This window comes from Caulobacter zeae (assembly GCF_002858925.1).
GTDB classification, from domain to species: Bacteria; Pseudomonadota; Alphaproteobacteria; order Caulobacterales; family Caulobacteraceae; genus Caulobacter; species Caulobacter zeae.
On record NZ_PJRS01000045.1, the window covers coordinates 1 to 57,671 of the forward strand.

General features: G+C 69.6%; 41 protein-coding genes and 2 pseudogenes (1 of these 43 running past the window's edge). 26 read left to right on the forward strand and 17 right to left on the reverse strand.

Annotated features, from left to right (window positions below):
* Positions 1-210: 210 nt before the first annotated feature.
* Entirely contained in the window at positions 211-741 is a 531-nt protein-coding gene (locus tag SGCZBJ_RS21495) for a dihydrofolate reductase family protein (RefSeq protein WP_101719975.1), read from the reverse strand.
* Between the two features lie 239 nt (positions 742-980).
* On the opposite strand from SGCZBJ_RS21495, the gene SGCZBJ_RS21500 reads away from it, so the two are divergent.
* Both SGCZBJ_RS21500 and SGCZBJ_RS21505 read left to right on the forward strand, forming a co-directional pair.
* Complete coding sequence (locus SGCZBJ_RS21500) at positions 981-3,032, forward strand: TonB-dependent receptor domain-containing protein (RefSeq protein WP_101719976.1); 2,052 nt, start codon at positions 981-983, stop codon at positions 3,030-3,032.
* 2 nt (positions 3,033-3,034) lie between these two features.
* On the forward strand, positions 3,035-3,796 hold the full coding sequence (locus SGCZBJ_RS21505; RefSeq protein ID WP_101719977.1) for an energy transducer TonB: 762 nt from the start codon (positions 3,035-3,037) through the stop codon (positions 3,794-3,796).
* Positions 3,797-3,931: 135 nt separating this feature from the next.
* Here the strand turns inward: SGCZBJ_RS21505 and SGCZBJ_RS21510 are convergent, their stop codons facing one another.
* Together SGCZBJ_RS21510 and SGCZBJ_RS21515 are read right to left on the reverse strand one after the other, a co-directional pair.
* Positions 3,932-6,796 carry a glycosyl hydrolase 115 family protein gene (locus SGCZBJ_RS21510; protein ID WP_240621603.1) on the reverse strand — a complete coding sequence of 955 codons (2,865 nt, stop codon included), beginning with the start codon at positions 6,794-6,796 and terminating at the stop codon, positions 3,932-3,934.
* Positions 6,793-8,712 (reverse strand): sialate O-acetylesterase, encoded by a 1,920-nt coding sequence (locus SGCZBJ_RS21515; RefSeq protein ID WP_101719978.1) that lies wholly within the window; start codon positions 8,710-8,712, stop codon positions 6,793-6,795. The genes SGCZBJ_RS21510 and SGCZBJ_RS21515 overlap by 4 nt, the downstream gene beginning before the upstream one ends.
* Before the next feature lie 75 nt (positions 8,713-8,787).
* Here SGCZBJ_RS21515 and SGCZBJ_RS26260 point away from each other — a divergent pair.
* A pseudogene (locus tag SGCZBJ_RS26260) lies at positions 8,788-8,874 on the forward strand (hypothetical protein); the annotation flags it as partial.
* 30 nt (positions 8,875-8,904) lie between these two features.
* On the opposite strand, the gene SGCZBJ_RS21520 reads toward SGCZBJ_RS26260, so the two are convergent.
* The 4 genes from SGCZBJ_RS21520 to cytX form a co-directional block, all read right to left on the reverse strand.
* On the reverse strand, positions 8,905-11,316 hold the full coding sequence (locus SGCZBJ_RS21520; protein WP_101719979.1) for a glycoside hydrolase family 3 N-terminal domain-containing protein: 2,412 nt from the start codon (positions 11,314-11,316) through the stop codon (positions 8,905-8,907).
* A 254-nt stretch (positions 11,317-11,570) separates the two neighbouring features.
* Positions 11,571-13,304: a DUF885 domain-containing protein gene (locus tag SGCZBJ_RS21525; protein WP_420808188.1), complete on the reverse strand. Its 1,734-nt coding sequence runs from the start codon at positions 13,302-13,304 to the stop codon at positions 11,571-11,573.
* Positions 13,305-13,471: 167 nt separating this feature from the next.
* Entirely contained in the window at positions 13,472-15,394 is a 1,923-nt protein-coding gene (locus SGCZBJ_RS21530; protein ID WP_101719981.1) for a M61 family metallopeptidase, read from the reverse strand.
* A 121-nt stretch (positions 15,395-15,515) separates the two neighbouring features.
* Complete coding sequence (gene cytX / locus SGCZBJ_RS21535; RefSeq protein ID WP_101719982.1) at positions 15,516-16,799, reverse strand: putative hydroxymethylpyrimidine transporter CytX; 1,284 nt, start codon at positions 16,797-16,799, stop codon at positions 15,516-15,518.
* Positions 16,800-17,094: 295 nt separating this feature from the next.
* Between cytX and SGCZBJ_RS21540 the strand changes: the two genes are divergently transcribed.
* The 5 genes from SGCZBJ_RS21540 to SGCZBJ_RS21560 all read left to right on the forward strand — a co-directional run bounded on the left by SGCZBJ_RS21540 (position 17,095) and on the right by SGCZBJ_RS21560 (position 21,882).
* Positions 17,095-17,724: a PepSY-associated TM helix domain-containing protein gene (locus SGCZBJ_RS21540; RefSeq protein ID WP_101719983.1), complete on the forward strand. Its 630-nt coding sequence runs from the start codon at positions 17,095-17,097 to the stop codon at positions 17,722-17,724.
* Positions 17,725-17,740: 16 nt separating this feature from the next.
* Positions 17,741-18,253: a DUF2271 domain-containing protein gene (locus SGCZBJ_RS21545; RefSeq protein WP_101719984.1), complete on the forward strand. Its 513-nt coding sequence runs from the start codon at positions 17,741-17,743 to the stop codon at positions 18,251-18,253.
* Positions 18,254-18,269: 16 nt separating this feature from the next.
* Positions 18,270-19,175, forward strand: coding sequence for a DUF4198 domain-containing protein (locus SGCZBJ_RS21550; RefSeq protein WP_101719985.1), 906 nt, complete (start codon positions 18,270-18,272; stop codon positions 19,173-19,175).
* A gap of 155 nt (positions 19,176-19,330) precedes the next feature.
* Positions 19,331-20,335, forward strand: coding sequence for an FAD:protein FMN transferase (locus SGCZBJ_RS21555; RefSeq protein ID WP_101719986.1), 1,005 nt, complete (start codon positions 19,331-19,333; stop codon positions 20,333-20,335).
* Positions 20,332-21,882: a flavodoxin domain-containing protein gene (locus tag SGCZBJ_RS21560; RefSeq protein WP_101719987.1), complete on the forward strand. Its 1,551-nt coding sequence runs from the start codon at positions 20,332-20,334 to the stop codon at positions 21,880-21,882. Before SGCZBJ_RS21555 ends, SGCZBJ_RS21560 begins: the two co-directional genes overlap by 4 nt.
* A 4-nt stretch (positions 21,883-21,886) precedes the next feature.
* On the opposite strand, the gene mobA is transcribed toward SGCZBJ_RS21560, so the two are convergent.
* Complete coding sequence (gene mobA / locus SGCZBJ_RS21565) at positions 21,887-22,423, reverse strand: molybdenum cofactor guanylyltransferase (protein WP_101719988.1); 537 nt, start codon at positions 22,421-22,423, stop codon at positions 21,887-21,889.
* 102 nt (positions 22,424-22,525) lie between these two features.
* On the opposite strand from mobA, the gene SGCZBJ_RS21570 reads away from it, so the two are divergent.
* From SGCZBJ_RS21570 to SGCZBJ_RS21605, 7 genes are all read left to right on the forward strand, one after another.
* Positions 22,526-23,581, forward strand: coding sequence for a LacI family DNA-binding transcriptional regulator (locus SGCZBJ_RS21570; protein ID WP_101719989.1), 1,056 nt, complete (start codon positions 22,526-22,528; stop codon positions 23,579-23,581).
* 325 nt (positions 23,582-23,906) lie between these two features.
* Positions 23,907-25,061, forward strand: coding sequence for a fumarylacetoacetate hydrolase family protein (locus SGCZBJ_RS21575; protein WP_101719990.1), 1,155 nt, complete (start codon positions 23,907-23,909; stop codon positions 25,059-25,061).
* 30 nt (positions 25,062-25,091) lie between these two features.
* Positions 25,092-25,838 carry a D-xylose 1-dehydrogenase gene (gene xylB / locus SGCZBJ_RS21580; protein ID WP_101719991.1) on the forward strand — a complete coding sequence of 249 codons (747 nt, stop codon included), beginning with the start codon at positions 25,092-25,094 and terminating at the stop codon, positions 25,836-25,838.
* Positions 25,839-25,991: 153 nt separating this feature from the next.
* Positions 25,992-26,861, forward strand: a complete 870-nt coding sequence (xylC, locus tag SGCZBJ_RS21590) for a D-xylonolactone lactonase (RefSeq protein WP_101719992.1) — start codon at positions 25,992-25,994, stop codon at positions 26,859-26,861.
* Positions 26,848-28,629, forward strand: a complete 1,782-nt coding sequence (xylD, locus tag SGCZBJ_RS21595; RefSeq protein WP_101719993.1) for a xylonate dehydratase XylD — start codon at positions 26,848-26,850, stop codon at positions 28,627-28,629. The genes xylC and xylD overlap by 14 nt, the downstream gene beginning before the upstream one ends.
* Positions 28,630-28,781: 152 nt before the next feature.
* Entirely contained in the window at positions 28,782-30,350 is a 1,569-nt protein-coding gene (locus SGCZBJ_RS21600) for a GH39 family glycosyl hydrolase (protein WP_420808186.1), read from the forward strand.
* Positions 30,351-30,555: 205 nt separating this feature from the next.
* Entirely contained in the window at positions 30,556-31,524 is a 969-nt protein-coding gene (locus SGCZBJ_RS21605; protein ID WP_101719994.1) for a magnesium and cobalt transport protein CorA, read from the forward strand.
* A 114-nt stretch (positions 31,525-31,638) separates the two neighbouring features.
* Here SGCZBJ_RS21605 and SGCZBJ_RS21610 read toward each other — a convergent pair whose 3' ends face one another.
* On the reverse strand, positions 31,639-33,804 hold the full coding sequence (locus SGCZBJ_RS21610; RefSeq protein ID WP_101719995.1) for a TonB-dependent receptor domain-containing protein: 2,166 nt from the start codon (positions 33,802-33,804) through the stop codon (positions 31,639-31,641).
* A 401-nt stretch (positions 33,805-34,205) separates the two neighbouring features.
* Between SGCZBJ_RS21610 and SGCZBJ_RS21615 the strand changes: the two genes are divergently transcribed.
* Positions 34,206-35,642: a sugar porter family MFS transporter gene (locus tag SGCZBJ_RS21615; protein WP_101719996.1), complete on the forward strand. Its 1,437-nt coding sequence runs from the start codon at positions 34,206-34,208 to the stop codon at positions 35,640-35,642.
* Between the two features lie 320 nt (positions 35,643-35,962).
* A complete protein-coding gene (locus SGCZBJ_RS21620; RefSeq protein WP_101719997.1) occupies positions 35,963-37,585 on the forward strand; it encodes a family 43 glycosylhydrolase in 1,623 nt (540 codons plus the stop codon).
* A gap of 56 nt (positions 37,586-37,641) precedes the next feature.
* Here the strand turns inward: SGCZBJ_RS21620 and SGCZBJ_RS26270 are convergent.
* Positions 37,642-37,723: pseudogene (locus SGCZBJ_RS26270) on the reverse strand (hypothetical protein); the annotation flags it as partial.
* Between the two features lie 13 nt (positions 37,724-37,736).
* Here SGCZBJ_RS26270 and SGCZBJ_RS21625 point away from each other — a divergent pair.
* Positions 37,737-38,612, forward strand: coding sequence for a rhamnogalacturonan acetylesterase (locus tag SGCZBJ_RS21625; RefSeq protein WP_101719998.1), 876 nt, complete (start codon positions 37,737-37,739; stop codon positions 38,610-38,612).
* Positions 38,613-38,721: 109 nt separating this feature from the next.
* On the opposite strand, the gene SGCZBJ_RS21630 is transcribed toward SGCZBJ_RS21625, so the two are convergent.
* The gene (locus SGCZBJ_RS21630; RefSeq protein WP_101719999.1) at positions 38,722-39,318 is read right to left on the reverse strand and encodes a TetR/AcrR family transcriptional regulator; all 597 of its coding nucleotides are present in this window, start codon (positions 39,316-39,318) and stop codon (positions 38,722-38,724) included.
* A gap of 191 nt (positions 39,319-39,509) precedes the next feature.
* Between SGCZBJ_RS21630 and SGCZBJ_RS21635 the strand changes: the two genes are divergently transcribed.
* The 3 genes from SGCZBJ_RS21635 to SGCZBJ_RS21645 are packed head-to-tail and all read left to right on the forward strand — an operon-like array spanning position 39,510 to position 45,303.
* Positions 39,510-40,664 (forward strand): efflux RND transporter periplasmic adaptor subunit, encoded by a 1,155-nt coding sequence (locus SGCZBJ_RS21635; RefSeq protein ID WP_101720000.1) that lies wholly within the window; start codon positions 39,510-39,512, stop codon positions 40,662-40,664.
* A gap of 12 nt (positions 40,665-40,676) precedes the next feature.
* On the forward strand, positions 40,677-43,871 hold the full coding sequence (locus SGCZBJ_RS21640) for an efflux RND transporter permease subunit (RefSeq protein ID WP_101720001.1): 3,195 nt from the start codon (positions 40,677-40,679) through the stop codon (positions 43,869-43,871).
* 4 nt (positions 43,872-43,875) lie between these two features.
* The gene (locus SGCZBJ_RS21645; RefSeq protein ID WP_101720040.1) at positions 43,876-45,303 is read left to right on the forward strand and encodes an efflux transporter outer membrane subunit; all 1,428 of its coding nucleotides are present in this window, start codon (positions 43,876-43,878) and stop codon (positions 45,301-45,303) included.
* 235 nt (positions 45,304-45,538) lie between these two features.
* Here SGCZBJ_RS21645 and SGCZBJ_RS25800 read toward each other — a convergent pair whose 3' ends face one another.
* On the reverse strand, positions 45,539-46,687 hold the full coding sequence (locus SGCZBJ_RS25800; RefSeq protein ID WP_101720002.1) for a sulfotransferase family protein: 1,149 nt from the start codon (positions 46,685-46,687) through the stop codon (positions 45,539-45,541).
* Positions 46,688-46,737: 50 nt separating this feature from the next.
* Between SGCZBJ_RS25800 and SGCZBJ_RS21655 the strand changes: the two genes are divergently transcribed.
* Complete coding sequence (locus SGCZBJ_RS21655; protein WP_101720003.1) at positions 46,738-47,328, forward strand: aspartyl/asparaginyl beta-hydroxylase domain-containing protein; 591 nt, start codon at positions 46,738-46,740, stop codon at positions 47,326-47,328.
* Here the strand turns inward: SGCZBJ_RS21655 and SGCZBJ_RS21660 are convergent.
* Positions 47,309-49,597, reverse strand: a complete 2,289-nt coding sequence (locus SGCZBJ_RS21660; protein ID WP_101720004.1) for a glycoside hydrolase family 3 N-terminal domain-containing protein — start codon at positions 49,595-49,597, stop codon at positions 47,309-47,311. The genes SGCZBJ_RS21655 and SGCZBJ_RS21660 overlap by 20 nt on opposite strands.
* Positions 49,598-49,728: 131 nt before the next feature.
* Between SGCZBJ_RS21660 and SGCZBJ_RS21665 the strand changes: the two genes are divergently transcribed.
* From SGCZBJ_RS21665 to pseH, 3 genes are read left to right on the forward strand one after another with little or no spacing between them, the layout of a single operon-like run.
* Positions 49,729-49,953: a hypothetical protein gene (locus tag SGCZBJ_RS21665; protein ID WP_101720005.1), complete on the forward strand. Its 225-nt coding sequence runs from the start codon at positions 49,729-49,731 to the stop codon at positions 49,951-49,953.
* Between the two features lie 43 nt (positions 49,954-49,996).
* Positions 49,997-51,049, forward strand: coding sequence for a UDP-2,4-diacetamido-2,4,6-trideoxy-beta-L-altropyranose hydrolase (pseG, locus tag SGCZBJ_RS21670; RefSeq protein WP_101720006.1), 1,053 nt, complete (start codon positions 49,997-49,999; stop codon positions 51,047-51,049).
* A 43-nt stretch (positions 51,050-51,092) separates the two neighbouring features.
* Positions 51,093-51,671, forward strand: coding sequence for a UDP-4-amino-4,6-dideoxy-N-acetyl-beta-L-altrosamine N-acetyltransferase (pseH, locus tag SGCZBJ_RS21675; RefSeq protein WP_101720007.1), 579 nt, complete (start codon positions 51,093-51,095; stop codon positions 51,669-51,671).
* Here the strand turns inward: pseH and SGCZBJ_RS21680 are convergent.
* Entirely contained in the window at positions 51,668-52,387 is a 720-nt protein-coding gene (locus SGCZBJ_RS21680; protein WP_101720008.1) for a cytidylyltransferase domain-containing protein, read from the reverse strand. The two genes, pseH and SGCZBJ_RS21680, sit on opposite strands and share 4 nt — an antisense overlap.
* Positions 52,388-52,568: 181 nt before the next feature.
* Between SGCZBJ_RS21680 and SGCZBJ_RS21685 the strand changes: the two genes are divergently transcribed.
* Positions 52,569-54,872 (forward strand): glycoside hydrolase family 3 N-terminal domain-containing protein, encoded by a 2,304-nt coding sequence (locus tag SGCZBJ_RS21685; protein ID WP_205685454.1) that lies wholly within the window; start codon positions 52,569-52,571, stop codon positions 54,870-54,872.
* Between the two features lie 125 nt (positions 54,873-54,997).
* Here the strand turns inward: SGCZBJ_RS21685 and SGCZBJ_RS21695 are convergent, their stop codons facing one another.
* From SGCZBJ_RS21695 to SGCZBJ_RS21705, 3 genes are all read right to left on the reverse strand, one after another.
* Positions 54,998-55,666 carry a dihydrofolate reductase family protein gene (locus SGCZBJ_RS21695; RefSeq protein ID WP_101720010.1) on the reverse strand — a complete coding sequence of 223 codons (669 nt, stop codon included), beginning with the start codon at positions 55,664-55,666 and terminating at the stop codon, positions 54,998-55,000.
* 190 nt (positions 55,667-55,856) lie between these two features.
* A complete protein-coding gene (locus SGCZBJ_RS21700) occupies positions 55,857-56,750 on the reverse strand; it encodes an oxygenase MpaB family protein (RefSeq protein ID WP_101720011.1) in 894 nt (297 codons plus the stop codon).
* Positions 56,750-57,671: the 3' portion of a fatty acid--CoA ligase gene (locus SGCZBJ_RS21705; protein ID WP_101720042.1), read on the reverse strand. The gene runs 683 nt beyond the window's last position; 922 of the gene's 1,605 nt are visible here — the last part of the coding sequence; its start codon lies off the right edge, out of view — the gene reads right to left on this strand; its stop codon occupies positions 56,750-56,752. The genes SGCZBJ_RS21700 and SGCZBJ_RS21705 overlap by 1 nt, the downstream gene beginning before the upstream one ends.

The window sequence follows — 57,671 nt, forward strand, 5'->3', positions numbered from 1 at the left end:
CTGGCGGACGCGCCCTTGCCGGATCACGGCCTGTGACGCCTGGGACCCAACGAGCTGCGCCCGCCAGCCATCAGGCGACCGCCCGACCTACATCGCAATACACAGGGACCCAGGGGCCGGCGCACAGCAGGTGGCCCCTGGGTCCCGGCTCTACGGCCCGCTGCGCGGTCCTCCGGCCGGGATGACGAGTGAACATCAAATCCGCCCTGGTTAAGCCGGCGCATAGGTCAGTCTGACCACCTCTTCCCCGATCCGCGTGCTGTCCACCAGCCGCAGCTTGGGCCTGGAGCCCGCAAAGAACGGCGAGCCGCTCCCCAGCACCACGGGGTGCAGGTAGATCTTGTATTCGTCGATCAGGCCAAGCGCGGTCAGGCTGCGGGCCAGGTCCGGTCCGCCAACCTCGATCACCCCGTCGTGGCTGTCCTTCAGCGCGCGGACGGCCGTCGCAAGGTCGCCCTCGAGCAGCGACGCGTTCGGGCCTACCGACTTCAGCGATCGCGACACCACCCATTTATGGCAACCGCGCCAGGCCGCCGCGAAATCGCGCCGGGGCTCATCCCAATCGGGATGCTCCTCGTCCCAATAGCTCATGATCTCATAGAGGCGACGGCCATACAGGCTGCCCGTCAGGCTCCGCGCCTGGTCGACGAAGTACTGGAACAGCACGGGATCGGGCCCGAAGCCCGTGTGGTCGACATAGCCGTCGAGGGACTGGTTCATGCCGAAGACGAGCTTGGCCATGGCGATCTCCCCGGCCTCTTCCAAGGCCCTGGCCGCAGGTTGCGCGGAAAAGCGGCGAAGCGCAAAGCCCCCTCCCCAACCCACTTTTGCGACCATGCATCAACTCGCTATTAAGAGTCACTTGCATTAAGGCGAAAAGGCGACCAAAAGCGTCGCCATTCGGCGAGGCGCTCTGTCGGGAGTCGCTCGCCCATATTATGCGAATGATTCTTATTCGCTATATATACGGGGATAGTCGTATGCGCATTTCCAACCGGACGCGCGGCCTGTTGCTGGCCGGCGTCGCCAACCTCGTTCTCGTCGGCTTCGCCCAAGCCCAGGCCGCCGACGCGCCCGAGGAGGCCGTCACCACCAGCAAGCTGTCGCTGGGCAAGGTCGTCGTCTCGGCCGGCAAGGAGAAGGTGGCGATCGACACGCCCCAGGCCGTGACCACGCTCGACCAGGACGCCATCGACCAGGCCCAGGCCTCGACCATCGGCGACCTCCTGGCCGGCATCCCCGGCGTCAACACCATGGGCGGCGTCGGCGCCCTGGGCCAGGGCTTCAACATCCGCGGCATGGGCACCGGCCTGGCCGACAGCGACAGCCGGATCCTGATGCAGATCGACGGCGTCACGAAGTTCTTCGAGCAGTACCGGATGGGCGCGTTCTTCAGCGACCCCGAGCTCTACAAGCGCGTCGAGGTGCTGCGCGGCCCGGCCTCGTCCACCCTCTACGGCGCCGGCGCCCTGGCCGGCGTGGTCAGCTTCACCAGCAAGGACGCCTCGGACTTCCTGCAAGGCGACGACCGCTTCGCCGTGCGCCTGCGCGGCGGCGTCGAGAGCAACGCCGAGGCCCGCTTCGGCTCGGGCATCCTGGCCTTCAAGCCGACCGAGAAGCTGGAGGTGCTGGGCATGTACACCAGCCGCCGCAGCGACGAGTACGAGAACGGCAATGGCCAGGTCGTGCCGGCCTCCGACGCCAGTTCGGACAGCTACCTGCTGAAGGGCCGCTACACCTTCGGCAAGGACCACAGCGTCTGGGCGTCGTACCAGAACTGGAAGAACGACAGCGTCCAGATCTACGACCAGTCCGAGGCCATGGCCACGACGCCGGTGCGCCGCAAGACCACCGACGACACCGCCGTGATCGGCTACCAGAACGCCTTCGAGGGTAACGACCTGCTCGATTTCGAGGCCCAGGTCTCCTACGCCAACAGCAAGGTCAACCAGACCGACACCACCTTCCTGTCGGGGGTGCTGGAGTCGGAGTTCTCGTACAAGACCCTGCAGGGCCGCGCCCAGAACACCTCGGAGTTCCAGTTCGCCGGCGACGGCGTCGCCTTCCTGACGGTCGGCGCCCAGGCCTACAAGCAGGAGCGCCGCAACCCGCGCCGCACCGCCACCGGCACCAACCACGGGGCGGCCACCCACCCCGAAGGCGACATGGAGAAGTACGGCCTGTTCGCCCAGGGCGAGGTCACCTACGGCAAGCTGACCGTGATCCCCGGCGTGCGCGTCGACTGGACCAAGCTTCAGCCCGGCCTGGGCGTCACCACCAGCCGCGAGGTCAAGGACAACGGCGTCTCGCCCAAGATCGCCGCCCTCTACAGCCTGACCGAATGGGCCTCGGTGTTCGGCTCGATCGCCCACACCGTGCGTATGCCGGTGCTGGACGAGATCTACAGCCGCACCTCGGCGACGGCCAGCAACGACAGCCTCAACCTCAAGCCCGAGGAGTCGGACAACTACGAGGTCGGCGGCACGCTGCAGTTCCGCAACCTGTTCGGCCAGGGCGACCAGGCGCGGATCAAGACCACCCTCTTCCGCAACGACGTCAGCAACCTGATCGCCCGCGGCACGGCCACCTCCAGCTACTTCGTCAACATCGGCGAGGCCCGCTATTCGGGCGTCGAGGTCGAGGCCGAGTACGGCGCCAGGCAGCTGTTCGTACGTGGCGCGGTGTCGGTGATCGACGGCGAGAACCGCACGAGCGGCGCGCCGCTGAACACCATCCCGGCCGACACCCTGAACCTGACGGTCGGCTACGTCTTCCCGGCCTACAACCTGACGGCCGGCTGGCGCGGCGAGTTCGCCGACGACCAGAACGAGACCACCACCGCCTCGCTGCGCACGCCCGGCTACTCGGTGCACAACCTGTTCCTGACCTGGAAGCCGCAGGACGGCGCGCTGAAGGGCCTGGAGGTGCAGGCCGGGGTCGACAACCTGTTCGACAAGAACTTCCGCCGCCACCTGTCGTCGCTCGACGCCGAGGGCCGGACGGTCAAGCTCACGCTCGGCAAGACGTTCTAACCATGAAGAAGACGCCCTGGCATGTTCGAGCCTGGGCGACGGGGGCGTCGTTGGTCATCAACGGCGCCCTCGGGCTCGCCGTCGTCCAATGGGAGCAGAGGCCGGTCCTCGCGCCGATGGACGACGCGGCCATGCTGATCTCGCTGGGCGACCCGGCCCTCGACGCCGTCGACAACGCCACCTCGCCCGACGCCGCGCCGGCCCCGACGCCGGAGAGCGAGCCCGCGCCGCCGCAGCCCTCGCAACCGGAAAAGCCCGCGCCCAAGCCGCTGCCGCCGCGTCCCGACGGCTGGCTGACCCAGGCCGCGCCCGCGCCGCCCTCTCCTGCACCGCCTTCCGAAGCGCCGCCGCGCCCGACGCCGCCCGCCACGGCCCAGGCCGCCGTGCCGGCCGCCGCCCGCGCCATGGACGCCTCGGCCGCCAAGCCGCCCGCCGGCCGGCGCGACGCCGACAGCGTCCAGGCCCACGTCGGAACCAGCACCGCTTACGCAGCGAGGGTCCGCGCCTGGCTGGAGGCCCACAAGACCTATCCCAAGGCCGCCCGCATGCGGAAACAGCAGGGCGTGGCCCAGGTGACCTTCGTCCTCGACCGCGCCGGCCACGTGCTGGATTGCCGCCTCACCGGCCCCACGGGCCATGCCTTGCTCGACGCCGAGGTCCGCGCCATGGTCGCCCGCGCCGATCCCTTCCCCGCCCCGCCGCAGACGATCAAGGGTGAACGGATCGAGATGGACGCGCCCGTGGAGTTTTCCCTGCAACGCTAGACCCTCCCCCTCTGGGGGAGGCGGCCGAAGGCCGGTGGGGGGCCGTTTTCAGCTTCCGAGGCTTCGGCCAACCTCGCAACTACTCCCCCCACCGATCGCTTCGCGATCACCTCCCCCACAGGGGGAGGTTCCTGTTCACCGCGCCCTCACGCCCTCCACCGGCCCCAGATAGCTCCCAGTCACCACCCCACGCGAGATCACCAGCCGCTGGAACACCACGCCCGGATCCACCCGCCACAGCCGCACCCGGTGCGCGCCCGCCGACGGGACCACCAGCGAGGTGATCAGTGAACGGACATTATCCGCCACCACCTTGTCCCAGGCCTTCTCGGACGGGTCGGGGATGGTGTTGACCACCACCGGCGGCGCGTCGTCGATCGACACGGCGAAGCGCGGGCCCGTCCCGCCCGTGACGTCCAGGCCCGGCGAGACCAGCACGGTCAGGTCGACCGGCCCTGCCTTCTCGAAGTCGACCAGGTACTCGAGCATCGCCCCCTTGCCCGGCGCACTGGGCGGGGCGGTGGTCGGATAGCCGGCCACGCCCGACAGCGTGCGGCCAAGATTGGGGATGGTCTTCCACGCAACGCCATCCACCGAGGTCGCCCGGACGTAGTGCTCGGCTGCGATGGCCAGCGGCCCGCCGGCCTCGACGAAGGCGCCCCTGGCCGGCTTGCGGGCGGTGTTGTCGACCACCGCCGTCACCACGGCCTGCTGCCCGCCCGGCCCCTTGAGGGTGATCGGGACGCGGTGCACGCCCCTGGGCGCCCTGGCCCAGTCGACCGAGACTTCCAGCCGCGTATCGCCCCAGTCGCCGGCCGGACCGCGCGACAGCTTAAGCCACGGCGCGCCGGCGCTGACTTCGAACGTCATCTGCGACGGCCCGCGATTGAACACGTCGATCCAGCGCGATTTTGGGCCCCAACGCGTCAGCGGCGGCAGGTCCGCGCCCTGCTCGGCGTCGACCCGCGCCTCGCGTCCCTCGACGGCGACGCCCATCAGCACGCCGCAATAGACCACGTTGCGGGCCAGGGCGGGCAAGGCGTTCTGCTTGGGCTGCTGCCAGCCGCTGTAGCCGATGTGGGTCTGGTCCATCATGTGGACCCACTTGCCGCCGCCGATGGCGTGGTACTGGCGCGTCAATTCCGCGTCGCGGGCGAACAGCCTCTCGGCCAGGTCGGCCTGGGCCAGCGAGGCGGCGCGGCCCTGCCGGTCATAGAGCTGGTTGCGGCCGACGGCCATGTAGAGCCGCGTGTGGTTGGCGCTGGCCATGATCGGGAACCAGACCAGCTGGAAGAAAGCGTCGTCCTGGGCCTTGGGCAGGGCCTTGCGCACGGCTTCGGCGCGGGCCTCCAGCGCGGCCCATTCGGCCTCGACCCGCTCGGCCTCGCGATCATTGACCAGGCTGAAGGTCGCCGCGTCGATCAGCTCGGGCTTTCGCCGGGCGTTGAGCTTTGTATAGCCGTCCAGCAGCCTCGCGATCTCGACCGCATGCTCGGGCCCGAACTGCGCCGCCGCCCAGTCGCGGGTGTAGGTCGAAAGCCTCTCGACCGGCATGGCGGCGGGATCCCAGGCCAGGTCGAGGAAGAACTCGGTCGGCAGCTCCATCGGCTTGAGGTCGCCGACATTGACGATCCAGAGGCGATCGGCGCCGTGGTCGTCGGCGCGCTTCATCTGCTCCCAGGTGCGCTCGATCTGGTTGGTGTTGAGCCACTTGTAGTTCCGCGGCCCGCCCACATAGTCGAAGTGGTAGTAGACGCCGTAACCGCCCGGCCGTATCTCGCCCGCTTTCGGCAGCCGCCGGATGTTGCCCCAGTTGTCGTCGGCGAACAGCAGGGTCACGTCGTCGGGCGCGCGCATCCCGGCGTCGTAATAGTCCTGCACCTCCTTGTAGAGCGCCCAGACCTGCGGGGTCGCCGACGGGTCCTTGCCGGTGACCTCGCCGATGATCCTGCGCTGGTCGGCGACGATGGTCTCCAGCAGCCTGGTGGCGGTGCCTTGGGTCATCGGCTCGTCGCCGTCACCGCGCATGCCGACCGTGACCAGGCTCTCGTTGGCGCCGATCCGCTCGACGCCCTCGCGCCAGAAGCGGCGCAGGGCCTCGGGGTTCTTCGAATAGTCCCATGGCCCCTGGCCGTAGCGCTCCCACTCGACGTGGGCCCGCATCATCGGCTCGTGGTGCGACGTTCCGATCACCACGCCCATCTCGTCGGCCAGCACGGCGTTCAGCGGGTCGTCGTCATAGAGGGCCTTGCCCCACATGGCCGGCCACAGATAGTCGCCCTTCAGCCGCAGCACGAGCTCGTAGACCCGCTCGTAGAAGGCGTGGTTGAAGCCGCCGAACGTGGTGTTGGCCCAGCCGTAGAGGGCCGGGTTCTCGTCGTTGAGGAAGATGCCCCGGTACTTGACCTTCGGCGCCTGCAACCGGGCGCCCGGCGCCACCGTCAGGTCGCGGCGCACCGGCACCGGCACGTCGGCCCACCAGGTCCAGGGCGAGACGCCGGCCCGCTCGGACAGGTCGTAGGCCCCGAAGATCGTGCCGCGCTTGTCGGCGCCGACGATGACCAGGGCGCGGGTCACGCCCGGACGCGGGTTGTCGACCACCTGCTGGACGAAGCCTTCCCAGCGCCCCTTCAGCGCCGAGACGTCCAGCTTGCCGGCCGCGACCAGGGCGTCGATCTGCGCGCTCCTGCCCAGCGTGCCGACGATGACGACCGGTGCGTCCTTGGCCGGCTGGGCCCCGCCCGAGAGCCTGGAGAGGTCGCCACGCAGCCCCTGCACCGCGCGCAGCACGCCGGGCCAGTCGGTGACGTCGGCCTCGACCCGCGCGGGCTTGCCGCCCGCGATCAGCGCAAAGCCGCCGGCGACCGGCTTATCCGACATCGCCACGGGTTCGGCCGAGCGCGCGGCGGTGGGCGCCGCCAAGGCCGCCGCGCCCGCCACGGCGGCGGCCAGGGCCAGAGCCGAGACGGCGGTGCGCAGACCAGCGACGCCCTTGCTCACGGGGCGACCGCGATCTCGAACGGACCCAACGGCAGGCCGGCCATGTCGAAGACGTTGAAGGTCGGGGCGTCGGCCCAGGCGAACCGCACCTTGGTCGGCCTCAGGCCGGCGGGGATGGCGACCACCGCCTTGTCTCCCTCGACCCGGGCGTCGGCGAACCGGCAGCCGGCTGTGTCGCACAGCTCGAAGCCGATAGCCTTGTCCGAGCCGCGCGTCGCCAGGCGCTCGGCGACCTGCTCGAAGGCCACCTCGACCGTCTCGCCCACGCGGCGGGCCGAGACCGGCGAAGGCCCGGTGGTCACCGCCTTCCCCGCCAGGCGCCCCGCGCCCCGCGCCAGACGCTTGCCGACGTCCTGCTTGTTGGTCGGGTGGATGTCGGAGGGATCGCCGATGTCGGTGATGACGGCGAGCGCGGCGTGGCCGTCCTTGGCCACGGCCAGGCGCTGGGCCTCGCGCACCTGGGCCCACCAGGACTCCTCTGGCGCCAGCTGCGGCTTGCCGTAGTTGGCCAGCTGCACCACCAGGGCCGGCATGTCGGCGGCTTGGCCCAGGCGGCGCTCGGCCAGCAGTTCGCGCAGCAGCGGCTCGTAGGTCTGCGGCCGGCCGGTGTTGCTCTCGCCCTGGTACCAGGCGAAGCCCTTGAATGCGTAGGGGCCCATCGGCGCCAGCATCCCGTTGTAGAGCGTCGAGACGCCCGACAGCGTGTCCCACGGCGCGCGCGGCGGCTCGCCGGTTTCCTTCGGTTCGATCTGGTAGCGCCAGGTCGTCAGCGGGATCCGCGTCCCGTCGGCCAGCACCAGGGCGCGGGCCGCCTCGCCGTACAGGCCGCCGTTGGCGTAGGTGTCCAGCGCAGAAACGACGATGCGGTTGGCGCCCGCCTTCAGGGTCCCGGCCGCCACCGGATAGACCCGCACCGTGCCCGCGCCGGAGGTCGAGCCGACCCCGACGCCGTTGACGTAGGTGGTGTCGACCTCGTCGACCATGCCGATCTCGAGGCTGGCGGCGCCTTTCGCCTGCGCCGCCGTCAGGGTCGCCGTGGTCTCGAACCAGACCATGCCGTTGAAGTCGGCCAGGGCCGGCACGCCCCAGCTCTCCCAGACGCCCAGGCCCTGCGGCGCGGGCGTCCAGGCGCCGTCGCCGGCCCACGGACCGCCGGCCGCGCCCTTGTGGCGCAGGCTCCACCAGGCCTTGATCGTCTCGCCCCAGCGGCGGTCGGCGGCCGGGCGGTCCTTCAGCGACAGTTCGAGGGTGGCGATGTCGTTGCCGTAGTCGCCGGCCTTGCGCAGGGCGGCCGGGCTGAGCCAGGCCTCGATGGCCGACCCGCCCCACGAGGCGTGCACCAGGCCCAGCGGCGTCTTGTCGGTCTTTCTGAGCTCGCGGGCCATGTAGTAGCAGGCGGCGGAGAACGACCCGACCGCATCGGGCTTGGCCGCCTTCCAGGCCGGCGGCTTGGCGAAGGTCGTACGCGGCGATCGGCTGTCGGCGTGGTCGACATAGGCCATGCGCAGGCCGTCGTCATTGGCCGAGCGAATCTCGGACCACGAGTTGTTGCCGCGCTCGACCGGCAGTTCCATGTTCGACTGGCCCGAGCACAGCCAGACGTCGCCGACCAGCACGTCGCCGACCGTCTGGCTCGCGCCCGAGGCGGTCTTGGCCTCCAGGGTGTAGGGCCCGCCCGCCGTCATCGCCGGCAGGTCGACGCGCCAGGCGCCGTTCGCGCCGGCCTTGGCCGTGGCCGTCCTGTCGCCGAGCGTGACGGTCACCGCCTCGCCGGGCTTGGCTTCGCCGAACACCGGCAACGGCCGGCCGCGCTGCACCACCGCATGGTCGGCGAACAGCCCGTTCAGCAACGGCCCCTGGGCGGCGGCGGGCGTGGCCATCACGGCAGCCAGCAGGATCGGCGCGACGCGGCGCATGTGTGTCACTCCCTCGGCCGCCTGAGGCGGCTCGTTGTTTCATTCGTGAGAGGGCTTCGCCCTCCCCTATGTCGTCATCCCGGCCGCAGCGCAGCGGAGAGCCGGGACCCAGGGGCCGCCGCACTGCCGCTCGCCCCTGGGTCCCGGATAAGCGCTTCGCGCTTTCCGGGATGGATCTTTTATTCGGAGCGACTAAGCCACCGTCAGCTTCGCCGACTTCAGATCCACCGAGTTCGGGCCGACCAGGATCGAGAAATCGCCCGGCTCGACAACCCGCTTCATCTCAAGATTCCACATCCACAGGTCCGAGGGCTTCACCTCGAAGGTCACCGTCTTCTTCTCGCCGGGTGCCAACGTCACCCGCTTGAAGTTCTTCAGCTCCAGCACCGGACGAGTGACCGAGGCCGCCTCGTCGTGGACGTAGAGCTGCACCACCTCGTCGCCGGCGACCTTGCCGGTGTTGGTCACCTCGACCGACACCGTCGTGCTCTCGCCCTGGCCGATCCGGGCCTTCGACAGGCGCGGGGCCGAAATGTCGAAGCTGGTGTAGGACAGGCCGAAACCGAACGGATAGAGCGGGCTGGTGGCGCGGTCGAACAGATAGCCGCGGCGGGCCGTGGGCTTGCGGTTGTAATAGATCGGCAGCTGGCCGACGTCGCGGGCGATGCTGACCGGCAGCTTGCCGCCCGGATTGGCCCGGCCGAACAGCACGTCGGCGGCGGCGTTGCCGGTCTCCTGGCCCAGGTACCAGCCCTCGACCAGGGCGTCGGCCTTTTCGGCCAGCAGGTTTACCGACAGCGGACGGCCGTTCAGCAGCAGCACCACGGTCGGCTTGCCCAGGGCGAAGATGGCGCGGGCCAGGTCGTTCTGCTGGCCCACCAGGTCCAGGCTGTCGCGGTCGCCCAGGTGGTTGTCGGCCCAGGCCTCGCGGCTGGTCTGCTCGTTGTCGCCCAGCACCATGACCACGACGTCGGCCTTCTTGGCCACCTCGACCGCCTCGGCGATCAGCCTGGCGTTCACGGCCGGGTCGACCAGCTTGACCTCGTCGGCGGCCCAGACGCGCTTTTCGGTGATCCGCACGGCCTCGGCGTAGTCGAGGGCGAAGCCTTGCGCCTTGGCCTCGGCGGAGAGGCCCTCCAGCACCGAGACCACGTGGCGCGGCTCGTCGGAATAGCCGCCGATCGGGGTGTCCTTGGCGTGCGTGCCGAGCAGGGCCAGGCGCTTGATCTTCTTGCCGTCCAGCGGCAGCAGGCCCTTGTCGTTCTTCAGCAGCACCACCGCCTTGCGGGCCGCCTCGCGGGCCAGGGCGACGGCTTGCGGCGTGGCGGTCTTGGCATCGGCGGTCTTTTCATCCGCGTACGGATTTTCAAACAGGCCGCCTTCGAACTTGATCTTCAGCACCCGCGCCACGGCCGCGTCGACGGCGGCCTCGGGGATGCGGCCCGACCGCACCAGCTGGGGCAGCAGCACATAGGCCTCGCCGTCGGGCAGCTCGACATCGACGCCGGCGTTCATCGCCATCACCGCCGTGTCGGCCAGCTGGTCGGTCAGCTTGTGGCGGGTGATGATCTCCTTGATGGCGAAGTAGTCGCTCATCGTCGCGCCTTCGAAGCCCCACTCGCCGCGCAGGATGTCGGTCAGCAGCCAGCGATTGGCGTGCGAGGGCACCCCGTCGATCTCGTTGTAGCTGGGCATGACCGAACGCACGGGCAGCTCCTTCACCGCCCGTTCGAACGGCGGGAAGAAGTTCTCGCGCAGGGTGCGCTCGGCGATCTGGGCCGGGCCCACATTGGTGCCGTTCTCGGGCTGGCCGTGGCCGGTCATGTGCTTGAGGGTGACGAACACCTTGTCGGGCGCCAGCGGCAGGGTCTTGCCCTGGAAGCCGCGGATGGCGGCCAGGCCCATCTCGGCGCAGACATGCGGGTCCTCGCCGTAGGTCTCTTCGATGCGCCCCCAGCGCGGGTCGCGGGCCACGTCGACCACCGGGGCGAGCGCGATGTTGGAGCCGCGAGCGCGCATCTCCTTGGCGGCCGCCGAGAACACCTGCTCGACCAGCTCCGGATCGAAGGTCGAGGCCAGGGCGATCGATTGTGGGAAGCTGGTCGCATCGCGGGCGACATAGCCGTGCAGGGCCTCGTCGTGCATCAGCATCGGGATGCCCAGGCGGGTGCTGTCCATCGCCCACTTCTGGGCGGCGTTGACGTATTTGGCCGTCTGCGGGGCGTTGCGCCCCACCGAGCCGTCCTCGGCCCCGGCGGCGGCGTTGACCTCGGTCGTCGGCTTCAGGCCCCGGCGGTCGGTCGGACGCGAGATCTGGCCCAGGCCATTGGGGAAGTTTTTGCTGGCCGTCTCGGGCGAGAAGTCGCCGGTCGGGGTCTGGATCGCGGCCTTGGTCAGCCAGATGCCGATCAGCTGGGCGGCCTTCTCCTCCAGCGTCATCCGCGAGAGCAGGTCCTTGACCCGCGCGTCGACCGGCTGGGCGGGATCCTTGTAGAGCGCCTTGCCGTCCGCCGCTTTTGGAGCCGCCCGGACCACAGGCGCCATGGCTGCGCCCAGAGCAGCCAGGCTAACGCCCAGCGTGCGGCGAGTAAGGGTGGTGGTCATCCTTGCGTTTCCCCAGCGTCTGTCACGGCGGCTTCGCGCCGTCTTGCCTGACACTATGGGAGAGCTTGTCTGACCACTCAAGCCCAAATGTTACCGGTCACTTTTCTTTCTCCCCTCTCCTTGAGGGAGAGGGAGGGGCCCGCGCCGACAGGCGTAGGAGGGTGAGGGGTTTAGACAGCCGACAGCGTACCCCCTCACCTCCCCGCCGCAAGCGGCGGGTCCCCTCCTCTCCCCATGGGAGAGGAAGGCTGAAGTCACCCCGACCAGGCGTCGACCACGCTCTCCAGGACGGTCAGAGGGGTCGGGCCGACCAGCAGGGCGGTGTCGTGGTACTTGCGGATGTCGAACCTGGCGCCCAGGCGCTGCCTGGTGCGCTCGCGCAGCGCCGCCCAGACGGTGTGGCCCACCTTGTAGGAGCAGGCCTGGGCCGGGTTGGCGCAATAGCGCTCGACCTCGCGGGTGATGCGCCCCTCGTCGTCGCCGCCGGTCTCGACCATGTAGGCGATGGCCTTCTCGCGGCTCCAGCCCTTGGCGTGAATGCCGGTGTCGACCACGCAGCGCGAGGCGCGGAACAGGCGCGCCTGGTACATGCCCAGAAGGCCCAGGTCGTCGGTCTCGTAGAGCCCCATCTCCATGGCCACCTGCTCGGCATAGAGCGCCCAGCCCTCGGTGTTGGCCGAGAAGAACATGTTCTGGCGCAGGCGCGGCAGGCTGCCCTCGGCGGTCAGGGCGAGCTGGAAATGGTGGCCCGGGGCGGCCTCGTGATAGGTCAGGGTCGGCAGGGCGTAACGCGGGCGCTCGGCCGTGTCGCGCAGGTTGATGTAGAAGGCCCCCGGGCGCGAACCGTCCAGCGGCGGCCGCTCGTAATAGCCGCCCGACGAGCCGGCCTCGGTATAGGGCGGAATGCGGCGCACCTCGACCGGGATCTTCGGCGTGATCCCGAACCATTGCGGCAGCTTGGGCTGCATCTCCGCAATCAGCCGGTTGCAGTAGGCCAGGATCTGGGCGCGGCCTTCGTCGGTATTGGGATAGCTCTCGCCCGGCAGGTCCTTCAGGGCCGCCATGCGCTGGCCGACGGACCCTTGCGTGAAGCCGCGCTTCTTGAGGATCTCATCCATCCGCGCCTGGATCTGCGCGCCCTCTTCCAGGCCCAGGCGGTGGACCTCGTCGGGGGTTTTCTCGGTGGTGGTGTAGATGCGCAGCAGGGCCGCGTAGAAGGCCTCGCCGTCCTTGAAGCGGTTCATCCCCGCCTCGTGCACGGCCTTGGCGCGCACGGCGGTCAGGGTCTCGATCTGGCGATCCAGCGCGGGGTGGATCGCGCTGGCCAGCAGGGCGGCGGCCTTGGCGTCGTAGTCGCCGTAGGCCTTGGCGCGACGGGCCATCGAGGCGACCAGCACGTTCTTTTCCGGCGGCAGGGCGCGGAACTGCTTCAACTGGCCGATGGCCTTGTCGAGGATGAAGTCCGACGGGATCACGCCCTTGGCCGCGTCGGCGCGCACCCGCTCGCTCTCCTGATCGAGCACGCCGGCGAACCCGGCCACGCGGGCAAGGTAGCTGTCGGCGTCGGCCGCCGACTTCACCTCGTGCTTGTTGTCCAGGAAGCTGGGGACCGACGAGTAGCCGCCGTAGAACTGGGTCACCACGAACGGCCGCGACACCGCGCCGTAGTCGAAACCCGAGGCCTTGTCGCGCGCGCCGTAATAATAGGCGGCGGTGTCGTAGTTGACCGCGTCCTCGCCGGTCAGGGCCTTGCGATCGACGGCCTTGAGGCGCTTGAGGCGCTCGGCCGGCTCTTTGCGCTCCTTGAGCCAGGCGGCGATCGAGCGGTCACCAAGCTTCGTGCGCGCGCCGGCGTGGGCGCCGGTGTCGAGGCCGAGATTGGTCGCCTGTTCGGGGCTCTCGGTCAGGTCCTCGTCGAAGAAGGCGTCGAACAGGGCGTAGAGCTTGGCGCTCTCGCCTTTCCCAACTGTTTTTTGGGGCGAGGCCATGGCCGGCAGGGCCGTGGAGACGGCGGCGGCGGTCGCGCCGACCAGCAGCTGACGACGATCGAACTTCGTGGAATCGGACATGCGGCCCCCAAGGCAGACTTGGCCGCATGTCGAGAACAAAGCCGTCCGGCGCCTCGCGGCCCCGGGCGCCGGACGGCTCTTGAGGCTTACTTGCGGGGCGCCAGGATGTCGTCCAGGCGCGCCGGCGTGCCGGCGATGCGCTCCAGGCGCGGGTAGCGCGGGCCGCCGCTGTAGTCGAGCTTCACCGTGCGGTAGCGCGAGCCTTCCTTGACCAGCAGCTCGACCGGAACGCCCTTGGCGGTGGCCTTGACGGCGGCCTTCAGCTTGTCGGCGTCATAGGTGTCGCCGTTGACGGCCACCACGGTCAGGCCCTGGGTCAGGCCGGCCTTGAAGGCCGGGCCGTCCCACTGCACGTCGGTCAGCACCGCGTCCGAGCCCACCGTCAGGCCCAGCGAGTACGACAGGTTGGTGTTCTTGGCCCGGGTCTCCGACGACTTGAAGTACTCGGTCGGGGTGTCGGTATAGACCAGCTTGTAGCCGCCGCGGGCCAGGCCATCGAGCGGGGCCTTGGGGTTCACGCCCTCGATGCGGTCCTTCAGGAAGGTCGCCCAGTCATTGGCCACCACGCCGTTCAGCGCCGCGACCACGTCGTCGAAGGTGTAGGTGTGCGACACGTACGAGCCGTCGGCGACGCCGAAGAAGGCCTTGGCGAAGTCGTCGAGCGACTTCTTGCCGCCGGTCTTCTCGCGGATCAGCGTGTCGGCGTCGAGCCAGACCAGCTGGCCTTCGGAGTAGTAGTCCTCGCTGCGCTGGTAGGAGAGCCACGACAGCGGCTTGCGGCTGGCGATGATCGGGTCGTTGGTGGTGTCCTGCACCGGGCGCCAGTCGCGGCCCCGACGGTTGTCGTAGGTCGCCGCCGTCATGGCGATGGCGTCCAGCGTCTGCTCCTTGGAAAGCAGGGTCGAGCGCGACGACAGCACAAAGCCCCAATACTGGGTCTGGCCCTCATAGACCCACATCAGGCTGTCGCGCATCGGGGTGTTGAGGGTCGGGGTCCACAGGTCGGCCCCACGGCGGAACTTGCCGTTCCACGAGTGGGTGAACTCGTGGGGCAGCAGGTCGCGACCGACATAGGTCTTGTCCCACTCGGTGAAGTACTTGGGCGCGACGCGGTTCTCGCTCGAGCGGTGGTGCTCCAGGCCGATGCCGCCCAGCTGGTCCGACAGGGCCACCAGGAAGTCGTAGTGGTCGTAGTGGTGCGAGCCGTACAGCTTGTAGGCCTGCTGCACGAGGTTCTTGTGGGCCTGGATCTGCTCGGGCTTGAACTCCAGCAGCTCAGGCTTGTCGGCGATCATGTTCAGGCGCACCGGAACCTTGGCGCCCGGATCAAGCTCGACCGACTTGAAGTAGCGGCCGGCGAACATCGGCGAGTCCACGAGCGTCTCGACCGTGGTCGGCTTGAAGCTGGTGACCTGGCCTTGCGTCTTTTCGATCTCCAGGGCCGAGGCGAACTGGAAACCCTCCGGCAGCTTGACGGTCGGCTCGACCGTGATGCGGCGCGTGAAGTGGCCGGCCGGATACATGGTCATCTGCAGCCATTGCAGGTTCAGCATGTCCGGGGTCATGACCATGCGGCCGACCTTGGTCTCGACCGGCGACAGGAACTTGTAGGCGACGGAAAGCTCGGTCACGCCGGCCGGCACGTCGATGTGGAAGGCGTTGACCTCGACCACGTCGCGCTTCCACGGGATCGTCTGGCCATTGGCCGTGATCACCAGGCCCGCCAGCTTGTCGATGTCGTTGCGCGGCGAGTGGCCGCCCGGAACCCACTGCGGATAGTAGAGGGTCATCGGGCCGGGCTTGGCGACCGGCAGGGTCAGCTTGATGTCGAAGATCTTGCGCTCGAGGTCGGTGGCGTCGACGTACAGCTTCAGCACGCCCGGATAGGCCACGTCCTGCGGGGCGACGATCGGCGCCGTCGGGGCGGCCGGTTGCGGCAGGTAGTCCTGGGCGAGAGCGGCGCCGCCCACCAACGACAGAAGCGAGACCGAGAAGAAAAGCGCTTTCAAGAAACGACCCCAATGCAGCCCGCGAACGTCCCCTCGCGGTAAGAAGCCTGGATGTTTCTTTTGTTAGGGGCCGCTTGTCGAGACGAACTTGACCGGACGGCGTTACGGCGACGCTGGTCGCTCAGCCCTTCGGTCGCCGCCAGATCAACCCCAGCACTAGATATGCGATCGCCGCAACCGCCAGCGCCGGCAGGGTGGCGCCCAGCTGCGGCGCCAGGCGGCTGAAGCCCTGATAGGCCGCGATCCCGGCCGCGCAGGCCACAAGGCCCGGCAGGTTCAGGCCCCGGGCGAAGGCGCCGGCGGCCTCAGGCTGGCGGCGACGCACGACGAAGTGGTCGGTCAGCAGCACGCCGAACAGCGGCGCGAACACCGAGCCGATCAGCAGCAGGAAGCCTTCATAGCGGGCAAGCGGCGCCAAGAGGGCGATCAGGGTGCACAGCGCGCCGAAGGCCAGGGCCAGATGCGCGGGCCGCACCGGCGCCAGGGTGGCCGTCGAGACCGCGGCCGAGTGGATGTCGGCGAAGGCGTTGTCGGTCTCGTCGACGACGATCAGCAGGAGGGCGATCCCGCCGCCCGCCGCGGCCAGGGCGGTCAGCAGCAGCCCCTCCCCGCTCCCGGCGGCCAGGGCGTAGCAGGCGCCCAGGCCCATGAACCAGATGTTGGCCAGCAGGTAGCCGGCGGCGCTGCCACGGAACATCCGCCCGCTGGAGCGGCCAAAACGCGTGTAGTCGGCGATCAGCGGCAGCCACGACAACGGCATGGCCACGACCAGGTCGACGCCGGCGCCGAAGCTCATCTCGCCCGTGCCGGCCTTGGCGAACAATGCGGCCAGGTCGTGCTGGGCCAGCAGCCGCCAGGTCAGCCAGCCGGCCCCGCCCAGCAGCAGCCACAGCCCCCAGGCGCGCAGGAACCGCCGCACGAACGACACCGGCCCCATGAAGGCCAGCCAGGTCGCCAGGGCGCCGAACAGCACCGTCCAGGCCAGCGGGTTGGACAGGCCGAAGGTCTGCTTGGCCAAGGCGTCGGCGGCGTCGCGCATGGCGATGATCTCGAAGGCGCCCCAGCCGACCAGCTGCACCGCGTTCAGCACCGCCGGAACCGCCGCGCCCCGCGCGCCCAGGGCCAGCCGCAGCGTTCCCATGGCGGAGAGGCCCGTATCGGCCCCTACCACCCCGGCCGCCGCCAGCAGCAGCGCGCCCAGCGCCGAGCCGGTGACGATCGCCGCCAGCGCCATGCCGAGACTCAGGCCCGGAACCAGGAACGCGCCGGCCTGTAGCACCAGGAGGCCGATGCCCAGGCTGAACCACAGCGAAAAGGCGTCGCGCGTCCCGAACACCCGACGCTCGGCCGGAACGGGGATCAGCGGATCATAGGTGTCGTCGAGCTTGGCCATGGTGGGAGGCATAGCAGCTTGCCGTCGCCGCGCGAATGGCGGCCGGCGCGTGAGGGCTTGGCCCCCTTCCCGCGTAGTCTCCTCCCGAAAAGCGGGATTTCACGGAGGAGAATGGATGCGCCGCCCGGAGGCTAGCGAGGTCCCGCCCCTGGGCGCGTGGCGAGCAATGTCATGGATGGGCCATGCACTGCGAAACGTTCCGTGGCCAAATGCTTCCAATCGCGGCCATACGGCGATCGGCTCTTGTAATTGCAAGTCGCTCTCAAGTATGGACGGCGGCACTGAAGCTCGTCCGTTCCGGAATCCCGTGAAAGCCGCCGCCGAACAGAACCGTCGCTCCTTCTGGCTGAAGCAGTTGCACCAGTGGCACTGGATCAGCGCGGCGATCAGCCTCGTGGGCATGCTGCTGTTCGCCATCACCGGCTTCACCCTGAACCACGCCGGCTCGATCGAGGCCGAGCCCAAGGTCGTCAGCAAGAAGGCGACCCTGCCGCCCGAACTGATCGCCGAGCTGGCCTCGGGCCCCACTGAGGGCAAGCGCCCGCTGCCGATCAAGGTCGAGACCTGGCTCGACAAGGCCGTCGACGCCGACATCGCCCGCCGCGTGGGCGAATGGTCCGACGCCGAGGTCTACCTGGCCCTGGCCCGTCCCGGCGGCGACGCCTGGATCGCCATCGACCGCGAGACCGGCGCCGTCGAGCACGAGAAGACCACCCGCGGCGGGGTCAGCCTGCTCAACGACCTGCACAAGGGCCGCAACACCGGCAAGGCCTGGAGCTGGTTCATCGACATCTTCGCCGGCGCCTGCGTGATCTTCACCGTCACCGGCCTGATCCTGCTTCAGTTCCACGCCCGCGGGCGGCCGATGACCTGGCCGCTGACCGCCGCGGGGCTGGCCATTCCGCTCCTGATCATCATCCTGTTCGTCCACCTTTAGAGAAAGGCCGCCTTCCGTGAAGCGCACCGTCTCCCTGCTGACCTTCGCCGGCGCCGCCGTCGGCGCTCCGGCGATGGCCGCCGACCTCGCCGTCACCGTCGAGATCCCGCGCCTTTCGGTGGCCGAGTACCACAAGCCCTACGTCGCCATCTGGGTCGAGGGCCCCGACGCCACGGCCGCCGCCACCCTGGCCGTCTGGTACGACCCGGACTCCAAGGAGGACAAGGGCGAGAAGTGGCTGAAGGACATGCGCCAGTGGTGGCGCAAGGCCGGCCGCACCATGAGCTTCCCCGCCGACGGCATCTCCTCGGCCACCCGCGCGCCGGGTCCGCAGAAGCTGACCTTCAGCGGCGCCAAGAGCCAGCTCTCCAAGCTGAAGCCGGGCGCCTACACCCTGGTGGTCGAAGCCGCCCGCGAGGTCGGCGGCCACGAGGCCGTGCGCGTGCCGTTCACCTGGGGCAAGCCCGGCAAGACCGCCTCCGCCAAGGGGACGGCCGAGCTCGGCGCCGTCTCGGTCACCGTCAAATAAGCAAGAGAGAAACGCCATGACCCTTCGCAAGCGCCTTCTCGCCCTCACGGCGGCGACCGTCGCCCTGACCCTGCCGCTGGCCGCCCACGCCCACCGCGCCTGGTTCGTCCCCTCGGCCACCATCCTGTCGGGCGAAGGCTCGTGGGTGACCGTCGACGCGGCCATCTCCAACGAACTGTTCTACCCCGACCACCGCGCCATGCGTGTGGACGGCGTGGTCATCACCACCCCGGACGGTTCGACCGAGCCGCTGAAGAACGCCTCGACCGGCCAGTACCGCTCGGTGTTCGACGTCGAACTGGCCAAGCCCGGCACCTACAAGATCGGCACGGCCTCCAGCAGCGTCATGGCCAGCTGGACCGAGAACGGCGAGGTCAAGCGCTTCCGGGGTTCGGCCGACGACTTCGCCAAGCAGGTTCCGGCCGGCGCCGCCGACCTGAAGACGATCAAGAGCTTCAACCGCAACGAAACCTTCGTCACGCGCGGCGCCCCGACCGACACGGTGCTGAAGCCGACCGGCAAGGGCCTGGAGCTGGTTCCCGTCACCCACCCCAACGACGTGGTGGCCACTGAAGCGGCGACCTTCAAGTTCCTGATCGACGGCAAGCCCGCCGCCGACCTGGAAGTGACCTTCGTGCCGGGTAACTCGCGCTATCGCGCCACCCCGGGCGAGATCAAGGTCAAGACCGGCGCCGACGGCGCGGTGAAGTTCACCCTGCCCGAAGCCGGCATGTACTGGCTGAACGCCAGCGTCCGCACCGGCGAGACCGGCCGCGGCGGCATGGGCGGCCCTCCCGGCGGCCCCGGCGGCCCCGGCGGTCAAGGTGGTCCGGGCGGCGGCCAAGGCGGCGCCCCGACGGCCCTGGCCGGCAACGGCTTCTCGGCCAGCTACACCGCGACCCTGGAAGCCCAGCGTCCGTAATCCGCATATCTCCCTTCCCCCTTCGATGGAGGAAGGGTCGGGGATGGGGGTGACACCGGTTCAGGACCTTGCTCCGCCGGGGTGACGTCCACCGCCGCTCCACCCCCAACCCTGCCCTTCCCCCATCAAGGGGGAAGGGAAGAGGTTTCCTCCCCATGACCCGCGTCCTCGTTCCCATGCTCAGCGAACCGCCGGCCCGGCCGGTGGGCGGGGTCGTGCGCGGGTTCGACGGCGAGACCATGGGCACGACCTGGTCGGTCAAGGCCGTGCTGCCGGTCACCACCGACCTTGCGGCCATGACCGCCATGGTCCAGCGCGCGCTGGACAAGGTCGTCTCCGAGATGAGCGCCTGGGACCCGATGTCGGCGCTCTCCCGCTTCAATCGGTCAGCGCCCGGAAGCTGGACCGTCCTGCCGGCCGGTTTCGCCACGGTGCTGCGCCGCGCCCTCGAGGTGGCCGAAGGCAGCGACGGCGCCTTCGACCCGACCCTGGGCGCGATCACCGACCTCTGGGGCTTTGGCCCCCGCCCGTTCTCCGGCGAGCCGCCCAGCGCCGAGGCGCTGGACGCCGCCCGCGCGCCCATCGGCTGGCGCCGCGTGACGCTGGACGGCGACGCGCTGTTCCAGCCGGGGAGGCTCCATATCGATCTCAACGGCATCGCCAAGGGTTTCGGCGTCGACGAGGCCGCCCGCGCCCTAGACCGGGCCGGCGTGCGCTCCTACCTCGTCGAGGTCGGCGGCGAGCTGCGCGGCACGGGCGCCAAGCCCGACGGCCAGCCCTGGTGGGTCGAGCTGGAACGCCCGCCGGTCGCCGGCGCCAACGACGAGAACGCCCCCCGCACGCTGCTGGCCTTGCATGGCCTGTCGGTGGCGACCTCGGGCGACTACCGCCGCTTCTTCGACCATGCGGGCAAGCGCTACGCCCATACGCTGGACCCCGCCGCGGGCGCGCCGTGCGACGCCGGCGTGGTCAGCGTCACCGTCATCCACTCCGAGTGCATGACCGCCGACGCCCTGGCCACGGCGCTCACCGTCATGGGTCCCGACGCGGCCATCGCCTTCGCCACGGCCCGGAACCTGCCGGCCCTGGTGGTCACGCGCGGTCCGAACGGCCTGTCCGAGCGCCTGTCGCCGGCCTTGCTGGCGATGCTCGACGAATGACCGACTTCCTCTCCAGCCTGCCGCCGGACGCCCGCCGCCTGGCCCTGGCCGCCGTCGTGGTCGGCCTCTACGTGCTGCTGTGCGCCGGGATCGCCGTGAAGGTCGCCCTGCGCAAGCGGAAGGCCCGCCGCGAGGAGGCCGCCCTGGCGTCCGGCGCCGGCGAACCGGTGCTGGTCGCCTTCGCCAGCCAAACGGGCTTCGCCGAAGAGCTGGCCATGGCCACGGCCAAGGCGCTGCAGGCGGCCGACCTGCCGGTGCGCCTGCGCGAGCTGGCGGCCGTCGAGCCCCGCGACCTTTCCGGCCGCGCCCTCTTCATCGTCAGCACCACCGGCGAGGGCGACGCGCCCGACAACGCCCGCCGCTTCATCCGTGACGTGATGGCGACCGAACCGGACCTGGGCAAGCTGTCCTACGCCGTGCTGGCCCTGGGCGACTCGACCTACGCCCAATACTGCGCCTTTGGCCGCTCGCTGGACGCCTGGCTGGCCCGCAACGGCGGCGCGCGCCTGTTCGACACGGTCGAGGTCGACGACGGCGAAGCCGCCGCCCTGCGCCACTGGCAGTCGCAGCTGGCGGTGCTCACCGGCTCCACCGACGCCCCCGACTGGAGCCGCCCGGCCTATGGTCGCTGGACCCTGTCGGGCCGCCGCCTGCTCAACCCCGGCTCGGCCGGCGAAGGCGCCTTCCACGTTCGGCTTGAGCCGCAGGACGGCGGCGCGGCCTGGCAGGCCGGCGACATCGTCGAGATCGGTCCGCGCAACGCCCCGGCCGAGGTCGCCGACCTGCTCTCGCGCCTGTCGCTGAGCGCCGAAGCGCCGGTGAAGGCCGACGAGGCCGCTGCGCTGGGCGAGGCCCTGTCCTGGCGGCGGCTGCCGCACGAGGACGCCGCCATCAAGGCCCTGGCCGGAACCACGCCCCAGGCCCTGGTCGACGCCTTGCCTGCCCTGCCGCACCGCGAATACTCGATCGCCTCCCTGCCGGCCGACAGCGGGGTCGAGCTGGTCGTGCGCCTGATGCGCCGCGCCGACGGCAAGCCGGGCCTGGGCTCGGGATGGCTGGTCGAGCACGCCGCCGTCGGGGCCGAGATCGCCGGCCGCGTGCGCGCCAACCGCAGCTTCCACGCCCCGCAAGACGACCGGCCGATGATCCTGATCGGCGCGGGCACGGGCCTGGCCGGCCTGCGCAGCCACCTGAAGGCCCGCGCCGCCCTGGGCCGCAAGCGGAACTGGCTGGTCTTCGGCGAGCGCTCGTCGGCCCACGACTTCTTCCATCGCGAGGAGATCGAGGCCTGGGTCGCTTCGGGCGTGCTGGCGCGGCTCGACCTCGCCTTCTCCCGCGACCAGGCTGAGAAGGTCTACGTCCAGCACCGCCTGCGGGCGGCCGCCGACGAGGTCCGGGCCTGGGTGGCGCGGGGCGCGGCGATCTATGTCTGCGGTTCGCTGGAAGGCATGTCGCGCGAGGTCCACGCAGCGCTGGGCGAGATCCTGGGCGCAGGCGCGCTGGAGGACCTGGCGGATCAGGGCCGGTATCGCCGGGACGTCTACTGAGGGGTTACGGCCTAAGTCGATCACGCTCCTGCGGCGTATTGGCGCCCAGCAACCGCGCCTTCGCCTCTTCGGGACATTTCAGCACCGCAAGCCCCGCCCGCTCCACCAGCCGCCGCAGCGGCCAGCCCGCCTGCGCCTCCTCCGGCAGGGCGTCCAGCGGCAGCACCATCGGCACGGGCGAAACCTCGAACGTCCCGCCCCGCTCCGTCGCCAGCAGCGGCGCGAGGTCGTCCACCGTCAGGGTCGGCGCATCGACAGCCAGCACCAGGGCCCGATCGCAGCCGCGCGCCCGCAGCGCCGCCGCGCCGGCCAGCACGCCGCCGACCGGGCCCGCGCCTTCCTGCGGATCGGGGACCCAATCCAGGCCGTAGTCGCGCCCGGCTGTAAGCACCATCTCGGCGCCGGCCGCCCGCGCCAGGGCCGCCACGCGGTCCACGGCCCGCACGCCGCCCCAGTCGATCAGGGCCTTGTCCCGCCCCATCCGGACCGAGCGGCCGCCGCACAAAATGATGACTCCAAGGCGAGCGTCACGCGTGTTCATGCCCCCTTCCCTACGCCTTGCCGGGAGCCTCGACCAAGGCCCCGCTTCCCCCTGGCGCGAGAAACGGTCTAGACTCGCCCAAAAGGGACGGACTTCTCAGTTATGAACGAACGCACCGAGCGCACCCGGCGGCGCAGCAGCCAGAGCGCCACGATCCGCGACGTCGCGGCCCGCGCCGGCGTGTCGCCGATGACCGTCTCGCGGGTCATCAACCGCGAGTCCACCGTCAAGGAAGAGACGCGGGCGCTGGTCGAGCAGGCCATCGCCGAGCTGAACTACGCCCCCAACCCGGCCGCCCGCAGCTTGGCCGGCAGCGCCCCGTTCCGCATCGGCCTGCTCTACGACAACCCCTCGACCGGCTACCTGTCGGAGTTCCTGGTCGGCGCCCTCGACGAGAGCAGCCGCACCGGCTCGCAGATCGTCATCGAGAAGTGCGCCGAGCCGGAACTGGCCGGCGCCACCCTGGCCCGGCTGCTGAAGACCGGCGTCGACGGCTTGATCCTGCCGCCGCCGCTGTGCGAATCCCAGACCGTGCTGGCCGAGGTGAAGGCCGCCGGCGCGGCCGCCGTGGCCGTCGCGCCAGGCATGGCCAGCAGCGACATGGCCACCATCCGCATCGACAACGAAGCCGCCGCCTTCGAGCTGACCCAGCACCTGCTGGCGCTCGGCCACAAGCGCTTCGGCTTCATCAAGGGCCACCCCAACCAGACGGTCAGCCAGCAGCGGATGGACGGCTTCATGACCGCCCTGAAGGCCGCCGGAATCCCGCAGGAAGACGTTCGCGTCGAGCAGGGTTACTTCACCTACCGCTCGGGCCTGGAGGCGGCCGAGCGGCTGCTGAACGCCAAGGACCGCCCCACCGCCGTCTTCGCCGCCAACGACGACATGGCCGCCGCCACGGCGGGGCTGGCCCACCGCCTGGGCCTGGACGTGCCGGGCGACGTCTCGATCGTCGGCTTCGACGACACCTCGATCGCCGCCAACATCTGGCCCGCCTTGACCACCGTCCACCAGCCCATCGCCGCCATGGCCCGCGCCGCCGTAGACCTGGTGCTGGAAGAGATCCGCCGCCACCGCGACGGAACCGGCGAGCCGCGGCAGCTGATGCATCCGCACACCCTGATCGTGCGGGACTCGGCAGGGCCGGCGCCGACCTAGATCCCCTCTCCCAGAGGGAGAGGGAGGGGCCCAGGCGTTAGCCTGGAAGGGTGAGGGGTTACACGGCCGGCCGCCGTTCCCCCTCACACGCGCCAACCTTCCGACGCCCTACCCCCTCACCCTCCCACGCCTGCGGCGCGGCCCCTCCCTCTCCCCATGGGAGAGGTGGGCTCGTTGCGGCGCGACCGCGTGTCGGCAGACATGAGTTTTGAGTTGTCAGACAACTCCCTTGCGCCCCTCCACATGTTAGCGCTAACAAGTCAGGGAGTTAAGAAGCGTGGCGGCGGGACGACGATCCCTGCCCGCGCGAAAGGGAGAAAACGCGGTGGGCGTGACGCAATACCTTCCCGAGGACTGGCGGGAAGCGACCCTTCTGGGCCGCATCGACTTTGGCCAGGGCCCGACCCCCGTTCTGATCCGCGGCGGCCACGTCGAGGACGTCAGCAAGATCGCCCCCACCGTCGCCGACCTGATGAACGCCTACGCCCCGGGCGACGCGATCCCGCGCGGCGTCGACAAGGGTCCGCTGGAAAAGCTCGACCTGCGCCCCGTCTGGGACGACCCGCAGGGCAATGCGCCGGCCAAGCTGCTGGCCCCCGTCGACCTGCAATGCCTGAAGGCCGCCGGCGTCACCTTCGCCGTTTCGACCCTGGAACGGGTGATCGAGGAGCGCGCCCGCGGCGACGCCGCCAAGGCCCTGGAAATCCGCCAGCAGTTGTCAGACCGCATGGGCGGCGACCTCAAGAGCGTCGAGCCGGGCTCGGAAGGCGCCGCGCGCCTGAAGGAAGCGCTGGTGGCGGATGGCCTGTGGTCGCAATACCTGGAAGTGGCCATCGGTCCCGACGCCGAGATCTTCACCAAGGGCCCGACGCTGTCGTCGATGGGCTGGGGCGACCAGGTCGGCGTCCGCAAGGACAGCCACTGGAACAACCCCGAGCCGGAAGTCGTGCTGCTGGTCGACGGCTCGGGCGAGATCCGCGGCGCGTCGCTGGGCAACGACGTCAACCTGCGCGACTTCGAAGGCCGCTCGGCCCTGCTGCTCAGCAAGGCCAAGGACAACAACGCCTCCTGCTCGATCGGTCCGTTCTTCCGCCTGTTCGACGCCTCGTTCAGCCTCGATGACGTACGCAGCGCCGAGGTCGAGCTGAAGATCACCGGCCGCGACGACTTCGTGCTCGACGGCAAGTCGAACATGAGCCTGATCAGCCGCGATCCGACCGTGCTGGCCGGCCAGGCCTATGGCAAGCAGCACCAGTATCCGGACGGCTTCGTGCTGTTCCTGGGCACCATGTTCGCGCCCATCCAGGACCGCGACGCGCCCGGCCAGGGCTTCACCCACAAGGTCGGCGACCGTGTCCGCGTCTCGACCCCCAAGCTGGGCGTGCTCGAGAACGAGGTGACCACCTGCGACCAGGCCAAGCCCTGGACCTTCGGCATCTCGGCCCTGATCCGCAACCTGGCCGGCCGCGGCCTGCTGTGATCCTCGTTTCCTCTTTCCAGGCGTAAGCGCATGTCCTCTGCCATCTATCCCAGCCTTCAGGGCAAGCGCGTCGTCATCACCGGCGGCGGCTCCGGCATCGGCGCGGGCATCACCACCGCCTTCGCCCGCCAGGGCGCCGAAGTGATCTTCGTCGACATCGCCGCCGAGGACTCGGAGGCCCTGGTCGCCGACCTGGCCGACGCTCCGATCAAGCCGGTGTTCAAGCCGGTCGACCTGACCGACCTGGAAGCCGTGAAGGCGTTCTTCGCCGAGACCGGCCCGATCGACGTGCTGGTCAACAACGCCGGCAACGACGACCGTCACAGCCTGGCCGACGTGACCCCGGCCTACTGGGACAACCGCATGAACGTGAACCTGCGTCACATGCTGTTCTGCGCCCAGGCCGCGGCCCCCGGCATGAAGGCCCGCGGCGGCGGCGCGATCATCAACTTCGGCTCGATCAGCTGGCACCTGGGCCTGGAGGACCTCGTCCTCTACGAAACCGCCAAGGCCGGCATCGAGGGCATGACCCGCGCCCTGGCCCGCGAGCTCGGCCCCGACGACATCCGCGTCACCTGCGTGGTGCCGGGCAACGTCAAGACCAAGCGCCAGGAGAAGTGGTACACGCCCGAAGGCGAGGCCGAGATCGTCAAGGCCCAGGCCGTCAAGGGCCGCATCCTGCCGGCCAACGTCGCCTCGCTGGTGCTGTTCCTGGCCTCGGACGACGGCAGCCTGTGCACCGGCCACGAATACTGGATCGACGCCGGCTGGCGATAAGATAGGTCGGCGAAGGACCCCCTCCGGCGCTCCGGGCCACCTCCCCCAGAGGGGGAGGATCTAGGAGCGCCGCGCCAAGAAGATGCTCCCCCTCTGGGGGAGCTGTCGCGGAGCGACTGAGGGGGCCAGCGCCGTAGGCGGAGACGAAGCGCTATGACTGCCCCCACCTGCGTCTGGGACCTGAAGGCCACGCTCGGCGAAGGGCCGATCTGGCATGGCGACGCCGTCTGGTTCGTCGACATCAAGGGCCACAGGGTCCACCGCTACACCCCGGCCACGGGCGAGACCGCCAGTTGGGACGCGCCCGACCAGGTGACCTTCGTCGCGCCGCGCGTCGGCGGCGGCTTCGTGGCCGGACTGAAAAGCGGCCTGCACCACTTCACGCCCGAGCTGGGCTTCACCTTCATCTCGGAGATCGAGGACGCCGGTCTCGACAACCGCCCCAACGACTCCACGGTCGATGCGCAAGGCCGCCTGTGGTTCGGCACCATGCATGACGGCGAAGAGACCGACAGCGGCGCGTTATACCGGCTGGAAGCCGACGGTTCGCTGAGCCAGCATGACGCCGGCATCTGCATCACCAACGGCCCGGCCGTCTCGCCGGACGGGGCGACCTTCTACCACACCGACACGCTCGGAAAGGTGATCTGGGCCTTCGACATCGGCGAAGACGGCGCCCTCTCCAACAAGCGCGAGTTCTTCCGCCTGACGATCGAAGACGCCTGGCCCGACGGCTCGGTGGTCGACGCCGAAGGCTTCGTCTGGACGGCCCTCTGGGGCGGTCGCGGCGCCATCCGCATCTCGCCGGAAGGCCAGGTCGTGCGGCGCGTCGAACTGCCGGCCATCAACGTCACCAAGCCGTGTTTTGGCGGACCGGACCTGAAGACCCTCTACTTCACCACCGCCCGCAAAGGCCTGAGCGACGAGCAGCTCGCCGCCGCCCCGCTGTGCGGGGGCCTGTTCGCCCTGCCCGTCGACGTCGCCGGGCAGCCCCAATACGAGGTGCGCCTTGACCTCCGCTAATCGTACGCCGCGCCGCTTCCGCTCGCGCGACTGGTTCGACAACCCCGACCACATCGACATGACCGCGCTCTATCTGGAGCGCTTCATGAACTACGGGATCACCCCGGAAGAGCTGCGCAGCGGCAAGCCGATCATCGGCATCGCCCAGACCGGCAGCGACATCTCGCCCTGCAACCGCATCCATCTGGACCTCGTGGCCCGGGTGCGCGACGGCATCCGCGACGCCGGCGGCATTCCGATGGAGTTCCCGGTCCACCCGATCTTCGAGAACTGCCGTCGCCCGACGGCGGCGCTGGACCGAAACCTCTCGTACCTGGGCCTGGTGGAGACCCTGCACGGCTATCCGATCGACGCCGTGGTGCTGACCACCGGCTGCGACAAGACCACGCCGGCCGGCATCATGGCCGCCACCACGGTCAACATCCCGGCCATCGTACTATCCGGCGGGCCCATGCTGGACGGCTGGCACGAGGGCGAGCTGGTCGGTTCGGGCACGGTGATCTGGCGCTCGCGCCGCAAGCTGGCGGCCGGCGAGATCGACGAGAACGAGTTCATCGAGCGCGCGGCCTCCTCGGCCCCCTCGGCGGGCCACTGCAACACCATGGGCACGGCCTCGACCATGAACGCCGTGGCCGAGGCGCTTGGCCTGTCGCTGACCGGCTGCGCGGCGATCCCCGCCCCCTATCGCGAGCGCGGCCAGATGGCCTATCGCACCGGCCAGCGGATCGTCGACCTGGCCTATGACGACGTCAAACCGCTCGACATCCTGACCAGGAAGGCCTTCGAGAACGCCATCGCCCTGGTCGCGGCGGCCGGCGGCTCGACCAACGCCCAGCCGCACATCGCCGCCATGGCCCGCCATGCCGGGCTGGAGATCACCGCCGACGATTGGCGGGCGGCCTATGACATCCCGCTGATCGTCAACATGCAGCCGGCCGGCAAGTATCTGGGCGAGCGCTTCCACCGGGCCGGCGGCGCGCCGGCCGTGCTGTGGGAACTGCTGCAACAGGGCCGCCTGCACGGCGACGTGCTGACCGTCACCGGCAAGACCATGGCTGAGAACCTGCAAGGGCGCGAAACCAGCGACCGCGAGGTGATCTTCCCCTATGCCGAGCCCCTGGCTGAAAAGGCGGGTTTCCTCGTTCTGCGCGGCAACCTGTTCGACTTCGCGATCATGAAGGCCAGCGTCATCGGCGCCGACTTCCGCGAACGCTACCTGTCCAAGCCGGGCCAGGAAGGCGTGTTCGAAGCCCGAGCCGTCGTCTTCGACGGTTCGGACGACTATCACGCCCGCATCAACGATCCGGCCCTGAACATCGACGAAAGCTGCATCCTGGTGATCCGCGGCGCGGGTCCGATCGGCTGGCCCGGTTCGGCCGAGGTCGTGAACATGCAGCCGCCGGATCATCTCCTGAAGAAAGGGATCATGAGCCTGCCCACCCTGGGCGACGGGCGCCAGTCGGGCACCGCCGACAGCCCCTCGATCCTCAACGCCTCGCCCGAGAGCGCGGTGGGCGGGGGCCTGTCATGGCTGCGCACTGGCGATACGATCCGCATCGACATCAACACCGGCCGCTGCGACGCGCTGGTGGACGAGGCCGTGATCGCCGAGCGCCGCAAGGAGGGCATCCCGGCCGTGCCGGAGACCATGACCCCCTGGCAGGAAATCTACCGCGCCCACGCCAGCCAGCTCGACACCGGCGGGGTGCTGGAATTCGCCGTGAAGTACCAGGACCTGGCGGCGAAGCTGCCGCGGCATAATCACTGACGCTCACAACGTCCCAGTGCTCGTCATCCCGGCCGCAGCGAAGCGGAGAGCCGGGACCCAGGGGGAACCGCAGTGCGCCGGCCCCTGGGTCCCGGATAACGGCTTCGCCGTTTCCGGGATGACGACTTGAGGGGCAGGGAAGGAAACGAAGAATGTTCTCGCGCCGCCGACTGATGGCCACGATCGCCAGCCTGACAGCGCTGCCTTCCCTGCCCGCCTTCGCGGGCCCGGCCAAGCGGACGATCGCCCTCGATCTGGCCAAGGCCACCCAGCCCGTCGATCGCTTCTTCGACCTCTCCATCGGCTCGGACTACCCAGGCACCCTGCTGCGCGAGGACAGCCTGGCCCAGCTGAAGACCGCGTCGGACGAGCTGAAATTCCGCTACATCCGCTTCCACGCCATCTTCCACGACGTGCTGGGCACGGTGAAGAAAGGTCCCGACGGCAAGATCGTCTACGACTGGACCAAGATCGACCAGCTCTACGACCGCCTGCTGGCCATGGGCCTCAAGCCCTTCATCGAGCTGGGCTTCACGCCCGAGGCGATGAAGACCTCGGACCTGACGGTCTTCTGGTGGAAGGGCAACACCTCGCACCCGCAGTTCGAGCCCTGGGCGCACCTGATCGACGCCTTCGTCAAACACCTGCGCAAGCGCTACGGCGAGGCCGAGGTGCGCACCTGGTTCTTCGAGGTCTGGAACGAGCCCAATCTCGACGGCTTCTGGGAGAAGGCCGACCAGAAAGTCTATTTCGACCTCTACGCCCTGACATCCAAGACCATCAAGGCGATCGACCCGACCTTGCGCGTGGGCGGTCCGTCGACGGCCGGCGCGGCCTGGGTTCCGGAGTTCCTGGCCTACTGCAAGATCAACAATGCGGCGGTCGACTTCGTCACTACCCACACCTATGGCGTCGAGGGCGGCTTCCTCGACGAAAACGGCAAGGACGACACCAAGCTGTCGGCCAATCCCGACGCCATCATCGGCGACGTGCGCAAGGTGCGCGCCGAGATCGAAGCCTCGGCCTTCCCCGGCCTGCCGCTCTACTTCACCGAATGGAGCACCAGCTACACGCCCCGCGACCCGGTGCACGACAGCTATCACAGCGCCGCCTACATCCTGGCCAAGCTGAAGGGCGTCAAAGGCCTCGTCCAGGGCATGAGCTACTGGACCTACAGCGACCTGTTCGAAGAGCCCGGGCCGCCCACCGCGCCGTTCCAGGGCGGCTTTGGCCTGATGAACCCGGAAGGTATCCGCAAGCCGTCGTGGTTCGCCTACAAGTACCTGGCGGCGCTGCGCGGCAAGGAAGTTCCGTCTACGGACAATAGCGTCCTGGCCTCGATGGACGGCGGCAAGGTCGCCGCCCTGGTCTGGGACTTCAGCCAGCCGGTGCAGCCGACCAGCAACCGCTCCTACTTCACCAAGGTGCAGCCTGCCGCCCAGGCGCCCGGCGCGGCGCTGAGCGTCGCGGGGCTGAAGCCCGGCCGCTACCGCCTGCGCGCCCAGCGCACCGGCTTCCGCGCCAACGACGCCTACACGGCCTATATCGAGCTGGGCATGCCCAAGAGCCTGACGCCCGACCAGATCGGCAAGCTGCAGGCCCTGACCGCCGACAAGCCGGAGATCGATCGCACCATCACCGTCGGCAAGGACGGCGTGGCCGCGCTCGACTTCGCGCTGAACCAGAACGATCTGGTGCTGGTGACGCTGGAGCGGGTTTAGGGCGAGGCCACAAGGAACCTCCCCCCCCCGTGGGGGAGGCGATCGCGCAGCGATCGGTGGGGGGCGTCTGTGCGGGGATGGCCCACGCCTCGCCAGCTGAAAACGTCCCCCCACCGGCCTTCGGCCGCCTCCCCCACAGGGGGAGGTTCCCCTTGCCCCCGCGCGCTGTTCACGCCATCTGCGGACCTGCAACGCAGGAGCCCTCATGAGCGTCGTCGCCGCCTACGCCTATGTCGATGGAAAGCGGGTCCGGGAGATCCGGCTCGACGATCCAGGCAGCCTGGCGCCGCGTGACGGCGAGTTCGTGTGGATCGGTCTGGTGGATCCGCGCGAGGACGAACTGCGGATCCTTCAGGAGCGCTTCGACCTGCACCCGCTGGCCGTCGAGGACGCCCTGCACGCGCGGCAGATGCCCAAGGTCGACATCTACGGCAACCAGCTGTTCGTGGTCGCCAAGACCGCCCAGATGGTCGAGAGCCGCATCGTCTTCGGCGAGACCGACATCTTCGTCGGCCCGCACTTCCTGATCAGCGTGCGCCACGGCTCGGCCCGGGCGCACCTGGAGCTGCGCGCCCACCTGGAAGCCATGCCCGCCCTGCTGGCCCACGGCGGCGACTACGTGCTGCACGCCGTGCTCGACTTCATCGTCGACGGCTACCTGCCGGTGGTCGACGCCATCGAGGACGAGCTGGCCGAGATGGAGCGGCGGGCGCTGGACGCCTTCCTCAGCCGGGCCGAGATCACCCGCCTGTTCACCCTGCGCCGCGAGCTGACCAAGTTCCTGCGGCTGCTGGGGCCCATGGCCCAGGTCGCCGGCTATCTCGAGCACCACGAGACGCCGTGCATCGATCCCGAGGTGAAGCCCTACTTCCGCGACATCCGCGACCACGTCGCGCGCGTGGACCTGTTGATCGCGGGCCTGGGCGAGGTGCTCAATTCGGTGTTCGAGGTCAGCTCGCTGCTCGAGCAGCAGCGCCAGGGCGTCATCACCCGCCAGTTGGCCGCCTGGGCCGCCATGCTGGCCGTGCCCACCGCCGTCGCCGGGGTCTACGGCATGAACTTCGAGCACATGCCGGAACTGAAATGGACCTTCGGCTATCCGCTGGTCCTGGGCGTCATCGGCGTGGTCTGCGCCCTGCTCTACCGGCGCTTCAAGAAGGCGGGCTGGCTGTAGAGCGAGAACGAAAACCTCGTCCTTCGACAGGCTCAGGATGAGGTTTTCTACTGCGCGGCCTGGAAATGGTCCTCACCCTGAGCTTGTCGAAGGGCGAGGACCGCGCAATGCGGCTCAGCCCCCGACCGCGCCCGAGCCGAAGTCGAACTGCTCGGGCCGCGGCTTGCCGCCGCCGAAGTTCCAGGCGAAGCCGAAGAAGATCGCCCGCACATTGGCCGTGCGCAGGGTGACGTCCTTCAGGGTCGGCGTATCGGTGACGGCCTTGTCCTCGAAGCTGTCCAGGGCGTCCTGCACGGTCACGACGAACGACAGCTTGTCGTTGACCTTCCGGCGGTAGCCCAGATTGACCATCTGGAACGGCTCGCGATGGCCCTGCGGGGTCAGGCGCTTGCCCGAGGTGAAGGCGTTGATCTGGAAGAAGTCCTTCGGCGTGGCCTGCCAGTTGACGTTGGCGCGGCCCGACAGCGTAGTGGCCGAACGCGTGCCGGAGAAGCCCAGGTTGCCCGCGTCGATCTCGTTCCAGAAGGCGTTGGCGCTGACATTGTAGGTGATCTTGGGCGTCAGGCGGCCGTTTGCCACCAGCTCCAGGCCGCCGTTGCGGCTCTTGTTGAGGTTCTCGCGCGTGGTCAGCAGCACGCCGTCGCCCAGGTCGCGGACCACGTCGGTGACCACGCCCTCGCTGCTGCGATAGTAGGCCGTGGCCAGGTAGTAGGCCGGGCCCTTGCGGTACTGCCAGCCCAGTTCGAACGAGTCGGTGACCTGCGGCTTCAGGTAGGGGTTGCCCGCCCGATAGCTCTGCGGGTCCTGGTAGATGCGATAGGGGTTCAGGTCCTGCACCTGCGGGCGCTGGACGCGGCGGCTGTAGCTGCCCTTGAAGGTGTTGTTCTCGTTGACCGTGTAGCCCAGGTGCAGGCTGGGATAGACCTTGAAGTAGTCGTTCTCGAAGGTCTGGCCGCCGGTCACCTGGTCACCGTTGATCTGCACCTGCTCGGCGCGCAGGCCGCCCTGGGCGGTGAAGTCGCCGAACGCCTTCTCGTAGGTGACGTAGCCGGCATAGACGTCCTGGTCGAACAGGAAGCGGTTGGTGCGGGCCGGGTCGACCGTCTGGGCGCCGAGCGACGGCCCGGTGGAGCCGTGGTTGTCGTAGTCGTTCTTGACCCATTCGAAGTCGAGGCCGGTCTTCAGCGTGCCGCCGCCGACATTGGGGCGCGCGTAGTCGGTCTTGAAGTTCGTCCGCTCCTGGTCGGCCCCGAAGCCGAACAGCTCATAGGCGTCGGCGCCCGCGCTGTAGTCGGTGAAGGCCGTGGAATTGCGCGAGAAGTCGGTCTGCTCGTACTCCAGGTGCGCCGTCAGCTGGTGCTCGGAGCCCTTGAACTGGTGACGCCAGTCGGCGCTGGCGGCCTTGTTGTCGCGCTTCATCGCCGCGTCGGTGGCGCGCGTGTAGTCGGGGAAGGCGCCGGTGGTCTCGTAGGTCTCGTCGCCGGTGGTGTCGAACTTCATCCGGCGATAGCGGACCTCGCCGCTCAGGCGGTCCTTCGGGGTCAGGTCGTAGTCGATCCCGCCGCGCAGGTTGACCATGTCGCCGTCGTTCTCGAAGACGCCGTCCTGGCTGCTCGTGCCCGCCGCCGTGGTGCGGTCGATGGTCTGCCAGGCCTTCTGCTGTTCGTGGCGGAAGCCGGCGTCGCCCGACAGGGTCAGCTTGCCGTTGACGTAGTTGCCGCTGACGCCGCCGTTGTAGCGGCCGTCGGTGCTGGCGTTGGCCCGCAGCGTGCCGGTGGCGCCCGGCTTGCGGGTCTGCTTGGTGACCAGGTTGATGATCCCGGCCGTGCCGTCCGGACGGAAGGCTGCCGACGGGTTGGTCATCACCTCGACGCGGTCGATCTGGTCGGCCGGCATGGCCTGCAGGGCGTCGCCGCGGCCGTCGCCGTTGAACATGCCCGAGGGCTTGCCGTCGATCAGGATGGTGACGTTGGCGTCGCCGCGCAGGCTGACATTGCCCTGCACGTCGACCTCGACAGAGGGGATGTTGCGCAGGGCGTCGGCGATCGAGCCGGTGCGGGCCGACAGGTCGTTGGAGACGCTGTAGCTGCGGCGGTCGATCGAGCTGCGCATGGCGGCGCCGTCGCCGGTGACGGTGACGCCCTCAACGGCGGCGGGCGCGGCTTTCGGCGCCGCGGTCGGGCCGCCCTGGGCGGGGGCCGGAGCCGCCGTCTGGGCCAGGGCCAGGCAAGGCGTCGCGACGATGGCGGCGGCGGAGAAAAGGATGGTCTTCAGGCGCAAGGCGCGTCCCCCGAGGCAGGCTCGTCGAGGCGCCGCGAGCGGACGGTCCGCGCTGGTCTCGACCTCCAGCGGTAAAGCGCGGCCGGCTCTCCGGGGCAAATTTCTTTTCGGCAATGTTGCATTGGCGCCGCCCGGCGTGGCGCCGGCGCAACGGCCCTCACGCCCTCCTCCGCCCCGTGGACGATCGCGCCTATGACAACGTTGCCATCGCCCCTTGCGAGCGCCGTCGGACCTGACACTATCGCCCGGCGAAGCGGCGGCGGTCGCGGCGGGAATCCCGCAAAAACCGCCGCTTGCGTGCTGATACCGGTAACACTAATGTCGCCGGCAACTAAGGTCCCTGCGGGGGCGCGTTAGGGATCAAAGCAGGCCCTTCAAGGGTCAGTTCGGGGAGGAACCCAGTGGCATCAGTTTCCAGCGCCGGGCCTAGCGCCGGCATGAGCGCCGACGGCGCGAAGGTGAACATGGCCTTCGTCGCCGCCATCGTGGCCGTGGCCACCATCGGCGGCTTCATGTTCGGCTACGACAGCGGCGTCATCAACGGCACGCAGGAAGGCCTCAACAGCGCCTTCAAGCTGACCGAGTTCGGCACCGGACTGAACGTGGCGGCCATCCTGATCGGCTGCGCGATCGGCGCTTTCGCAGCGGGCCGCCTGGCCGACGTGTGGGGCCGCCGCACCGTGATGATCATCTCGGCCCTGCTGTTCGTGATCAGCGCCCTGGGCACCGGTGCGGCCCACACCTCGACCATCTTCGTGATCTTCCGCCTGATCGGCGGCCTGGGCGTCGGCGCGGCGTCTGTGCTCTGCCCGGTCTACATCTCGGAAGTGACCCCGGCGAACATCCGCGGCCGCCTGTCGTCCGTGCAGCAGATCATGATCATCACCGGCCTGACCGGCGCGTTCGTGGCCAACTACGTGCTGGCCCACACCGCCGGCAGCTCGACCGCCGACTTCTGGCTGGGCCTGCCCGCCTGGCGCTGGATGTTCTGGATGCAGGTGATCCCGGCCGGCGTGTTCTTCTTCGCCCTGCTGACCATCCCGGAAAGCCCGCGCTACCTGGTCGCCAAGGGCCAGGACGCCAAGGCCGAAGCCATCCTCTCGCGCCTGTTCGGCCCGGGCACGGGCGCGGCCAAGGTCGCCGAGATCCGCGCCTCGCTGAGCGCCGACCACAAGCCGAAGTTCTCCGACCTGCTCGACCCGGTGACCAAGAAGATCCGTCCGATCCTGTGGGCCGGCCTGGTCCTGGCGATCTTCCAGCAGTTCGTCGGCATCAACATCGTCTTCTACTACGGCTCGGTGCTGTGGCAGTCGGTGGGCTTCACCGAGGACGACAGCCTGAAGATCAACATCCTGTCGGGCGCCCTGTCGATCCTGGCCTGCCTGGCCGCCATCGCCCTGATCGACCGTATCGGCCGCAAGCCGCTGCTGCTGATCGGCTCGGCCGGCATGGCCGTGACCCTGGGCGTGCTGACCTGGTGCTTCTCGACCGCCACCACCGTCAACGGCGCCCTGCACCTGGACGGCAGCGTCGGCCCGATCGCCCTGGTCGCCGCCAACCTCTACGTGATCTTCTTCAACCTCTCCTGGGGCCCGGTCATGTGGGTGATGCTGGGCGAGATGTTCCCCAACCAGATGCGCGGTTCGGCCCTGGCCGTCGCCGGCTTCGCCCAGTGGATGGCCAACTTCGCCATCTCGTTCAGCTTCCCGGCCATGGCCAAGATGAGCCTGGCGGCGACCTACGGCTTCTATGCCGTCAGCGCCGTGGTCTCGTTCTTCCTCGTCCAGAAGCTGATCCACGAGACCCGTGGCAAGGAACTGGAAGCGATGGAGGGGTGACCTTCCAAGAACCTCCCCCTGTGGGGGAGGCGACCGCTAAGCGGTCGGTGGGGGGAGGAAGGCCACTGCTTAGGCGGTTGAAAACGTCCCCCCACCGTCACCTTCGGCGACACCTCCCCCACAGGGGGAGGTTCCCCAACCAGACAAACGCCCGGGAGCGCCGCTCCCGGGCGTTTTCTTTTGCCCGCGCTTCTGACAGCGTTATCGTCGGAAAATGGGCGATGACACCGGTAGACAAAGCGGCGATCCGCCGCTTAAGTGACCGGTAACAAGCCGACGCGGCGTCAGTTCGCGCGGCCAGGAGTTGGGAAGGAACAAGGATGGCGGACCTCAGCCGACGCGGAGCCCTGGGCTCCCTACTGACTGGAGCGGCAGCCGCAGCCGCCCTGCCTTCCACCTCCGCCGCCGAAGGCGTCGGCTCCCTGCCCGCCAAGCCCAAGACGGGCCCCACCTGGACCAAGGGCGTCGAAGGCCAGCGCAAGGCCGACCTGGGCGACGGGACCTTCCTCAATCCGATCCTGGCCGGCGACCGGCCCGACCCGTCGATCCTCAAGGACGGCGACGACTACTACATGACCCACTCGTCGTTCGACGCCTATCCGGGCCTGCTGATCTGGCATTCGAAGGACCTGGTGAACTGGGCGCCGGTGGGACCGGCCCTGAAGACCAACATCGGCTCGGTCTGGGCGCCGGAGCTGTGCAAGCACAAGGGCCGCTACTACCTCTACATCCCGGCCAAGTTCCCCAAGAACAACACCAGCTACGTGATCTGGGCCGACAAGATCGAGGGCCCGTGGTCAGAGCCGATCGACCTGAAGCTGCCCGGCTACATCGACCCCGGCCACATCGTCGACGAGAACGGCGAGCGCTGGCTGTTCCTGTCGGGCGGCGACCGCATCAAGCTGGCCCCCGACGGCCTGTCGACGGTCGGCAAGCCCGAGCACGTCTACAATCCCTGGCGCTATCCGGACGACTGGGACGTCGAGGGCTTCTCGCCCGAAGGCCCCAAGGTCATGAAGAAGGGCGAGTACTTCTACATGATCACCGCCGTGGGCGGCACGGCCGGCCCGCCGACCGGCCACATGGTCATCGCCGCGCGCGCCAGGTCGTTGGGCGGCCCGTGGGAGAACCACCCGAAGAACCCGCTGGTGCGCACCGTCGACAACGCCGAGAAGTGGTGGTCGCGCGGCCACGCCACCCTGGTCGAGGGCTCGGGCGGCGAGTGGTGGAGCGTCTATCACGGCTACGAGAACGGCTTCTGGACGCTGGGCCGCCAGACCCTGCTGGCCCCGGTCACCTGGACCAAGGACGACTGGTTCGACATCGGCGGCGGCGACCTGGCCAAGCCGATCAGGAAGCCGAAAGGCGGCACGGCGGTGCAGCACGGCATGGCGCTGTCGGACGACTTCTCGACCGACAAGTACGGCGTGCAGTGGAACTTCTTCGATCCCAAGCCGGGCGAGCAGGACCGCATCAGCCGCTCGAACGGCGTGCTGAGCCTCAAGGGCGCGGGCGAGGCCCCCTCAACAGGCTCGCCGCTGATCTTCGTCAACGGCGACCAGGCCTACGAGATCGAGTGCGAGATCGAGATCGATCCGGAGACCCGCGCGGGCCTGATCCTGTTCTACGACCGCCAGCTCTATTGCGGCCTGGGTTTCGACACCAAGAACTTCGTCACCCACCAGTACGGCATCGAACGCGGGCGCCCCGCCAACCCGCATGGCTCCAAGATGCTCATGCGCCTGCGCAACAATCGCCACATCGTCGCCTTCCACACCAGCGGCGACGGCGGCAAGACCTGGAAGCGGTTCGACCGCGGCATGGAGGTCAGCGGCTACCACCACAATGTGCGCGGCGGCTTCCTGATGCTCAAGCCGGGCCTCTACGCCGCCGGCAAGGGCTCGGCCCGGTTCCGGAACTTCAAGTACCGGGCTCTGGACTAGGCCCTCAGATCCTCCCCATCCCCTTCATCGTCATCCCGGAAAGCGCGCAGCGCTTATCCGGGACCCAGGGGCCAAGCGTAGTGCGGCGGCCCCTGGGTCCCGGCTCTCCGCTTCGCTACGGCCGGGATGACGAGCCATTTTCGGAGTTGTGATGAAGTCCCTCCTCCTCGCCGCCGCCCTGGCGACCGCCCCGATGGCCGCCCACGCCCAAGCGCCCGTCGCAGAACCCGAGCCGCCGATGTTCCGCGCCGTGAAGATCGTGCTGATCGGCGACTCGACCACCGCCGTGATCGGCGGCTGGGGGCCCAGCTTCTGCGGCCAGCACGTCACCTCGTTCGCCGCCTGCATCAACCTGGCGCGCGGCGGCCGCTCCAGCGGCAACTACCGCACCGAGGGCTCGTGGCGGCTGGCCATGAAGGAGATCGGATCGGGCGGCTTCACCGACACCTATGTGCTGATCCAGTTCGGCCACAACGACCAGCCGGGCAAGCCGGGCCGCTCGACCGACCTGGCCACCGAATACCCCGCCAACCTCAAGCGCTACGTGGAAGAGGTGCGCGCCGCCGGCGGCAAGCCGGTGCTGGTCACGCCGCTGACTCGCCGGCAGTTCAAGGACGGCAAGCTGATCGACGACCTGGGCCCGTGGGCCGAAGCGACCCGCAAGGTCGCGGCGGAGACCAAGACCCCGCTCGTCGACCTGCACGCCAAGTCCTACGCCGCCGTCCAGGCCATGGGCGCGGCCGAAGCCACCCGCTTCGCCCAGGTGCCGCCCTCGCCCGAGGTGCTGGCCGCCGCCAGGACCGGCGCCACGATCAGCGCCCAGCCGGCCGCTCCGGCCACGCCCGGCGCTAGCCCCGCCCCGGCCCAGCAGGCCCAGAACAACGCCGCCGTCGAACCGATGGGCCAGGCCAAGCTGTCGTTCGACTACACCCACCTGGGCCGCGACGGCGCAGACTACTTTTCGAAGATCGTCACCGACGAACTGGCGGTCGCGGTCCCGGCCCTGCGGCGATATCTCGTGCCGTAGGGCGCGGATCAAAACTCCACGTCATCCGGAAGCCGCGCAACGGCTATCCGGGACCCGGGGGACTACGGCCGGGATGACGGAACCAGGCAGCCCCGCCTGCGGAAACCGCTTACCCCAGCAGGCAGGCCAAAACCGACTTCATGACCGTGGCCATGGCCTGGCGGTCCTGCTCGGGGTGGTTGACGCTGCGGATGACCAGGCCGTCGAACATCGCGCCGATCAGTTCGGTGCGGGCGGCGAACTCTGCCTCGCTCCATTCGGGCTTGCGGCTGCGCTCCAGCATCTGGCTGGCCAGGGCGCGCTCCTGGTCGTCGGCGGCGCGGACGATCGCGGCGACCTTGGGATTGCGCGAGGCCTCGGCCATCACCTCCAGCACCAGCGGCGCGCGGCGCGGGTCGTAGCACTTGCTGACCGCCTCATCGATGTGGTCGAGCATGGCGTCGAGCAGCGTGCCCGGCCGGCTTTCCAGCTCGGCGAACTTCTCGCGCATCTCGGCCAGGTCCTGGGCGACGATCGCCGCGACCATGGCTTCCTTGTTCTCGAAGTAGCGATAGATCTGGCCCACGCTCAGGCCCGCGGCCTTGGCGATCTCGGCCATGCTGGCGCCATGGAAGCCGGCCTGGCGCACCACGTCACAGGCCGCGTCCAGAATCTGTTGCCGCCGCGCCTCGGGCGTCGGCTTGGCGTTTGAACTCACGTCGACCATCGAGCGGTCCCGTTCTCCATTACATTTCCGTCAGGTCAACTGGGCCGACAGGACGGGGTGTTGACTTCGCCTTACCCCGGGCCTATGTCCAGCGCAATTGAGAATGAACGTTCATTCTCAAATTGTTCATCATAGGCGCGTCGTCAAGGGGACCTCCCCCCCTGCGGCAGCCTGTCGCTCCGGGGATATCCATGGCTATCAAACGTCCGCTCGCCGCTTCGGCGGTTCTTCTGGCGGCTGTCTCGCTCACCCTCGCCGCCTGCGGGCAAGGCAAGGGCGGAGCCGCGGGCGGCATGGGCGCGGGCGGTCCCACGCCCGTGGGCGTCGTGGTCGTCAAGACCGAGCCGGTGACCCTGACCAGCGAACTGCAAGGCCGCACCTCGGCCTATCTGGTCTCGGAAGTGCGTCCGCAGGTCGGCGGCATCGTCAAGGCCCGCCTGTTCCAGGAAGGCTCCTACGTCCGCGCCGGTCAGCCGCTCTACCAGATCGAGCCGGCCACCTTCCAGGCGTCGCTCAACAGCGCCCAGGCGGGCCTGGCCCAGGCCCAGGCGACCTACACCGCCGCCAAGCTGAAGGCCGACCGCTACAAGGAACTGGTCGCGGTCAACGCCGTCTCCAAGCAGGACAACGACGACGCCCAGGCCGCCGCCCAGCAGGCCGCCGCGAACGTCGCCGCCCAGAAGGCCGCGGTCGAGAACGCCCGCATCAACCTGGGCTGGACCCGCGTGGTCGCCCCGATCTCGGGCCGCATCGGCAAGAGCTCGGTGACCCCCGGCGCCCTGGTCACCGCCAGCCAGGCCACGGCCCTGGCCACCATCCAGAACCTCGACAAGATCTATGTCGACCTGACCCAGTCGTCGGCCGAACTGCTGCAGCTGCAGCGTGATCTCGCCGGCGGCCAGCTGGGCCGCTCGGGTTCGGCCCAGGTCAGCCTGAAGCTGGAAGACGGCTCGACCTACCCGGTGCAGGGCCGCCTGGACTTCGCCGACGTCACCGTCGACCAGACCACCGGCTCGTTCGGCCTGCGCGCCACCTTCGACAACCCGAACGGCACGCTGCTGCCGGGCATGTACGTTCGCGCCACCCTGGGCAAGGGCGTGGCCTCCAACGGCGTGCTGATCCCGCAGGCCGGCGTCAGCCGCGACCCGAAGGGCAACGCCACGGTCACCGTGGTCGGCGCCAAGGGCGTGGCCGAGATCCGTCCGATCACCGTCGGCCAGACGGTCGGCGACAAGTGGCTGGTCACCTCCGGCCTGAAGGTCGGCGACCAGGTCATCGTCGAAGGCCTGCAGAAGGTCCGTCCTGGCGCGCCCGTGAAGGCCGCCGTCATCACCGCTCAACGCTAAGGCCGGCCCACAATGCTGTCCCGTTTCTTCATCGACAGACCCATCTTCGCATGGGTGGTCGCGATCGTGATCATGCTGGCGGGGGCGCTCGCCATCCGCACGCTGCCGATCGCGCAGTATCCCGAGATCGCCCTGCCGCAGGTCTCGGTCTCCGCCAACTATCCGGGCGCCTCGGCCAAGACGGTCGAGGACAGCGTCACCCAGGTCATCGAACAGAAGATGAAGGGCCTCGACGGCCTGGATTACATGTCGTCGACCAGCGACAGCTCGGGCTCGGCCACGGTCACCCTGACCTTCAAGGCCGGCACCGACATCGACATCGCCCAGGTGCAGGTCCAGAACAAGCTGCAGACTGCCACCGCCCTGCTGCCGCAGGAAGTGCAGCAGCAAGGCCTGACGGTCGCCAAGTCGGCCCGTAACTTCATGATGGTCGTCGGCCTCTATTCGGAGAGCAACGCCACCACCAACACCGACCTGGCCGACTACATCGCGTCCAACATCCAGGACCCGCTGAGCCGCGTCGACGGTGTCGGCGAAGTGCAGCTGTTCGGCGCCCAGTACGCCATGCGCATCTGGCTCGACCCGAACAAGCTGTCGTCCTACAGCCTGACGCCTTCGGACGTGTCGGCGGCCATCCAGGCCCAGAACGCGCAGGTTTCGGCCGGCCAGCTGGGCGGCACGCCCAACCTGCCGGGCACGGGCCTGAACGCCACGATCACGGCCCAGTCGCGCCTGCAGACGCCCGAAGAGTTCGAGAACATCATCGTCAAGAACAGCACGGGCGGGGCCCTGGTCCGCCTGCGCGACGTCGCCCGCGTCGAGCTGGGCGCCGAAAGCTACGTCTCGACCGCCAAGTTCAACGGCCGTCCGGCCGCGGGTCTGGCCATCCGCCTGGCCCCGGGCGCCAACGCCCTCGACACCGCCAAGGCGGTGAAGGAGCAGATGGCAACGCTCGAGAAGACCTTCCCGGCCGGCTACAAGTACGTCGTTCCCTACGACTCCACGCCGTTCGTGGAACTGTCGATCCACGAAGTGATCAAGACGCTGGTTGAAGCCATCATCCTGGTCTTCATCGTCATGTTCCTGTTCCTGCAGAACTGGCGCGCCACCCTGATCCCGACCATCGCCGTCCCGGTCGTCCTCCTGGGCACCTTCGGCATCCTCGCGGCCTTCGGCTACTCCATCAACACCCTGACCATGTTCGGCCTCGTGCTGGCCATCGGCCTGCTCGTCGACGACGCCATCGTCGTGGTCGAGAACGTCGAGCGGGTGATGAGCGAGGAGGGCCTCTCCCCCGTCGAGGCCACCCGCAAGTCGATGGGCGAGATCACCGGCGCCCTGATCGGCATCGCCCTGGTGCTGTCGGCGGTGTTCGTGCCGATGGCCTTCTTCAGCGGTTCGCAAGGCGTCATCTACCGCCAGTTCTCGATCACCATCGTCTCGGCGATGATGCTGTCGGTCGTGGTCGCCCTGGTGCTGACGCCGGCGCTCTGCGCCACCATGCTGAAGCCGCATGACCGCGCCCACGGCGAGGCTCTGCGCACCGATCATCCGGGCGCGCTCGGTGCGGTGATCAACTTCTTCAACCGCTTCTTCAACTGGTTCAACCGCAGCTTCAACGACGTCTCGGGACGCTATCAGGGCGGGGTCCGCAAGATCCTCGGCCGCAGTGTCCGCTGGATGGCCATCTACGGCGTGATCATCCTGGTCATGGGCCTGCTGTTCGTCCGCCTGCCCAGCGCCTTCCTGCCGGAAGAAGACCAGGGGATCATGATCACCCTCGTCCAGCTGCCGCCGGGCGCCACCGAGGAACGCACCCTGGGCGTCCTCGACCAGGTCCGCAGCCACTTCATGGACGACGAGAAGGAAGCCGTGCAGTCGGTGTTCACCGTCTCGGGCTTCAGCTTCAGCGGCGCCGGCCAGAACGCCGGTCTCGCCTTCGTACGCCTGAAGGACTTCGACGAACGCAAGGCCGCCAACCTCAAGGCTCCGGCCGTCGCCGGCCGCGCCATGGGCAAGTTCCTGCAGATCCGCGATGCGATGGTGTTCGCCGTCGTGCCGCCGGCCGTGCCGGAACTGGGCACCTCGTCGGGCTTCGACTTCCAGCTGCAGGACATCGGCGGCGTGGGCCATGACGCCCTCACCGCGGCCCGCAACCAGGTCCTGGGCATGGCTGGCCAGGATCCCAACCTGGTCGGCGTGCGTCCCAACGGCCAGGAAGACACCCCGCAGCTGAAGATCGACATCGACCAGGCCAAGGCCGGCTCGATGGGCCTGACCACGGCCGACATCAACGCGGCGCTCAGCGCGGCGTGGGGCGGTTCGTACGTCAACGACTTCATCGACCGCGGCCGGGTGAAGAAGGTCTACATGCAGGCCGACGCGCCCTACCGCATGAAGCCCGAAGACCTGAACAACTGGTACGTCCGCAACAGCAGCGGCCAGATGGTGCCCTTCTCGGCCTTCGCCACGACCCGCTGGGTCTACGGCTCGCCGCGTCTGGAGCGCTACAACGGCCTGTCGTCGATGAACATCCAGGGTGCTCCGGCCCCGGGCAAGAGCTCGGGCGACGCGATGGCGGCCATGGAGAAGATCGCCGCCCAGCTGCCGGCCGGCATCGGCTTCGAATGGACCGGCCTGTCGGCCCAGGAACGTGAAGCGGGCAACCAGGCTCCGGCCCTGTACGCGATCTCGATCCTGGTGGTGTTCCTGCTGCTGGCGGCCCTCTACGAGAGCTGGTCGATCCCGCTGTCGGTCATCATGGTCATCCCGCTCGGCATCGTCGGCGCCCTGCTGGCGACCACCCTGCGCGGCCTGAGCAACGACATCTACTTCCAGGTGGGCCTGCTCACGACCATGGGCCTGGCGGCCAAGAACGCCATCCTGATCGTCGAGTTCGCCAAGGAGATCTACGAGCGCACCGGCAACCTGGTGGAAGCCACGCTGGAAGCCGTCCGCATCCGTCTGCGCCCGATCATCATGACCTCGCTGGCCTTCGTCTTCGGCGTTCTGCCGCTGGCGATCTCCAACGGGGCCGGCTCGGGCAGCCAGCACGCGATCGGCACGGGCGTCATCGGCGGCATGCTGTCGGCGACCATCCTGGCGATCTTCTTCGTCCCGCTGTTCTTCGTGATCGTGGAACGGATCTTCAAGCCCAAGCCCCGTCACCACGACGAGGCCCCCGCCGCTCCGGTGGAAAGCCACTGAGATGATGCTTCGTAACCTCACCCTCACCCTGCTGGCGGCCAGCGCGCTGACTGCCTGCACCATGGCCCCCAAGTACGAGCGACCGGCCCTGCCGGTCGCCACGACCTGGCCCACGGCTTCGGCCAACGGCCAGGCGGCTTCGGCAGGCGACCTCGCCTGGAAGCAGGTGTTCGAGGATCCCCGCCTGGCGGGGACCATCGACCTGGCCCTGGCCAACAACCGCGACCTGCGGGTCGCGGTGCTCAACATCGAGCAGGCCCGCGCCACCTATCGCATCCAGCGCGCGGCCCTGCTGCCGACGGTCAACGGCACGCTCTCGGGCACCAAGAGCGAGACCCCGACGGCGGCTTCGGGCTTCGGCTCGGCGATCGGCGGCTCGGGCTCGCTGGAGATCGAGAACTACAACGCCACCGTCGGCGTCACCTCGTACGAGCTCGACATTTTCGGGCGCGTGCGCAGCCTCAAGGACCAGGCGCTGCACAGCTACCTGGCCACCGAGGAGACCGCCCGGGCGACGCAGATCAGCCTGATCGCCGAGACGGCCAACGCCTGGCTGACCCTGGCGGCCGACCAGGACCTGCTGGCCCTGGCCAAGGACACGCTGAAGAGCCGTGAAGACAGCCTCGCCCTGGCCCAGCGCCAGTTCGACGTCGGCGCGGCCTCGCAGCTGGACCTGCGCACCTCGCAGACCCTGGCCGAGACCGCCCGTTCGGACGTGGCGACCTACACGGCCCAGGTCGAGCGCGACAAGAACGCCCTGCGACTGCTGGCCGGTACGGAAGTTCCGGCCGACCTGCAGCCCGCCGGCGGCCTGATCACCGCCCAGATCCTTCCCGATCTGCCGGCGGGCGTGGCCTCGGACGTGCTGACCCGTCGTCCCGACGTGCTGGCCGCCGAGCACAGCCTGATGGGCGCCAACGCCAATATCGGCGCGGCCCGCGCGGCCTTCTTCCCGCGCATCAGCCTGACCGGCTCGTACGGCAGCGCCAGCGCCGACCTCGACGGCCTGTTCAAGAGCGGCACCAAGAGCTGGAGCTTCGCCCCCAGCATCAGCGTGCCGATCTTCGCCGGCGGGGCCAACAAGGCCGGGCTCGACAGCGCCAAGGCCGGCCAGAAGATCGCCGTGGCGACCTACGAGAAGACCGTGCAGACGGCCTTCCGCGAGGTTTCCGACGCCCTGGCCACTCAGGCCACGATCGGCGATCGCCTGGCCGCCCAGGAACGGGTGGCCGCCGCCGCCGCCGACACCGCGCGCCTGACCAAGCTGCGCTACGACCGCGGCGTCGACAGCTCGCTCGTCCTGCTCGACGCCCAGCGCACGCAGTATTCGGCCCAGCAGGGCCTGATCAACGCGCGCCTGGCCCGGGCCAGCAACCTGGTCACGCTCTACAAGGTCCTCGGCGGCGGCGCTCCCGCCGGCAAGGGGTCCTGAACTGATCGGGGAGGGTAAGGCCCCTCCCCCAACCGATCCCCGCGCGACGGTGCGGGGCTGATCGCGGCGGCATCCCCCCGGACACGCCGCGACCGGAAGGGGCGCATCACCCCCCCAATCCCAGATGCGTCCCTTCCACCCTACTTCCTGACAATCTGTCCAGCGCCCTGCGCAGTCCTCGTCCTTCGACAAGCTCAGGATGAGGACCAAGTCCAAGGCCGCTCGTTCGGCGATCTCACCCTGAGCTTGTCGAAGGGCCGCCCGCCGCTTCCAGCCGCGCGTGCAGGTCGTCCAGCCGGGCCGCGCAGGCCGCCCGGATCGCCGGATCGACCTCGGCTCGCTTGGCCGCCCCGTCCGGCCTGAACGCCCGCTCGGGCGCCTTGGCGTCGATCGCCGCCGCCGCCGTCATCGCCTCGCTCTCGAGGGCATCAGGCGCCCAGCCGAAATGCGGCAGCACGCGACCCGCCGCCGCCCCCGGCAACGTCTCGTAGTTCACCAGCAGCCCCTCCCCGTCGGCCGCGAAGGCCGCCAGCATCGCCTCGCCGATCGCCGCCAGCACGGCGGCCTGGTAGTCGGCGTCCGGCGTCGCCGGCTGCGCCAGGCCGAACACGGCCGGCGCCACCACCTGCGGAACCATCTGCATGCCCGGCGAGCGGGCGTGCGAGACCATCACCTCGGCTGGCGCGCGATAGAGGTGCAGCCACCGCGTCCGCGGAAAAGCCTCGCGGAAGAGGTCGAAGAAGCGGGCGTGCCAGCAGTCCAGCTTGAGGAACAATCGCTCGTCCCCCGCCCCGCGCGCCCGGCCCAACGCCGCCACCACGCCGCGCAGCAGGGCGACCTTGCGGTCGGGGGGTAGGTCGCCCCGCACGACGTGGTCGATCGGCGCGGCCTCCGACAGCACGGTCGCCCCTTCCGGCGCGCCCAGCATCCGGCCCAGCAGGGTCGAGCCGCAGCGCGACATGTGGAAGACGAGGCCGTCGGGGACCGGTCCCGCCAGCCCCTCCAGCGCCGACAGCGGCGTACGCAGGCGCAGCAGCCGGTTCAGCGGCGCCGACCAGACCTTGGGCACGCTCTCGCCGAAGAACGATTCCTCCAGCCGCCGCGCGCCGAAGAACGCCCAGTCGACCGCGTCCTCGCCCGGCGAGACGGCGACCGGCAGCCAGCCGGCCGCCGGCGCGACCGCACGCGGGACCACGCCCCGCCGCGTCAGCCGCTCGGTCAGCCCCGGCGCGGCCAGACCCCAGGCGGCGGCGAGCGCCTGCGCCTCGTGGGCGAAGTCCTCGTCGCGGAAATGGTCGGCGAGCCTGGCGCAGGCGCTCACGTCCTCGGCCAGCCGCGCCATGAAGACGTCCAGATCCCGCGTCGCGTCCGCCGTAAGTTGCATGCCCGCCCCTGGCCCTTGTCGGTTGAAGGGCGGCACAATAGGCTCGGGCGATGGGATTTCCAGACCGCCTGAAGCTGCCGCTCGCCTTCGATCCGATCCGCCTGCGCGCCGACCTCGAGGCCCTGACCGCCGGCGCCGACTGGATCGCCCACTTCGTCACCCAGAACTACGACGGCGACTGGAGCGTCATCCCCCTGCGCTGCCAGGCCGGCGCCAGCCATCCGGTGATGATGATCTATTCGGATCCCGGCGCGACGGCCTTCGAGGACACGCCGTTCCTGGCTCCCTGCCCCTATTTCCGCGAAGTGATCGCCGCCTTCCCGTTCCAGGCCACCAGCGTGCGGCTGATGAAGCTGGCCCCCGGCTCGGTGATCAAGACCCACCACGACGAGGACCTCGACGCGGGCTCGCTGCTGGTGCGCTTCCACGTGCCGGTGGTCACCAATCCCGACGTCGACTTCCGCCTGAACAGTCGCCGCGTGGTGATGGAGGCCGGCAGCGCCTGGTACCTCAAGCTCACCGACCCCCACAGCGTGGCCAACCACGGAACCGAAGACCGCGTGCACCTGGTGATCGACGGCTACGTCAACGACTGGGTGCGGGGGTTGTTCGCCGAAGAGGCTACGCCCCCAGCAGCGTGAACTGCGCGTTCAGCCCGTCCACCGCGCTGCTGGCCACCCAGACGTCGAACACGCCCGGCTCGGCGCCCCAGCGGTCGCCCTCGCCGAAGAAGGTCAGGCTGCCGCGTTCCAGCTCGAAGGTGATGTCGCGGCTCTCGCCCGGCTTCAGGGTCACCCGCAGGAAGCGCTTGAGCTCGCGCACCGGCCGCGTGCGGCTGGCCACCCGGTCGCGGGTGTAGAGCTGCACCACATGCACGCCCTCGCGCTTGCCGGTGTTGGTCACCCGGGCGCTGACCTGCAACTTGCCGTTCCAGGCCAGGGTCGGCGACGACAGCTTCAGGTTCGACAGGGAAAAGGTGGTGTAGGCCAGGCCATGGCCGAACGGGTACAGCGCCTCGTTCCTCACCGTGCGCCAGCGGGCCTTGTATTCCTGGATCTCGCTGTCGGCCGGGGCCGGACGGCCCGTCGAGCGGTGATTGTAGGCGTAGGGCTGCTGGCCGCTCTCGTAGGGAAAGCTGACCGGCAGGCGGCCCGAGGGGTTCACCGACCCGAACACCACGTCTGCCACCGCGTGGCCGGTCTCGGTGCCCAGGAACCAGGTGGCCAGGATGGCCGGGGCGTTCTTCACCGCGCCGTCCAGCACCAGCGCCCGGCCGTGGCGCAGCAGCACGACGGTGGGGCGGCCGACAGCGGCGACGGCCTCGGCCAGCATCATCTGCGGTTTGGGTATGCCGATCTCGGTGCGCGACTGGGCCTCGCCCGACATGTTCTGGCCCTCGCCGATGGCCAGCACGACGATGTCGGCGGCCCGGGCGGCGGCGACCGCGGCCTCGATCCCGCCGGGAATGGAAGCCTCGACGTCGCTGCCCTTGACGGTCTGCAACAGGTTCGGGTCGGCCATGGCCTGGCGGAAGCCCGTGGCCAGGTCGACGCCCAGGCTCTTGTCGCCGAAGAAGGCCCACGGCCCCAGGATGTTGTCGCGGTCGTCGGCGAACGGCCCGATCAGCGCGATGCGCTTGCCCGAGCGCGGCAGCGGCAGCAGATTCCCGTCGTTCTTCAGCAGCACGATCGAGGCCGCGCCGGCCTCGCGGGAGAGCGCGCGCATGGCCGGCGTCGCCGTGCGGGCGGCCTGGGCCTTGGCGTCGATCGAGCGGAACGGCTGGTCGAACAGGCCGATGGCCTCCTTCAGCATCAGCACCCGGCGCACGGCCTGGTCGACCACCGCCATCGGCACGGCGCCGCTCTTGACCAGTTCGGGCAGGTAGCGGCTGTAGAGCCCGCTCTGCATGCTGATGTCGACGCCCGCCAGGATCGCCAGGCGCGCGGCGTCGCGATCGTCGGCGGCATAGCCGTGGGCCACCAGTTCCTGGTCGGCGGTGTAGTCGGAGATGACCACGCCCTTGAAGCCCCACTCGGTGCGCAGCAGGTCGGTCAGCAGGCGCTTGTTGGCCGTGGCCGGCACGCCGTTGATGTCGTTGAAGGCCGACATGGCGGTCAGGCACCCGGCCTCGAAGGCGGCCTGGAACGGCGGCAGGTGCACCTCGCGCAGCGTGGCTTCGGACAGCTCGACGGTGTTGTAGTCCATGCCCGCGGCCACCGCGCCATAGGCGGCGAAGTGCTTGGCGCAGGCCAGCATCGAGTCCGGCGACTTAAGGTCCGGCCCCTGGAAGCCGCGCACCCGGGCCTGGGCCAGCGCCTCCCCTAGGAACACGTCCTCGCCCGAGCCCTCGGCCACCCGGCCCCAGCGCTCGTCGCGGGCGACGTCGACCATCGGCGCGAAGGTCCAGTGCAGGCCGTGGGCCGTGGCTTCCTGCGCGGCGGCGCGGGCGGTGCGATAGGCCAGCGGCGGGTCGAAGCTGGCGGCCTCGGCCAGCGGGATCGGATAGACGGTCTTGAAGCCGTGGATGACGTCGGCGGCCAGCAGCAGCGGAATACCGAGGCGCGAATGCTCCACCGCCGCGGTCTGGGCCAGCAGGGCCCCCTCGACGCCGACGCCGTTCATCAGCGTGCCGATCTTCCCCGCCCGGGTCTCGGCCAGCAGCTGCTGGGTGTTGCGCAGGTTGATGGCGGGGTTCATGTCGCCCACCGGCGGGCGGATCATGTCGGCGTAGCACGACAGCTGGCCGGCTTTCTCGTCGATGGTCATCTGGGCGATCAGCGCCTCGACCCGCTGGGAGCCCCTCGCCTGCGCCGCCGCCCGGCCGGCCACCGCCAGCCCGGCCAGGCCCGCCGCCCCGGCCATCAGTCCACGACGGCTGATCCCTTCAAGCGAAGCTTCGCGCCGATCCATAGAATCCCTTCCAGCAGTGTCGCGGCCGGCAACCTCGCCGACCGGGGCGCATCGCGCAACGCCTCGCCCCTCATCGGGCGAACCTGTGACGGCCGCTTGCGTTATCAGTCTGGCTGAAGGGAGACCCGACCATGTCCGCTCAATGGCGCATCGAGATCCGGCTGGGCGATGGCCACGCCCCGCTGCGCAGCGTGCTCGTCGAGGCCGACACCGAGGTCGACGCCCTGCGGCAGGTGCTGGCCGAGGCCGAACGCGACCATGTCGCCGCCGAGGAACTGTTGCTGGACGGCCAGGAAGAGGTGTTCTCGCGCACCGAGGTGCAGGACGGCCACGTGGAGCACCAGGCCCAGGCCTGACAGCCCGCTCGCCCGCTGCCTGGGCCTGTGCTAGGCCCGGTGCATGGCTGGAGAACGCATCCTTTTCGTCGTCAACGCCGGCCCCAGCGTCGGCGGCGGCCACTTCATGCGCGGCCTCAACCTGGCGCGGGCGCTCGAAGCCGCCGGCGCGGCCTGCGCATTCGCAGGGCCGCCCGCTGTGGCGGGCCTCGCCGCGACCTTCGCCTCGCCCGACCTCTGCGTCGGAACCTTCGCCGACTGCGACCTCGTGGCCGGCGCCGCCGACCTCGCGGCCGGCTACGACGCCGTCGTCTTCGACCACTACCAACTCGACGCAGGCGACCACCGCCGCATCGCCGCCGGCCGCCCGACCCTGGTGGTCGACGACCTGGCCGACCGCCCGCTGGCCGCCGACCTGCTGGTCGACGCCGGGGTGACGCGGCGAGCGCAGGACTATGCCGGCCTCGTCCCCGCCCACGCCCAACTGCTGCTCGGCCCCAACCATGCGGCGCTGTCGCCGGCCTTCGCCGCCCTGCGCGATGAGGCCCTGGCCCGCCGTGCGGGCACGCGGCGTGTGGAGCGGGTGCTGGTCTCGCTTGGCCTGACCGACGTCGGCGGGATCACCGCCCGCACCGTCGAGACCCTGCTGCCGGTGCTGGGCGAGCGCGCCCTGGACGTCGTGGTCGGCGGCCTGGCGACCAGCCTGCCGGGCCTGCGTGAAATCGCCGCATTCGATCCGCGCCTGGCCCTGCACATCGACAGCCGCGACATGCCGCGCCTGATCGCCGAGGCCGACCTGGCCATCGGCGCCTCCGGCTCCAGCAGCTGGGAGCGCTGCGTGCTCGCCCTGCCCACGCTCTCGCTGGTGCTGGCCGACAACCAGCGCGAGGCGGCCCAGGCGCTGTCGGATCTCGGCGCGCACCGGTCGCTCGACGCCAGGTCGGACGGCGACCTCCAAAACGCCTTCGCCGCCCTCGCCGAGGACCCTGACGCCTGGCGCGCCATGTCGGCCGCCGCCGCGGGCGTCTGCGACGGCCTGGGCGCCCGCCGCACGGCCGACCGGTTCATTGCCCTGATTTCGCCCCGTTTCGGAAACAATCGCGCGACGCCCCTCTGACACTTACCCGCGCGTAAGCCCGTCAAGCGTCGAGACCCCCGTCATGCCCACAGTCACCCTGCGCGCCGTCGAGGCGCACGATCAGGAGCGGCTGCTGGAATGGCGCAACTCCGACGCCGTCGCTCCCTACATGTACAGCGACCACCTGATCTCGCATGGTGAGCACGCCGCGTGGTTCTCCCGCCTGGGGTCTAACCCCGCCGTTCGCTACTGGGTCATCGAACTGGACGGCCATCCGGTGGGCCTGGCCAACCTGGCCGACATCGACCTGAAGAACCGCCGCTGCGCCTGGGCCTACTACCTGGCCGATCCGTCGGTGCGCGGCCTGGGCGTCGGCAGCTTCGTCGAATACTGGGTGATCGAATACGTATTCGGCGTGCTGGGCCTGACCAAGCTGTGGTGCGAGGTCATCGAGAGCAACAAGGCCGTGTGGCGCCTGCACGAAGGCTTCGGCTTCACCCGCGAGGCGGTGCTGCGCAACCACGTGGTCAAGGGCGGTCAGGCGCTCGACGTCATCGGCCTTGGCCTGCTGGAGAGCGAATGGCGCGGCGCCGCCCGCGACGCCGCCCGCGAGCGGCTGATCGCCAAGGGCTTCGACCTGTCGGGCGTTTCCGCCGCCTAGATCCGCGGCAGGTCGCCCAGGCTGGCGAGGTCGGGGCGACCGCGCACCAGCGTCCGGATGTCGTCCGAGGTGAAGGCAGGCTCGGCCGGATAGAGCGCCTCGTAGACCGCCCGCACGAAATCGAGGTCCGACGGCAGGTCGACCGTCCAGCGCACCTGGCTCTCGTCGACCGCCTGGGTCAGGCCGCCCAATCGGAAGCGCTCGGGCCGGCGATAGACGAAAGGCGTGACGTGCTCGCGCTCGTAGGGGTCGCCCGCCTCCGCCGCCATCAGCCGCAGCAGGCCGACGCTCAGGATCTCGGCGTCCAGCCCGATCGGATAGGTCCGGTGCGGCAGGGTGGTGGCCGAATAGTCGGCGCCATTGGCCAGGTGCTCGCCGATCAGCGCCTCGATCAGCACCGGATCGGCCAGCGGGCAATCGGCCGTCAGCCGCAGCATCAGGTCATCGTCCGCCAGCCCCGCCACCGCCCCGGCGAACCGGCCCAGCACGTCGTCCAGCGAGCCGCGAAACACCTCGACGCCCGCCGCCTCGAGCGTTTCAGCCAGCGGATCGTCGCTGGCCTGGTTTGAGGTCGCCGTGATCAACCGGTCGATCGAGGCGACGCGGCGCAGGCGCTCGACCTGGCGCAGCACCATCGGCGCCCCGACGACATCGGCCAGCACCTTGCCCGGCAGGCGGGTCGAACTCATCCGGGCCTGCAGCAGCGCGACGATCACCGCGCGCCCTCCCGCCACACTGCTTGTCTTGAGGTCATAGTTCGCAGCCTCGGCCCGGTCGGTTAAGGAGGACTTTCGCTCGCCGAGCGGGTTTGGACAACCAAGCGTTGACAGCGTTGTCAAACCATAGTGCTCTCCCCGCCTAACGACCGCGCACGACGATCGAAGGGAGAAGGACGCCATGGGACCGCTGATCGACCGCCGCGCGCTGCTGGCCACCGGGGCCGCTCTGGGCATGGCGCCCGCCCTGCCCGCGCTCGCCGCCGACCAGGACGCCCGCGTCCGCGCCCTCCTGGCGCAGATGACCCTCGACGAGAAGATCGGCCAGACCCACCAGCCGGCCGGCGGCCGCCAGAAGGCGCTGAACTCCAAGATCGACGCGACGGCCCTGGACCTCGTCCGCAAGGGCGGCGTCGGCTCGTACCTGCACGTGGCCGGCGCAGCCTTCCTGCGCGAACTGCAACGCACGGCCGTCGAGGAGTCGCGGCTGAAGATCCCGCTGCTGTTCGCCATCGACGTGGTGCACGGCTTCCGCACCCTCTACCCCGTGCCGCTGGCCATGGCGGCGACCTTCGACCCGGAGATCGTCCGCGCCACCGCCCGCATGGCCGCCGTCGAGACCGCCGTCAGCGGCCTGCACTGGACCTTCGCGCCGATGGTCGACATCGCCCGCGACCCGCGCTGGGGCCGCATCGTCGAGGGGGCCGGCGAGGATCCGTATCTGGGCGGCGTCATGGCCGCCGCCCAGGTGCGCGGCTTCCAGGGCGAGGGCCCATCGAGCAAGGGATTGGCCGCCAAGGACTCCATCCTGGCCTGCGCCAAGCACTTCGGGGCCTATGGCGCGGCGGCCGGCGGCCGCGACTACGACAGCGCCGAGCTGTCGGACCGCACGCTGAACGAGGTCTACCTGCCGCCCTTCCATGCGGCGGCCAAGGCTGGCGCCGGCACGATGATGACGGCCTTCAACGACCTGAACGGCGCGCCGACCACCGCCAACACCGCCCTCGTGCGCGGCGTGCTCAAGACCCAGTGGACCTGGCCCGGCCTGGTGGTCAGCGACTGGAACGCCATCCTCGAGCTGATCAATCACGGCATCGCCGAGAACCCGGTGCAGGCCGCCGCCCTGGCGCTGAAGGCCGGGATCGACATGGACATGGCCAGCGGCGTCTACGCCGCCCACCTGAAGACCGCCATCAGCCAGGATCCGTCGCTTTCGCCTCTGCTCGACCAGGCGGTGACCCGGATCCTGACCGCCAAGATGCGCCTTGGCCTGTTCGACGATCCCTATCGCTTCGGCGACGTCGAGCGCGAGAAGACCGTCTTCGTCGGCCCCGAGCATCGCGCCATCGCCCGCGAGGCGGCGCGCAAGGCCGTGGTGCTGCTGAAGAACGACGGCGGCCTGCTGCCCATCGCGCCCTCGGCCAGGAAGATCGCCGTCATCGGGGCCCTGGCGACCGACAACCTTTCCCAGCTCGGCTCGTGGAAGGCGCGCGGCCAGGTCGCCGACGTCGCCCCGCTTCTACCCGCCCTGAAGGCCATCGCACCGACCGGAACCGAGATCGTCCACGTCGCCGGCGCCGGTCCGCGCAGCGACGACGAGACGGGGATCCCCGCCGCCGTCGAGGCCGCCAAGGTCGCCGACCTCGTCCTGCTGATGGTCGGCGAGGACTTCGACCACAGCGGCGAGTCCCGCAGCCGCTCCGACCTCTCCCTGCCCGGCGCGCAGAGCGCCCTGGCCCGCGCTGTGCTGGCCGTCGGCAAGCCGGTGGTCGTGCTGCTGCCGTCGGGCCGCCCCCTGGTCGCGCCCGAGGTGCTGGAAAGGGCTCCGGCCGTGCTGGCCACCTGGTTCCTCGGCGTCGAGGCCGGACCGGCCCTGGCCGACATCCTATTCGGCAAGGCCGCGCCCGGCGGCCGGCTGCCCGTCGGCTTCCCCCGCGCCACCGGCCAGTCGCCGACCTACTACGCCCACGTCCCCACCGGCCGCCCGGCCGATCCGGACCTTGCCAAGGACACCGTCCGCTACCACGACGTCGACATCGGCCCGCTGTTCCCGTTCGGCCATGGCCTGAGCTATGCCAGCTTCGCCTATTCCGACCTGGCGCTCGACCGCGACAACGTCGCCCCAAGCGGCGCGGTGAAGGTGTCGCTGACCATCGCCAACACCGGCTCGGTCGCCGCCGACGAGGTGGTGCAACTCTATGTCCGCGACCCGGTCGCCAGCGTCGCCCGGCCGGTCAAGGAGCTGCGCGGCTTCGTCCGCGTGACCCTCAAGCCCGGCGAGCGCCGGCGCGTGACCTTCACCCTCGCCGCCGCCCAACTGGCGATCTGGAGCCCGGAAGGCTGGCGGGTCGAGGCCGGCAAGGTCGAGGTCATGGTCGGCTCGTCCTCGGCCGACATCCGCCTGCGCGGCGCCTTCACGATCGCAGCGCCCGGCAAGGCCCGCGAACCGGCCACCGCCATCCCGACGCCGGTCAGCGTGGCTTGAGGGTCGATCGAGCGGTGGGTGATCCTCGTACTTCGACAAGCTCAGGATGAGGATCATTCATATGCTCGGGCGGAGGAAAAACCTCATCCTGAGCCCGTCGAAGGAAGAGGTTTTCGTCCTGGAACTCACCCCTCCCCCGCCCAGGCAGCCCGCCGCTCCAACTCCGCCTCGCTCGGCTCCTGCACCATGAACGAGCCGGTGCGCACCGGACCGTCGCGGCGGTAGCGGTTCACCACGACGCCGGTCTCGGCCAGGATCGAGCCGGTCAGGGCCCAGCCGCCCGGCGCGGCGGCCTCGTCGAACAGCCGCCGCCCAGGTCCCAGCAGCAGCGGAAAGACCATCAGCTGCATCTCGTCCACCAGGTCGGCGGCCAGCAGGGCGTGGACCAGCTGCGTCGAGCCTTGGGTCAGCAGATCCGGGCCCGCCTCGCCCTTCAGCTCCCGCACGCCCTCCACCGCGTCAGGCCCGACGAGGCGGCTGTTCTCCCAAGGCAGGGCCAGGCCCGGATCGCGGGAGGCGACGTGCTTGGTCGTGGCGTTGAAGCGCTCGGCGATCGGGTTCGCCGGATCCTGGTAGGGCCAGTGGGCGGCGAAGATCTCGTAGGTGCGGCGGCCCAGCAGCAGTTCGAACGGGGCCTCGAACAGCGACATCACCGCTTGGCCGGTCACCGGATCCGAATACGGCGCCACCCAGCCGCCATGGGCGAAGCCGCCGCGCCGGTCCTCGTCCGGTCCGCCCGGCCCCTGCATCACCCCGTCCAGGCTGACGAAGGCGGCGACGATCAGCTTTCTCATGACCCTGCTCCCTGATGGTTCGCTGCAAGGACGGTTGGAGAAGGCGCGATCCTACATTTCGCCCCTCTTCTCCCTTCCCCCTTTGATGGGGGAAGGGTCGGGGATGGGGGTGACAACAGGTCAGGACCAGATGCCAGTCGAGCCGCCGCAACACCCCCACCCCTGTCCCTCCCCCATCGAGGGGGACGGGTTAAGCCGCCCGCCGTCGATAGAGGTAGTCCTCCGGCAGCCCCATGCGCCGCGAGGATTCCACGGCCGGCGAGCCCTTGATCGGCACCTTATCGGCGCTGGCGCCCGCCAGGCGCACCAGCCGCCGCTCGACGCCGTTGAGGTCGAAGGCCTCGCCCAGGCCCAGCCGTGCGCGCACCTCCACTGGCGTGATCGCCACCGCCGCCCGCACCAGCGGCTTCTGGATCAACCGCAGCGGCCCCGGCAGCAGCGGGGTGCTGGTCATGATCTCCAGGAACTCGAAGACGATCTCCGAGGGCTCCAGATTGGGCAGCATCAGCGCCAGCTGCCGCTTCCACGCGGCCTCGGAGGTCGGCGCTCCGGTCGCGCCATAGAGCCGCGCGCCCGGAGCGGCCTCGGCGAAGGCCGCGTCGCGCTCGACCTGGCTCAGCGGGCGGGCGTAGGCGTGATAGGCCTCGATGAAGCCGAAGCTGGCAGTGGCCTGCACCCAGTCCAGCAGCGCCGGGTCGTTGGCCTGGTAGCCGACGCCGGCCGGGGTCTGGCCGGTCACGTGGCCATGCATGCGCACCACGCCGGCGATCATCTTCTCGGCCGTCTCGCGCGGGCCGTAGACCGTGACCATCGCCGCCAGGCCCGTCCGCTTTAGCCGCTTCAGGGGCTGGGCCTTGAAGCTGGAATGGTCCCAGACGCCCGAGCGGACGCGCGGCTCGGCCAGTTCCAGGATCACCGCCGTGATGCCGCCGACGAACAGCGACACCGGGTTCTTGAACACCCGCCAGGACACCGAGTCCGGCGAGGTCAGGGCAGGCGCCCCCGGCGGCGCGGAAAAGTCGATTTTCGGCCCCTCGTCGGGCGCCAGCAGTCGCGCCGCGGCTCGCGAAAGGGGATCGGCCATCAGTTCACCCGTCGCTCTCGCCCCGCCCAATACGGTTCGCGCAGCTGGCGGCGCAGGATCTTGCCCGAGGCGTTGCGCGGCAAGGCCTCGACGAAGTCGACGCTCTTGGGCGCCTTGAAGTGCGCGATCCGCGTGCGGGCGAAGGCGATGATGTCGTCGGGATCGGGCGTGACGCCGGGCCGGGGCGCCACCACCGCCTTGACCGCCTCGCCCCACTTGTCGTCGGGCACGCCGATCACCGCCACCTCGGCCACGTGCGGATGGCCGTAGACGGCGCTTTCCACCTCGGCCGGATAGATGTTCTCGCCGCCGGAGACGATCATGTCCTTCACCCGGTCGTGGATGAACAGATAGCCGTCCTCGTCGAGATAGCCGGCGTCGCCGGTGCGAAGCCAGCCGTCGGCGTCGATGGTCGCGTCGGTGGCGGCGTCCAGCTTCCAGTACCCGGCCATGTTGGAACCGCTGCGCACGGCGATCTCTCCCACGGTGTTCGCGGGTAGAACGCCGCCGGCCTCGTCGAGGATGCGCAGTTCGACGCCCGGCATCGGCAGGCCGGCCGAGCGCATGCGCTTGTTGCCGGCCGGATCATGGTCTTCCGGCGGCAGGTAGACCACCGTGCCGGTGGTCTCGGTCATGCCGTACTGCTGGACGAAGCCGCAGCCGAACACCTCGATGCTCTCGCGCAGCAGGTCCAGCGGAATGGGGGCCGCGCCATAGAGGATGTAGCTGAGGCGCGAATAGTCGATCTCCCGCGCTCTCGGCAGCCGCACGACGATCTGCAGGGCCGCGGGCACCAGGAACATCTTCGACACCCGGTCGTGCTCGATGAAGTCCAGCACCTTGGTCGGGTCGAACTCGCGCGCCACCACGCCCTTGGCGCCGTTGAACAGGCCCACCAGCCCCCAGCCCGTGCCGCCGATA

Bases quoted from the DNA above. Each gene is read 5' to 3' on its own strand.
- SGCZBJ_RS21495 (WP_101719975.1), bottom strand. From the start codon at position 741: ATGGCCAAGCTCGTCTTCGGCATGAACCAGTCCCTCGACGGCTATGTC.
- SGCZBJ_RS21500 (WP_101719976.1), top strand. From the start codon at position 981: ATGCGCATTTCCAACCGGACGCGCGGCCTGTTGCTGGCCGGCGTCGCC.
- SGCZBJ_RS21505 (WP_101719977.1), top strand. From the start codon at position 3,035: ATGAAGAAGACGCCCTGGCATGTTCGAGCCTGGGCGACGGGGGCGTCG.
- SGCZBJ_RS21515 (WP_101719978.1), bottom strand. From the start codon at position 8,712: ATGCGCCGCGTCGCGCCGATCCTGCTGGCTGCCGTGATGGCCACGCCC.
- SGCZBJ_RS21520 (WP_101719979.1), bottom strand. From the start codon at position 11,316: ATGACCACCACCCTTACTCGCCGCACGCTGGGCGTTAGCCTGGCTGCT.
- SGCZBJ_RS21525 (WP_420808188.1), bottom strand. From the start codon at position 13,304: ATGGCCTCGCCCCAAAAAACAGTTGGGAAAGGCGAGAGCGCCAAGCTC.
- cytX (WP_101719982.1), bottom strand. From the start codon at position 16,799: ATGCCTCCCACCATGGCCAAGCTCGACGACACCTATGATCCGCTGATC.
- SGCZBJ_RS21550 (WP_101719985.1), top strand. From the start codon at position 18,270: ATGACCCTTCGCAAGCGCCTTCTCGCCCTCACGGCGGCGACCGTCGCC.
- SGCZBJ_RS21555 (WP_101719986.1), top strand. From the start codon at position 19,331: ATGACCCGCGTCCTCGTTCCCATGCTCAGCGAACCGCCGGCCCGGCCG.
- SGCZBJ_RS21560 (WP_101719987.1), top strand. From the start codon at position 20,332: ATGACCGACTTCCTCTCCAGCCTGCCGCCGGACGCCCGCCGCCTGGCC.
- mobA (WP_101719988.1), bottom strand. From the start codon at position 22,423: ATGAACACGCGTGACGCTCGCCTTGGAGTCATCATTTTGTGCGGCGGC.
- SGCZBJ_RS21570 (WP_101719989.1), top strand. From the start codon at position 22,526: ATGAACGAACGCACCGAGCGCACCCGGCGGCGCAGCAGCCAGAGCGCC.
- xylB (WP_101719991.1), top strand. From the start codon at position 25,092: ATGTCCTCTGCCATCTATCCCAGCCTTCAGGGCAAGCGCGTCGTCATC.
- xylC (WP_101719992.1), top strand. From the start codon at position 25,992: ATGACTGCCCCCACCTGCGTCTGGGACCTGAAGGCCACGCTCGGCGAA.
- SGCZBJ_RS21600 (WP_420808186.1), top strand. From the start codon at position 28,782: ATGTTCTCGCGCCGCCGACTGATGGCCACGATCGCCAGCCTGACAGCG.
- SGCZBJ_RS21605 (WP_101719994.1), top strand. From the start codon at position 30,556: ATGAGCGTCGTCGCCGCCTACGCCTATGTCGATGGAAAGCGGGTCCGG.
- SGCZBJ_RS21620 (WP_101719997.1), top strand. From the start codon at position 35,963: ATGGCGGACCTCAGCCGACGCGGAGCCCTGGGCTCCCTACTGACTGGA.
- SGCZBJ_RS21625 (WP_101719998.1), top strand. From the start codon at position 37,737: ATGAAGTCCCTCCTCCTCGCCGCCGCCCTGGCGACCGCCCCGATGGCC.
- SGCZBJ_RS21630 (WP_101719999.1), bottom strand. From the start codon at position 39,318: ATGGTCGACGTGAGTTCAAACGCCAAGCCGACGCCCGAGGCGCGGCGG.
- SGCZBJ_RS21635 (WP_101720000.1), top strand. From the start codon at position 39,510: ATGGCTATCAAACGTCCGCTCGCCGCTTCGGCGGTTCTTCTGGCGGCT.
- SGCZBJ_RS21640 (WP_101720001.1), top strand. From the start codon at position 40,677: ATGCTGTCCCGTTTCTTCATCGACAGACCCATCTTCGCATGGGTGGTC.
- SGCZBJ_RS21645 (WP_101720040.1), top strand. From the start codon at position 43,876: ATGCTTCGTAACCTCACCCTCACCCTGCTGGCGGCCAGCGCGCTGACT.
- SGCZBJ_RS25800 (WP_101720002.1), bottom strand. From the start codon at position 46,687: ATGCAACTTACGGCGGACGCGACGCGGGATCTGGACGTCTTCATGGCG.
- SGCZBJ_RS21655 (WP_101720003.1), top strand. From the start codon at position 46,738: ATGGGATTTCCAGACCGCCTGAAGCTGCCGCTCGCCTTCGATCCGATC.
- SGCZBJ_RS21660 (WP_101720004.1), bottom strand. From the start codon at position 49,597: ATGGATCGGCGCGAAGCTTCGCTTGAAGGGATCAGCCGTCGTGGACTG.
- SGCZBJ_RS21665 (WP_101720005.1), top strand. From the start codon at position 49,729: ATGTCCGCTCAATGGCGCATCGAGATCCGGCTGGGCGATGGCCACGCC.
- pseG (WP_101720006.1), top strand. From the start codon at position 49,997: ATGGCTGGAGAACGCATCCTTTTCGTCGTCAACGCCGGCCCCAGCGTC.
- pseH (WP_101720007.1), top strand. From the start codon at position 51,093: ATGCCCACAGTCACCCTGCGCGCCGTCGAGGCGCACGATCAGGAGCGG.
- SGCZBJ_RS21685 (WP_205685454.1), top strand. From the start codon at position 52,569: ATGGGACCGCTGATCGACCGCCGCGCGCTGCTGGCCACCGGGGCCGCT.
- SGCZBJ_RS21695 (WP_101720010.1), bottom strand. From the start codon at position 55,666: ATGAGAAAGCTGATCGTCGCCGCCTTCGTCAGCCTGGACGGGGTGATG.
- SGCZBJ_RS21700 (WP_101720011.1), bottom strand. From the start codon at position 56,750: ATGGCCGATCCCCTTTCGCGAGCCGCGGCGCGACTGCTGGCGCCCGAC.